The 42,329-nt window shown below is 63.0% G+C and carries 29 protein-coding genes and 1 other RNA gene (2 of these 30 cut by a window edge); 14 read left to right on the top strand and 16 right to left on the bottom strand.

All coding sequences use genetic code 11. The features are described from left to right. Positions 1-231, top strand: a transfer-messenger RNA (tmRNA) gene (ssrA, locus tag GE027_RS05445); it begins 147 nt to the left of the window's first position. 165 nt (positions 232-396) lie between these two features. Here the strand turns inward: ssrA and GE027_RS05440 are convergent. The 3 genes from GE027_RS05440 to GE027_RS05430 all read right to left on the bottom strand — a co-directional run bounded on the left by GE027_RS05440 (position 397) and on the right by GE027_RS05430 (position 4,061). After that, entirely contained in the window at positions 397-1,659 is a 1,263-nt protein-coding gene (locus GE027_RS05440) for a M14-type cytosolic carboxypeptidase (protein WP_162006588.1), read from the bottom strand. Between the two features lie 320 nt (positions 1,660-1,979). Continuing rightward, positions 1,980-2,666, bottom strand: a complete 687-nt coding sequence (locus tag GE027_RS05435; protein WP_153556168.1) for a lysophospholipid acyltransferase family protein — start codon at positions 2,664-2,666, stop codon at positions 1,980-1,982. A 126-nt stretch (positions 2,667-2,792) separates the two neighbouring features. Then, positions 2,793-4,061 carry a DEAD/DEAH box helicase gene (locus GE027_RS05430; RefSeq protein WP_237607301.1) on the bottom strand — a complete coding sequence of 423 codons (1,269 nt, stop codon included), beginning with the start codon at positions 4,059-4,061 and terminating at the stop codon, positions 2,793-2,795. Between the two features lie 625 nt (positions 4,062-4,686). On the opposite strand from GE027_RS05430, the gene GE027_RS23705 reads away from it, so the two are divergent. Then, a complete protein-coding gene (locus GE027_RS23705) occupies positions 4,687-4,896 on the top strand; it encodes a PhzF family phenazine biosynthesis protein (protein ID WP_390621572.1) in 210 nt (69 codons plus the stop codon). Here GE027_RS23705 and GE027_RS05420 read toward each other — a convergent pair. Further along, complete coding sequence (locus tag GE027_RS05420; protein WP_153556166.1) at positions 4,816-5,325, bottom strand: DUF2750 domain-containing protein; 510 nt, start codon at positions 5,323-5,325, stop codon at positions 4,816-4,818. The two genes, GE027_RS23705 and GE027_RS05420, sit on opposite strands and share 81 nt — an antisense overlap. 140 nt (positions 5,326-5,465) lie before the next feature. Further along, positions 5,466-5,948: a DinB family protein gene (locus GE027_RS05415; RefSeq protein WP_153556165.1), complete on the bottom strand. Its 483-nt coding sequence runs from the start codon at positions 5,946-5,948 to the stop codon at positions 5,466-5,468. Positions 5,949-6,039: 91 nt separating this feature from the next. Between GE027_RS05415 and GE027_RS05410 the strand changes: the two genes are divergently transcribed. Next, positions 6,040-7,242: a right-handed parallel beta-helix repeat-containing protein gene (locus GE027_RS05410; protein ID WP_153556164.1), complete on the top strand. Its 1,203-nt coding sequence runs from the start codon at positions 6,040-6,042 to the stop codon at positions 7,240-7,242. Positions 7,243-7,415: 173 nt separating this feature from the next. Here the strand turns inward: GE027_RS05410 and GE027_RS05405 are convergent, their stop codons facing one another. Further along, positions 7,416-7,877, bottom strand: coding sequence for a hypothetical protein (locus GE027_RS05405; protein ID WP_153556163.1), 462 nt, complete (start codon positions 7,875-7,877; stop codon positions 7,416-7,418). Between the two features lie 57 nt (positions 7,878-7,934). On the opposite strand from GE027_RS05405, the gene GE027_RS05400 reads away from it, so the two are divergent. From GE027_RS05400 to GE027_RS05375, 6 genes are all read left to right on the top strand, one after another. Next, complete coding sequence (locus GE027_RS05400; protein ID WP_153556162.1) at positions 7,935-8,165, top strand: hypothetical protein; 231 nt, start codon at positions 7,935-7,937, stop codon at positions 8,163-8,165. Positions 8,166-8,234: 69 nt separating this feature from the next. Then, positions 8,235-9,581, top strand: a complete 1,347-nt coding sequence (locus GE027_RS05395) for a Gfo/Idh/MocA family protein (protein WP_153556161.1) — start codon at positions 8,235-8,237, stop codon at positions 9,579-9,581. A gap of 472 nt (positions 9,582-10,053) precedes the next feature. Continuing rightward, positions 10,054-11,343, top strand: a complete 1,290-nt coding sequence (locus GE027_RS05390; RefSeq protein ID WP_153556160.1) for a glycosyl hydrolase family 28 protein — start codon at positions 10,054-10,056, stop codon at positions 11,341-11,343. Between the two features lie 130 nt (positions 11,344-11,473). After that, positions 11,474-13,087, top strand: coding sequence for a DUF1549 domain-containing protein (locus GE027_RS05385; protein ID WP_153556159.1), 1,614 nt, complete (start codon positions 11,474-11,476; stop codon positions 13,085-13,087). Positions 13,088-13,150: 63 nt separating this feature from the next. Continuing rightward, positions 13,151-14,425 carry a DUF1501 domain-containing protein gene (locus tag GE027_RS05380; RefSeq protein ID WP_153556158.1) on the top strand — a complete coding sequence of 425 codons (1,275 nt, stop codon included), beginning with the start codon at positions 13,151-13,153 and terminating at the stop codon, positions 14,423-14,425. Next, positions 14,422-15,489 carry a WD40 repeat domain-containing protein gene (locus tag GE027_RS05375; protein ID WP_153556157.1) on the top strand — a complete coding sequence of 356 codons (1,068 nt, stop codon included), beginning with the start codon at positions 14,422-14,424 and terminating at the stop codon, positions 15,487-15,489. Before GE027_RS05380 ends, GE027_RS05375 begins: the two co-directional genes overlap by 4 nt. Here GE027_RS05375 and GE027_RS05370 read toward each other — a convergent pair. The 4 genes from GE027_RS05370 to GE027_RS05355 form a co-directional block, all read right to left on the bottom strand. Next, the gene (locus tag GE027_RS05370; protein ID WP_153556156.1) at positions 15,486-15,833 is read right to left on the bottom strand and encodes a zinc-binding dehydrogenase; all 348 of its coding nucleotides are present in this window, start codon (positions 15,831-15,833) and stop codon (positions 15,486-15,488) included. The two genes, GE027_RS05375 and GE027_RS05370, sit on opposite strands and share 4 nt — an antisense overlap. Continuing rightward, entirely contained in the window at positions 15,830-17,548 is a 1,719-nt protein-coding gene (locus tag GE027_RS05365) for an alpha/beta hydrolase (protein ID WP_153556155.1), read from the bottom strand. The genes GE027_RS05370 and GE027_RS05365 overlap by 4 nt, the downstream gene beginning before the upstream one ends. Positions 17,549-17,607: 59 nt before the next feature. Beyond that, on the bottom strand, positions 17,608-22,860 hold the full coding sequence (locus tag GE027_RS05360; RefSeq protein WP_153556154.1) for a neutral/alkaline non-lysosomal ceramidase N-terminal domain-containing protein: 5,253 nt from the start codon (positions 22,858-22,860) through the stop codon (positions 17,608-17,610). Between the two features lie 181 nt (positions 22,861-23,041). Continuing rightward, positions 23,042-23,740: an MOSC domain-containing protein gene (locus tag GE027_RS05355; protein WP_153556153.1), complete on the bottom strand. Its 699-nt coding sequence runs from the start codon at positions 23,738-23,740 to the stop codon at positions 23,042-23,044. A 515-nt stretch (positions 23,741-24,255) separates the two neighbouring features. Between GE027_RS05355 and GE027_RS05350 the strand changes: the two genes are divergently transcribed. The 3 genes from GE027_RS05350 (at position 24,256) to GE027_RS05340 (ending at position 28,518) form a co-directional block, all read left to right on the top strand. Further along, positions 24,256-24,759 (top strand): calcium-binding protein, encoded by a 504-nt coding sequence (locus GE027_RS05350; protein ID WP_202617334.1) that lies wholly within the window; start codon positions 24,256-24,258, stop codon positions 24,757-24,759. A 272-nt stretch (positions 24,760-25,031) separates the two neighbouring features. Then, the gene (locus GE027_RS05345; RefSeq protein ID WP_237607300.1) at positions 25,032-27,056 is read left to right on the top strand and encodes a PSD1 and planctomycete cytochrome C domain-containing protein; all 2,025 of its coding nucleotides are present in this window, start codon (positions 25,032-25,034) and stop codon (positions 27,054-27,056) included. Beyond that, the gene (locus GE027_RS05340; RefSeq protein ID WP_237607299.1) at positions 27,049-28,518 is read left to right on the top strand and encodes a DUF1501 domain-containing protein; all 1,470 of its coding nucleotides are present in this window, start codon (positions 27,049-27,051) and stop codon (positions 28,516-28,518) included. Before GE027_RS05345 ends, GE027_RS05340 begins: the two co-directional genes overlap by 8 nt. A 17-nt stretch (positions 28,519-28,535) precedes the next feature. On the opposite strand, the gene GE027_RS05335 is transcribed toward GE027_RS05340, so the two are convergent. The 4 genes from GE027_RS05335 to GE027_RS05320 are packed head-to-tail and all read right to left on the bottom strand — an operon-like array spanning position 28,536 to position 36,416. Then, on the bottom strand, positions 28,536-29,933 hold the full coding sequence (locus GE027_RS05335; RefSeq protein ID WP_153556152.1) for a DUF1501 domain-containing protein: 1,398 nt from the start codon (positions 29,931-29,933) through the stop codon (positions 28,536-28,538). Between the two features lie 18 nt (positions 29,934-29,951). Next, the gene (locus GE027_RS05330; protein ID WP_162006587.1) at positions 29,952-32,306 is read right to left on the bottom strand and encodes a DUF1549 domain-containing protein; all 2,355 of its coding nucleotides are present in this window, start codon (positions 32,304-32,306) and stop codon (positions 29,952-29,954) included. Positions 32,307-32,350: 44 nt separating this feature from the next. Then, positions 32,351-33,808, bottom strand: coding sequence for a DUF1501 domain-containing protein (locus GE027_RS05325; RefSeq protein ID WP_153556150.1), 1,458 nt, complete (start codon positions 33,806-33,808; stop codon positions 32,351-32,353). A gap of 13 nt (positions 33,809-33,821) precedes the next feature. Further along, positions 33,822-36,416, bottom strand: a complete 2,595-nt coding sequence (locus tag GE027_RS05320) for a PSD1 and planctomycete cytochrome C domain-containing protein (RefSeq protein ID WP_153556149.1) — start codon at positions 36,414-36,416, stop codon at positions 33,822-33,824. 241 nt (positions 36,417-36,657) lie between these two features. Here GE027_RS05320 and GE027_RS23555 point away from each other — a divergent pair, with 241 nt between their 5' ends. Both GE027_RS23555 and GE027_RS05310 read left to right on the top strand, forming a co-directional pair. Next, on the top strand, positions 36,658-39,606 hold the full coding sequence (locus GE027_RS23555) for a response regulator (RefSeq protein WP_261344030.1): 2,949 nt from the start codon (positions 36,658-36,660) through the stop codon (positions 39,604-39,606). A gap of 155 nt (positions 39,607-39,761) precedes the next feature. Continuing rightward, positions 39,762-40,673, top strand: coding sequence for an ATP-binding response regulator (locus tag GE027_RS05310; RefSeq protein ID WP_153556147.1), 912 nt, complete (start codon positions 39,762-39,764; stop codon positions 40,671-40,673). 178 nt (positions 40,674-40,851) lie between these two features. Here the strand turns inward: GE027_RS05310 and GE027_RS05305 are convergent, their stop codons facing one another. Both GE027_RS05305 and GE027_RS05300 read right to left on the bottom strand, forming a co-directional pair. Then, positions 40,852-41,826 (bottom strand): DNA cytosine methyltransferase, encoded by a 975-nt coding sequence (locus GE027_RS05305; RefSeq protein WP_153556146.1) that lies wholly within the window; start codon positions 41,824-41,826, stop codon positions 40,852-40,854. After that, positions 41,827-42,329 carry the 3' portion of an LpxI family protein gene (locus GE027_RS05300; protein WP_153556145.1) on the bottom strand. 394 nt of this gene lie beyond the right edge of the window, so only the last 503 of its 897 coding nucleotides appear in the window; the start codon falls outside the window, past its right edge; the stop codon is at positions 41,827-41,829.

Raw genomic sequence — 42,329 nt, 5'->3', positions numbered from 1 at the left:
GAGGGTTGTCGGAGTCGTCCGAAAGCCAGTCACAATTCCGAATCGTCCGCTGTCATGCCTGACACGCAGTGGATTAAACAAAGTTTCGGGCTAGCCGCTTGCGTAGCCTGTTCTGCAGCGCCGCAAAACGCGAAAAGCTTCCCTCGAGGAGGCACAAACGCAGGACTAAGCATGTAGACGCGTGCGTGGACGTATCGCGGGACGCGGGTTCAATTCCCGCCGCCTCCACTCCCTGATCAAAAAGCCTGGCTTTCCCAACGAAAGCCAGGCTTTTTTCGTGCGCAGTGGCAAACAAACCCCGACACGGGGACAGGGCACACCTGTTTTCCGTAGCTAGCTGCTAGCGTAAATGTGTCGACAGGCACTGTCCCCGTTCATTCGTAGGCGCGAGCCTGGTTATTTCCCGGAACCTGCCTCTTCGGACGTCTCCTCGACGGTGGCCAGATAGCGAGCGACGGTTTGTGCGAGGCCTCGGCCGACGTGCATGTAACCTTGCGTCGTACTGTGGGGCGTGTTCCAAGCCGTTTCCAATGTCAGCGCAACGACGTCGTCGTCGCTATGGTCTGCCACCCAGTTGCGACTCATCCGTCCTCGTTCCTCGGCGGTCTTGATGTAGGAGGCGTACTGATAGGCGCGTTCCATGGCCAGCGGCTCGGTCATCGTCGCGACCGACAGGGTCAGAAACCGCTGATAGTTGCGTCGGCCCTGGGCGCTCATCGGCTCGTCTTTGTAAGGCCCGAAATAGAACGGCTGTTTTGAATTGGCACCTGGGTTGTGCAGATCGAGGAAAACGCGCAGCCGACCTGCCTCGGCCAGTTCGCCGATACGACGCTGCGCTGCGGCAACTTCGGGATAATGGGGCTGCTCCGCCCAGTCCCGGTTGTGATCGCGTGGAACCGCTTCCTTGCCGCCGGCGCCGAGTGCGACATTGTCGACGTCCATGATCGGGATGAAAACAATTTCGCTGTGCGCTCGCAGCCGCACGGCTTCGGGCGCGTCGCTGGCGACCCACTCTAAAAAGCCGCGACCGACCCAGGAACTTCCCGCTTCCCAAGCATGCTGACGCGCCTGCACCCACACGACATGCGGCGCTCCCGGCGTGCCGCAGCGGATGGCGGTCACCGCGCGGCCCTGCCGCGTCGTCGCCAACTCGAACCGCTCCGCTGCCGGCAGGTCCGCGGCCACCGCTTCCAGCAGGTCATCCGCATGCGATGGCAGGAAGGGCGGCCCCCAAGCCATCCAGAAGCGACTCGCGGGAGCCGTGATCGTGTAGGTGCCGCCGCGGCGGTCGATTTCCCCCGGCTCGGTCTGCTGCCAATGAACATCATCGGTGCTGATCGCAGCGCGTTGAGGCAGTGACCAGGCCGCCCCCAACCGTCGTCCTTCCCGGAATGACTGCGTGCTGGGGGTGATTCGCACCGTCAATTGTTGGCCGCGTTGTGCTCCATCGACACGAAAGTACCACCAACAGGGCCAGCCGCGTTGGTCATGATAGGCGGGGGCGATCTCCAGATAGCCCTCTGCGGCATTCAGTTCTCGAAGTTCGGCGGACCCGCCCGGGAAATCGCTACTGACCGTAAAGGCAACCGCCGTCTCCGCAAAGAGCCAGGTGATTACCAGCCCGACAAGAATCAGACGAAAAATGTTTTGTATGAACATTGTTGCTGTACCATTCAAGTGATTGTTTTGAACACAACTCGACTGCAGCACCGCCAACCCGAAGGCTCGGAGCCGAACACTAGCATTGGTGCCAGCATACACTTCCAACGAGGCGGGATGGTTGGAAGAAGAGGATCTGCCGGACGGCCCGGGAAGCTCGCTCGCAGCAGCCACGTACATGGCGAAATGTGGTAGGCCTCGAGGTGCCGTCAGCAGCCACGCACATGGCGAAACGAACGAGCGGGGACAGTGAACGACGCCCACTGTCAGCTAGCATGAGCCAATTGCATGCACTGTCCCCGTTCGAAGCTTTGCTGGGTTCAGCCCCTGTCCGGACGACGCTTGGGGCGGTCGCGGGCGATTTGGGCTTCCCCAGCGTCGTGCGTTTGCTCCAGTTCGTTCAGCGAGGATTCGATCCGCTTGCGGTACTGTTCGACGGTCTCCTCCTCCGTGGGCCAGAGCGGCTCGGCGAAGTAGGCGTCGATCCGGCAGAATGGCTGGGGGATCTGCAAGCGATCCCAAGCGCCGCGCAGGATCCACCTTCTTGACGGCACGGCGACCACATTAAGCACCGCCGCACCGGACTCTCGAGACAGCGCCGCAATCCCTTTGCGGACGCGATTGCGCGGTCCGCGCGGGCCATCCACCGCCAACAGCGCCGGGGCCCCGCTCTGGACATGCATGGTCAGCTCCGTGAGTGCCTTGCGCCCATTTTTACTCTGCTGCATGATTTGGCTGGAGCCGCGAATCGGCTTGATCCCGAGCAGCCAGAATCCAGGGATCAGCAATTGACCGTCGCCGGACTGGGAAACCATCGCCGCGGTGTTCTTTTCCCGATGGATCGCTGCACAGATTTGATGGGCATGCAAGATCGAGTAGACGTAGGGGGTGGCGGAGGCCCGCAAACGAGCTCGCGGATCCCCGTGCAGGGTAACGCGGCACGATGCCCGAAGGGCCAGCATGATCAGGCCCAAAGCCCAAGACTGTGCGGTGCGAATGAGTTGCAATAGATCTCCCCTTCCGTAGGAATCGATGACGCGTATTCCGTGGTATGCCCATCCTGGTACCGCTGCCCGCCGCGTCTTGAGTTGGCGCCCGTCGCACGGGCGCGGTAATTCGATGCTAACTGAGCATCACACGGTGACTCTGGCTCCGGACGCCCGGCGAGCTTTGTGGTTTCGTCCCGATTGCCGACGAGCTTGCGGTCCGCGTTTCGAGCTGCGGGATCGGGATGGACCGCCGCGGGAGGGCTTGCCAGCTCCTCGCTTTGCCGCCGTAGACGCATCGGACAACAAGGCCTTGCTCTCGGGGTTCTCGAGCGTCAACCGCTGGTCGATGAGTTTCTCGATGGCTCGTAACTCATCACGCTCTTCCGCCGTGCAGAAGGACACCGCAATTCCTTTTTCGCCAGCACGTCCGGTCCGTCCGATCCGATGAACGTAACTCTCGGGTTCGACCGGCATGTCATAGTTGACCACATGGGTGACGCCATCGATATCGATTCCGCGAGCGGCGACGTCGGTGGCCACGAGGACGGTGACCCGCTGCTGACGAAACGCCTCGAGTGCTTTCTGCCGAGCGTTCTGCGTCTTGTTTCCGTGGATGGCGGCGGCGGCGATGCCCAAACGGTCAAGCTTTTTCGTCAACGCGTTGGCGCCGTGCTTGGTGCGAGTGAACACAATGGTTCGCTCGACGCCGTCCCGGCCGAGCACGTCTTGGAGCGTTTTGAGTTTGTCGGCTCGCTGGACAACTCGCACCGTCTGCTCGATCCCTTCGACGCTGCTCGACTCGGGAGTCACGTCGATCGAAACGGCGTTGAACAAGAGCTTTGCGGCCAGCTTCCGAATCTTCGGCGCCAGGGTGGCGGAGAAGAACAGGGATTGGCGGTCACGAGGCAGGGCAGCGATAATTTTTTCCAGGGCGGGCCAGAAGCCCATGTCGAGCATCCGGTCCGCTTCGTCCAGCACGAAGATCTCCACGCCCCCGAGGTCGACATGCCCCTGATTCATCAGGTCCAGCAGGCGACCAGGCGTCGCGATCAGCACGTCGACGCCTTGACGCAATGCTTCAACCTGCCCCTGTTGGCCGACGCCTCCGTACACCAACGCTTGGCGAACTCGCATGTGGCGCCCGTAGCTACGAAAGCTCTCACCGATCTGGATTGCCAGTTCGCGGGTGGGAGCCAGGATGAGTGTGGTGGGCTGCTTGGAGATCCGCGATGGCTTGTCGTGGCCGAGGTAATCGAGAATGGGAATCGCAAACGCGGCGGTCTTGCCTGTGCCGGTCTGAGCGCAACCCAGGATGTCCTGGCCGGCGATGGCCGGCGGGATGGTCTGCGCCTGGATCGGCGTGGGACGCTGGTAGTCTTGATCCGCGAGGGCGTTGCGGACGAGGGGGAACAAATCTAAGGAGTCGAAGGTGTCCAAGTACTTTACTTTCTATGTTGTATGGTTCAGATCCGAACCCGATGTCCGGTGCGGCACGCGAGGCGACCGCTCGTGAACATCATTGCCAGGTTCGGCGATGGAGCGCACAAAAGGCGCATGCCGTCGTTGCCGGCAACCGATGCCGACCGAGGCGTTCTGGACCAATAAGAAAGTCTCAGAAAAGATGCGTTGTCCCACAACGCGAGCCGCATTTCAGAACGGTCAAAGGGACCGATAAGTCAGCAGCAGACGGTGAAAAGGATTCACCAGGGCGAGAAACTGAGAACCTCACTCAGGGATTATTCTCGGCGATTGGACCACGCGAGATTCGCATCAGCGTCTTATTCAATCCAATCGTTGTCGCATGCAGTGGCACAAAGCCACTTGCTTACGCTTAAACAGCCTACAACCCCCACGCCGAAAAGCCAATGCCAAACCAACGGAATCTGCATATCGAAGAGCGAAGGGGATGGCTGAGCGGCCTGTTAGGCCCTGTCTGCGTTCCTTTCGTCTCCGTCCATTTCTGTAGAATCACCGGAGAGCGCGAACCGCCCAGGTGGAGTCAGGGGCACTATCAGAAAATCACCGGGGATGGGTTGCTATGCAGGGAAGAGTTGCGATGCCGGGAGTTCGTTGCTTCCAGATCGACGCCTTTACGGACCGCCCGTTTGCTGGCAATCCCGCCGCCGTTTGCTTGCTCGAAGAGGAGTCGGACGGTGTACGGCAATGCTTATTCGTATCCTTCAAGCGCTTCGATCAGGTCATCGCTGAACCTCAACGGGTCCACAATCATGCCCGCGTCGGAGGGTAGCGGAAAAACGGCGATCTTTCGCTGGTCGGCAGCTAGGCCGGGCAACCATCTCTCGCGCCACTCGCTCAACCCAATGGGTTTGGGCACACGATCAGCCCAGTCGTCGACGCAGCAAGCTTCCGCAAACGCCTTGGCCGGCCAAATGGGACACGCTTCGCCTCCGCGATCATCCCCCAGCAATGCCCAACCTGAATCCTCACTAGCAACGCTCCACACTTCCTCCCAGTCAGCCACCTTGTTGACCAGGTACTCATAGCGTTCGGGAGCAGACAGCGCCCAGACCGAGGCTACCTCGTTTGGGTTAGCGTCATAACTCATTAAAGGTTTCTCCGTCGGCACTGCCATGCTTTCTGAGGCAAACCGTTCGGCAGGCCGTGGATCAAGCCGAGGCAAAGAAAAACCATAAAGCAGGTTGTTCGCCACATTCACTTTCCCTTTTCCGCTGCGTGCAAAAACAATACGAATCGATACAGGGGTCGCCGCGCCCCTGCTCAAAGACCATCCACCTACTCCCTTTCCTTTACAAACTGCTTCAGGAACTGCTTCAGGAACTGCTTCATGTATCGCGGCTATTCATCGGACCAAGCTCCGAGCGCTCGCCGCAGGACAATCATCTGACCGATGTGGTAGGCGTTGTGATCGGCGACGAGCAAGGCCTCTCGCAGGATGGTGTGCCCCTCCTGGCCGTGCGGGATCGGGGCGAACAGGTCGGTGGCAGGGTCGCGAACGAGATCTTGCATCGCTTGCAGGTCATTCCGGAACGCCGCGACGCTCGCGTCCCACGCTGCTTCCGAAGGCGGAGCGTCGGTTTCTGGCCATAGGCCGTCCGGGAAATCCGGCGACACATGCGCGGCGTTGCGACTGTATTCGAGAATATCCCACTGGCAAATCCGCAAATGTTCCAGCAACCGCCACGGCGTATGCGGAATTCCGGCAGGCTTGGCACCGCGGAGGTCCTTTGGCAATCCTTCGATCGCTTGGTCGAAATCGGCATGGGCGCCACGCCCTCGCAGGAGAAACAGCACGTGTTCTCGAAGTTGTTCGGTGTTCATCGCGTCTTCCGTTCCTGAGTTCGTCTGCTAGGCGGCAGAGCACCCACTATACTGTGCCCACGGCATTATCCCTCTTCCATTCGACGCTGCCATGTCCCTGTTTCGCCTGATGCCCCGGTTGTCTTTGCTGCCCACCCTTGCTGCAACGTTCGTCGTCGCTGTCGCGGCGGCGGCTTCGGCGGCGACGGTGGACGTTTCGGATCGCGCGGAACTGGTGGCCGCCGTCGCAGCGGTTCGGCCGGGGACGACGATCCGCATCGCTCCGGGTGAGTACCGCGGCGGGCTGGCCTTCGGCAACTTGCAGGGCACCGCGGCTGAAAAAATCGTGCTGACTGCGGCCGACCCCGAGCGTCCGCCCGAGTTCGTCGGCGGCACCTCCGGCATGCAGCTGAGTGCCCCGGCGCACCTCGAACTTCGCAATCTGGTATTCCGGGCAGCCAGCGGCAACGGATTGAATATCGACGACGGCGGCCAGCGACGCCAGACGGCGCATCACCTTACGCTGCGAAACCTGCGGATCGAGGACGTCGGCCCGCAAGGCAATCGCGACGGAATCAAGCTGTCCGGCGTGGCCGATTTCAAGGTCATCGACTGTACGATCCGGCGCTGGGGCGACGCGGGTTCGGCGATCGATATGGTAGGTTGTCATCGCGGTCTAATCGCCGGATGCGTGTTTCGCTTTCGCAGCGACGTTCCTGCCAACGGCGTGCAGACCAAGGGCGGCAGTGCGAACATCGCGGTCCGCCGCTGTCGTTTCGAACATGCTGGCAATCGAGCACTGAACATTGGTGGCAGCACCGGGCGAGCTTACTTTCGGCCGCGAGACGCAAACTACGAAGCTCGAGAGATTTTGGTCGAGGACTGCACGATCATCGGAGCCCAAGCGGCCATCGCCTTCGTGGGAGTCGATGGAGCGGTGGTTCGACACAATACGATCTATCGCCCGCAGCGATGGGTTTTTCGGATCCTGCAAGAATCGCGAGGCGAACCGTTTGTCGCTTGTCGCGAGGGCGTGTTTGCTGACAACCTGATCGTCAATCGCCAAGACGAGCTCCGCTCGATCGCCAACATCGGTCCCGGCACCGCGCCGGAAACATTTCGGTTCGCGCGGAACCATTGGTACTGCATCGACGACCCCACGAGCAGCGCCCCGCAAGGCTTGCCGGTCGCCGAACAGGACGGTCGCTACGGCGTGCGTCCCCGGTTTGTCGATGCCGCCAGAGGTGACTTGCGGACCACCGCTTCGGCCGAGCGCCAAGCAGGGGTTCGTCCCGAAACAACCGCGAAGCCTTGAGCGTTCCTTCGTGGCGACACGTGAAGCCACAGCCTGTTTAGCCCTACGGGGTTAGCGCCCTGTCGATTTATTCGAAAACGCCTTGTCTATGTGAGCCGTTTGGACGAACGCTCCGGTTTTGCGATGACGAAACCGAAGCTATCGCCTAAACGGCTCACTAGATCGACAGGCCGCTAGGGTCGAAGCGCGTGGGAATGCGGCGGAGCGATGCGTAGCGGTTCGGGTTCCCGATAAAACAGCCGACCGACCCGCTGTTTGGCGCGAAAGCTGGGGTCGTCCATCAGATCAGGTGCTCGGAAACTGCCCGTGGCGTAGGGATCGTAAACCAAACCGAATTGATATCCGGTCGTACCCCGAGGATATCCCGCCGGTACAGGTTGCGACAGGCCGCCAGACGATCGGTAGCCACCGGCAAACGGTTGTCCATGGCGGTAGGGATGAACGTGGTGGTGCCGGTAGGCAGAATGATGGGGATACGCAGCGTGGTGCCGGTAGGCCGAGTGATGCCGATAGGCCGAATGGTGCGGATGGACGGCATGCGGCCGGTACTCTCCGGGCGTGTGATAGCCTTGAGCTTGAAGACGCGGGCCGGCGACGACGACCAGTAGAGATAGGGCAAGCAACAAACGAGACACGGCAACCTCTCCCCAAGTAGCAACAGAGAACCTCTGCACTAATCTAGCTTGGAAAACATGGACGAAGCCACGGAACAAGAAATTGCGGCCCTGCTGCAATCCGGCAAGAAACTGGCGGCCGTCAAACGCTACCGCGAGGCGACCGGTGCCAGTTTGTCAGCATCCAAGGAAGCCGTCGAACGCATGGCCCAGCGTCAGGGCCAGCCGGTCGCCTCACGAATCGGCTGTCTGGGAGTGGTTGTGGCGGTCGTCGTCGCCCTGCAAGCCATCGCCGTCTCGCTGGTCTAATTCGCCCTATAATGGCGGCCCTGCCTGGTCCTTCCTCCCACCTCCCCCTCGTTGATAGGCACCCTGACGATGAGCTTTACTCCCAATCGCCGCAACTTCCTGCAAGCTGCCGGTGCGGCGACGTCGACGTTTATGATTCTGAAATCCGGCTCCGCGCGCACCTATGCGGCCAACGAGAAATTGAACATCGCGTCGATCGGGGCGGGCGGCCGAGCGGCCGGAGACATTCAAGCGGTGGCTTCGGAAAACATCGTGGCCCTGTGTGACGTGGATCAAAACCGTGCGGCCGCGATGTTCAACAAGTTTCCGCAGGCCAAGCGATTCAAAGACTATCGAGTGATGCTCGAGGAACTGGAACCGCAGATCGATGCGGTCATCGTCGGCACCCCGGACCACCATCACTTCCCGGCCTCGATGGCAGCCATCCGGCGGGGCAAACACGTGTACTGCGAAAAACCTCTGACCCATTCGGTCTGGGAAGCTCGCCAGTTGACCGAGGCGGCGCGCGCTGCCGGCGTGGCCACGCAGATGGGCAACCAAGCCCAAGCGGCTGAGGAAACGCGTGTGGTCCAGGAGTTCGTCATGGACAACGCGGTCGGACAAATTCGCGAAGCCCATGTTTGGACGGACCGGCCGCTGCGAGGGTTGTCCGATGTGTATTGGCCGCAAGGGGTGAAACGCCCCACGGAGCGGCCACCGGTACCGGATTCCCTGGCGTGGGACCTGTGGCTGGGGCCGGCACCGGAGCGACCCTATCACCCGGATTACGTCCCGTTTCGCTGGCGAGGCTGGTGGGACTTCGGCACCGGAGCGCTCGGCGATATCGCTTGCCATTACTTCGACCCGGTGTTCCGAGCCCTTCAGTTGGGCGCGCCGGACAGCGTGGAAGCGGTGTCGACGCAGGTCAATGACGAGACCTACCCGCTGGGATCGATGATCACGTTTCATTTCCCAGCTCGTGGCGACAAAGCGGCTTTGAAACTGGTGTGGTACGACGGGGGTCTGCGTCCGCAGCGTCCACGCTCCCTGCCCGATGGCGAGGTCCTGGGCCCCAACGGGATCATGCTGGTGGGCGAAGACGATGCCGTGCTGATGTCCGACTGGAATCATTGGCGAATGTATCCCGAACAACGAGCCAAGGACTACGGCACACCGCCCCAGAAACTGACTCGTTCGCCAGGCCATCACGCCGAATGGATCCAAGCGTGCAAAGGCGGACCGGCCGGGGGTTCCAACTTCGACATCGCCGGCCCGATGACCGAAGCGATTCTGTTGGGCAACGTCGCTCTGCGATCGCAGCTTCGCGAGCCGTTGACGCGGGCACCGCTGTACTGGGATGCCGAGAAGTTTGCCTTCACCAACCACGCTGCAGCCAATCAATTCCTCCGCCGGGAATACCGCGACGGCTGGGTCTAGTCGCGGTCACGGTTCGCGCAAGCGGTCAAGTCTATTGCGGCAACCGCGGATCGTACTCCAGCAGTTCGGTCCGCGAACAAAACGGTGCCGCCGGCAGTTCCTTGGCCACGGCTGCGACGGTCATGGCCATATTGGTCGGCAAAGATACCGGCCAGCCGCACCGCTGCGCTCGCCTGGAGAAGGAAAAGGCTTGGCAATTGCGCGCAGGCGGGGGGAGGTGGTGCGGGGCGAGGTTTTGACTAAGCACGTCGCAACATTTCATTCGGCTTTACTCTCCCTCTGGGAGAGTCGGGCTCTTAGGCCCGGAGAGGGTTTCTGTAAGGCCCTCCCCGGGCCTAAGAGCCCGACCCTCCCGCTGCGCGGGAGGGTGTTGTCGCGGGGTTTCACCGAAAGATTTATGCTGACGTGCTTAGCATGCTCAGGTTGTGATTACCGCGTCGTCTGCATCCCTTTCTTTTTGATGGTTTGATTCGTGCCCGCTATCGATGGTTCTCGCGTTTGGTTTCTCGTCCGCACCGGCTTCCTCGTCCTGTGCTGCGGTGGGTTGTTACTCGGTGGGTTTGCTCAGGCCCAGATCACCCCCAATCAGTTCGAAGGCAGCGATGTGGAGCGCATCAATCAGGCGATCGCCACCGCCGCAAAGACGGGTCAGCCGGTCGTGGTGCCGCGGATCAATCGGACGGCCGATGGGGAACGCGAGATCTGGATGCTCGATTCGGCCATCCTGGTCCGCAGCAACACGTATCTGGAACTGCAAAACTGCCATTTAAAACTGTCCGACACCGCTCGCGACAACCTGATCCGCAGCGCAAACTGTGGGATGGGCATCACCGATATTCAACCGCTGAACAATATCACGATCATCGGAACCGGTCGAGTCACGCTCGAAGGCGCCGACAATCCGCGCAGCACCGGCGACAGTGCCAAAGTCTTGGGGCAGCGGACCTACGGCACCGACGCCGGCGTCGCCGGAACCAGCCAGACCGGCGACTGGCGAAACATCGGGATCTTGATGGCCTACGTCGACCACTTCCGACTGGAAAATCTGTTCCTCAAGGACGCGCACTCCTGGGCGATCTCGCTGGAACGTTGTGCCCACGGGGTCATTCGCGACATCGAATTCGCCGCCGAAGAAGGCAAGCTGGTGAACGGCAAACGGGAAGTCTTCCTGAACCAGGATGGTCTGGACCTCCGCCAGGGCTGCCACGACATCGAGATCACGAACATCTCCGGACACACCGGCGACGACCTGATCGCCTTGACCAACATCGTCAACGACACCAAGACCGCCGGCAGTCCGGATTACATCATGGTCAGCCGGCCGAACAATCGCGGCGATGGTCTGGACGACATCCGCGCGATCACGATCCGAAACGTTCGCGGCTATACCGCCGGTGGCCATCACATCGTGCGGCTGTTGAATGCCAGCGGCCTGAAGATTCACGACGTCATCCTCGACGGGCTGATCGATACATCGAGCGGTCGGCCGGCCAAAGCGGCGGTCCGCATCGGCGACGCCAATCCCGCGTGGGGCGGGGTGACGCCGCTGGGCGATACCCGGCGGATCCTCATCAACAACGTCATCAGCCGCGCTCGCCACAGCATCCTGATCGCCGGCTCGCTGGTCGATTCGTCGATCACCAACGTGATCCATTACGGCGCGGCAGCCGACCCGGTAGGCAATCCCTCGGGCCCCGAACACCTCCGCAACGTCACGTTTGAAAACGTCCGCAACGTGAAGGTTCCATCGCCGGCGGAGTGAGCGCGAACCAAGGCACCGCCCCAAAGTTCCCACGGCGGCCGCTGGATGGGGTATAGTGGACCCCTGCGCCGCCTTTCCGCCGCCGCGTGCCTTCCTGCCACTCCCGCCCCATCCACCCCCAACCGTTGTGATGCGAGTCGATCACACGCTCTGGACGCTGCTGGCCGTCAGCCTGATGACGGCCCTGTGCGGCTCGCTGGCCGCGGCCCCACCGCTGCATCAACAGATCGATGCCTTGATCGAAGCTCAGGAGGGTTACGTTCCGGACGCGGCAGCGCAGACCGACGACGCCGCGTTTCTGCGCCGCGTCTATCTCGACCTCGGCGGCTGCCTTCCCAGTGGCGAAGCGTTACACGAATTCCTCGGCGACACAACGGAGAACAAACGCGCCCAGGTGATCGACCGGCTGCTGGCCTCCGAACAACACGCCACGCGGATGCAGTACGTGCTGGATGAATTGCTGATGGAACGCCGCGCGGACAAGCACGTTCCCGCCGTGGATTGGCAAACGTATCTGCGGCAGTCGGTCCTGGACAACAAGCCGTGGAACGTGCTGGTTCGCGAGATCCTCTCGGCCGACGGCAGCGAACCGAAGACACGGCCGGCCGCCAAGTTCCTGCTCGATCGCGACCTGCGACGCGAGGATGTCACCCGTGACCTGGGTCGCATCTTTCTCGGCCGGGACCTGCAGTGTGCACAGTGCCACGACCACCCAACCGTCGACGACTACCTCCAGCGACATTATTTTGGTCTGACCGCTTTTCTCTCACGAAGCTATCTGTTCAAAGATCCGAAAAGCGGCAAAACGTCGATCGGCGAGAAGGCCGAAGGGGACGTGGAGTTCACGTCGGTCTTCACCAGCGAAACGGACGCCACGCCGCCGCGGATGTTGGACCTGCCGCCGCTGGACGATCCGTCGCCGGCCGAGGAGCTTTACAAGACCAAACCGGCCAAGGACGCCCGTGCGATTCCCACCTACAGCCGACGCCTGCGGCTGGCCGAGGCGATGATCGATGACGCCAACGGCGCGTTTCGCCGCAACATCGCCAACCGCCTGTGGGCCTTGATGATGGGCCGCGGCCTGGTCGAACCGCTGGACATGATGCATCCACAAAATCCCCCGACGCACCCGGAGGTATTGGATCTGTTGGCCGAGGCGTTACTGGACAACGACTACGATCTGCGGTACCTGCTGCGGGAATTGGCGTTGACGCGCACCTATCAGCGGAGCAGCCAAGCCAGTGAGGGATCGCCTGCGGACACAGCCAGCTATTCGGTAGCGCGATTAAAACCGCTGTCGGCCGAACAGTTGGCGATCGCGATGATGCAGGCGACCGGCGTCGTCGACCCGACCGCCCCGCTGGACGAAGCGGCCCAAAAATCCGTCGCCACGTTTGCCAAGATGTTCGGTTCCGCCGGCCAGAGCACACGATTCGATGCCGCGGCCGAGCAGGTGCTGTTCTTGCGCAATAGTCCGCTGATCCAATCCTGGTTGAAAACCGAAGACGGCTTGGTCGCAGACCTAAATGCCCTAAAAGACCTAAAAGACCTAAAAGACCTAAAAGACCTGGAGACGCCCGAGCTGGCCGAGACGTTTTATCTGCGTGTGTACTCTCGACTGCCACTTCCCGAAGAATCTCGCCGCATCGCCGAGTACTTGAACGCCGCCTCCGACCGCCGGCTTGCCATCGAACAATTGACCTGGGCCAGTCTGGTGTCCAGCGAGTTTCGCTTTAACCACTGAACCGCGCGTGTTGGTCATTCAACCGCGCCGGTGATTCATTCATCCGCACGAGGGAGCAATCCGGTGAGACGCAACCGAGGCTGCAGTCCAGTGGAACACGTCCTGGCGCGACGACGGTTTCTGGCCGGCGCCGCCACTGCCGCATTGGCCACAGGTCACACTCCGAGGGCGGAGGCCGCGCCGTTGATGCAGGCCGATCGGCTGCGGCAATCCGGCAAGCGGATCCTGCAGATTTTTCTGCAAGGCGGCGTCAGTCAATTGGAATCGTGGGACCCCAAGCCGGGCACGCGATATGGTGGACCGTTTCGGGCGATTCCGACCTCGGTGCCGGGCATGCATATCTCGGAGCTGCTGCCGCACACGGCCCGCCGGATGCATCATCTGTCGATCGTGCGCAGCATCAACAGCAAGATCAACGATCACCGGCAGGGCATGTTGTATATGGAACGGGGGCGTCCGGCCGGCGACTTTCCCTATCTGGGATCGGTGGCATCGAAGTACCTGGCCGGTCCCGAGGCGACGCTGCCTGGATACATCCACATCACCACTCGCGGCTTGAACGATCAAACGGCCGCGTTTCTGGGTGCCCAGCATGCCGAATTGACCCTCCGCGGCGTCCAACCCCCGGACAATCTGCAGCTGCCCGGCCAGCTGGATCCGGAACTGGACGCCCAGCGGGAGAGTCTGCGGCGGCAGTTTGACGAGCCGTTCGCGCGGCGCCGCAGCAACGCCGAACTGGCCAACTACGACGCAGCTTTCAAGCAGGCCGAATTGCTGATGGCTCGCAAGAAGATCTTCGCCGGTGAAGCTTCCCCGCGAGACCTGGAGCGTTACGGCACGCACGACTTTGCCAAGTACTGTCTGTTGGCTCGCACGTTGCTGGAAAACGGTGCCACGTGCGTCAAGGTCACGCATCACGGTTACGACTCCCACGCCGAGAATTTCAACTTTCATCTTGAACAGTTGGAAGAGTTCGACAAACCGTTTTCGATGCTGTTGGATGACCTGCACGACCGCGGGATGCTGGACAGTACGCTGGTATTGATCTGTTCGGAGTTCGGCCGCACCCCCAAGATCAACACCAAGTACGGCCGCGATCACTGGGGAACCGCCTGGTCCACGGTGCTGGGCGGCTGCGGGGTGCAGCCCGGTGCGATCATCGGTGCCACCAACGCCGAGGGCACCGAGGTGGCGGATCGTGAAGTCGATTCGGGGCATCTGTTTCACACTTACCTGCGGGCCGTGGGTTTGGATACCTATGCCGAACACGACTTGCCCGGCCGCTCCATCCCGATCGGCGATCCGGCGGCGGAAGAAATCGGAGAGCTGCTATCATGAATCCTGCCGAAACGAAAACGGAACCGGTCGCCGCGAGCGTCGATCCTGTGCACACGCACGTCGTCGCGGAATACAAACACCAGCGGCCCTTGACCACGTTGGCCTGCGATCCGGCAGGCCGCTTGCTCGCCGCCGGTGCCGAGGATTTGAACGTCCAGCTGTGGGACCTGCAGTCCGACCGCCAGCGGACGCTCGAGGGGCACGACAGCTGGGTGCGCTCGGTGCGGTTTTCCGCGGATGGTTCGCGGCTGTACACAGCGTGCTGGGGCGGCGTTCTGAAAGCGTGGGACTTGACCGCCGACCAGCCGCAGGTGTTGTACAGCGTCCAAGCCCATCAGGGCTCCGCTCGTTGGGTCGGCGTCAGTCCCGACGGACGCTGGTTGGTGACCTGCGGCAACGACCTACTGGTCAAGATCTGGGACGCCGGTGACGGTTCGTTGCGTCAGGTCTTTGCGGGACACGCACGCCACGTCTACGGGGCACAGTTTCATCCCACCGCACCGCTGCTGGTGTCGCAGGACCTGGTCGGCGGCGTGAAGCTGTGGAACTACCTGACCGGCCAGCCCGAGCACACATTCGTCGCGGACATGATGACCGGTTATGACAAAAAGTTTGCGGCCGACATGGGCGGCAGCCGCGACCTGCAGTTCGATCCCGACGGCACGGCTTGGGCCAGTGCGGGGATCACCAAATTGACCAACGGATTCGCCGGCGACCAGGATCCGCTGATCGTGTTGTTCGATTGGCAAACCTGCAAACCGCTGCGCCGGTTCCATGCCGCCAAGAATTTCAAAGGCATCGCTTGGGGCGTGCGGTTCCATCGGAGCGGATTTGTGATCGGCGCCGGCGCCCACAAAAACGGCAAGGGTGCGTTGTGGTTTTACAACCGCCAGCAAGACGAGCCGTTCCACACTGTCGCGACGCCGCGTGCCGCTCGCGGGCTGGACCTGATCGGCGAGGATCGTTTCGCCGTGGCCCACGCCGACGGCACCGCCAGCGTTTATCAGATGACCGAGCCCGAAGCCGAGCCCCAGACCGAGCCCCAGACCGAGACTGAGGGCTAGAGGCTGATGACCACCTTTCCACGGGCGTGGCGGGTTTCGGTTTTCTCCAAGGCCTCCACGGCGCGTTCGAACGGATAGACCTGTTCCAGTTCCACGCGAATCGCGCCCGCGGCCACTTTCTTCGCCACCCCTGCCAGCGCCGCATCCACCTCGGGCCCTACGAAGACCTGTTGGACCTTGATTTGTCGCTGCGGGGTGACTTGGTCGCCCGAGACGGTCACTAGGCAACCGCCGTCGCGAACCACGCGCTGGCAATCGTCGCCGGTTTGCGGTTGGATCGCCAACGTGCCGATCGCACCGCAAGCACCTGCCATAAAGACGGTGCCGCCAGCAGAAACACTCACAGGGCCAGCGCAACGTTCGGCGACCGTTCCTCGCGCAGCGAGTTGTCAGATTGAACCAGCGAGGGTCCCGCGGACCCTTGTTGGCGAAGGAACAGAGCTTTCAAGCGAGCCGTCTTGGTTTCGTCCCAATCCGGCGGCTGGGTAACCGCAAGCCAGGCGTCGATATAGGCGTTGGCCGCATAGTTGTGCCCATAGCCCGCCGGGACGGAAGTGGCCATCGGCAGATCGAAAGCGATCTGCAGGAACGTGATGATCGGGTACCAACGGAGCAGTGGCGAGACGTCGGGGCCGCGCTGCCCGGACAACCACTCGGGCTGCTGCCAGGCCAAACTGGGCGAGAACCAAACCATCGGGTCGCTGGCGTGCTGGATATAAACGACGCGGATGGAACCCCACGGCGCTCCGTCGCCCAGCGCGTTGGTCTGGGTGGTGAACCGGACGTTGCGACCGTCTCCGATGCCGGGCTGCCAGGGCGTGGTGCCGGGGTTGCGGTTGGCGACCAACTGCTGCCACTGTTGGCTGGGAAACGGAGTGCCGCTGTAGACGGCGCCGTGGATCGGATCCTCCAGGATCGTATACCACGGCGCGGAGGCTTCGCCGCCGAAGGCCCCGAGGCTTAACCCCTGCAGGTACAGCCGAGGGCGGCGATCGCGAGCCAGCGTTTTCCAGTGCTCATAGACCGCCTGAAACAGCGCTTCGGCCGACTGCCGGGAACGCTGCGGATCGACCAGAATCGTGAGCCAACTGGGCAGGTAGGAATACTGCATCGACACGATCGCGGTGTCTCCGCCGTGCAAATATTCCAGCGTGTCGACGGCCGAAGGGTCCAGCCAGCCGGTTCCGGTGGGCGTCGCCACCACCAACACGGATCGCTCGAATCCACCGACGCGGATCAGTTCTTCCAGCGCCGCGGCGGCGCGTTGGTCGTAGCTGTCGGCCGAATTCAGTCCGGCGTAGACGCGGACCGGGGACATCGCCGGACGTTTCCAAAACCGTGCGATCTCCGTTTGCGTGGGACCGGCCACGAGAAAACTCTTGCCTTGCTTGCCCACCTCGTCCCAGGCGATGACCGAAGCCGGGTCGCCGATTCCAGCCGGCAGTTTCGCGATGTCGAAGTCTTCGTCAAACGTCTGGTCGATCCGAGCAAACACCTGGTCTGTGGTCGCCAGCAGACGACTCATCAACACATCGTTGGTCAATGTCATCACCGCAAAACAGACCACGACAAAGCCCAGGGTGCGGGCCACGCGGCGAGGCAGCCAGCGCGACAGTTTGTCACCGACGAACAGATTCAGCCAAATAAAGGCGCGCGTCAACAGGACCAGAACGCCGCCCACCACCAGGGCCACCAAGACCATGCGAAACGGGTACGCCGTCTCCAGTTCCGGCATCTCCATACGGCTCCGGATCGAGTTCTGCCAGACGGTGATCCGCCATAGGAAGCCGACAAAGACGAAGACCAGTACCACACCGATCGCGAACTTGGCGCGCAGCTGGGCGCCGCCGGGGACCTCGGGCAACTGGTAGAACCGGTAGATCCAATACAGCAACACGCCGATTCCATAACCGACCGCCAGGGCGAACCCCGACAAGGCCCCCTGCGTCCACGGCGTCCGCGGCAACAACGAGGGCGTCACAGAGACGGCGAAGAACAGAATCGCGATGACCAAGCCGACGAAGGAGAAGGAATTCCATACGTTTCTCAACCGTTCCATCTTGGTCTCGTCAAATGCGAAAAGGACTAGCTGCGGTGCGTTTCGCCGCAGTAAACCACTCACCGCAGCACTTGGGCCGCCAACCGCCGGACGTCGTCGCTCGGGTGCGTCTTCAGAGCGCGACGGTCCTCCGGACGGAACCACGCGGCCAGCGCGTCGCCCGCTTCGACCGCCCGCAACAGCCGCAGCGCCCGCAGTTCGGTGCGTCGCAATCCGGCGATGGCCAGCTGGCGGTTGCGCTGGGTCAATTTCGCAAGGCTAGCCAGCAGAGCGTCACCGGCTTCGGCGGCCGGCATATCGGCCAGGCCGCTGACCGCGCCCATCTGCAGGTCGGCATCGTCTGAATCGAGGTAAGCAACCAGCTTTGTGCCATAGGATGACCACGGCGCCAAGGCGATCATTCGCAGCGCGTCGTAGCGGGTGCCCGAAGCCACGCGGACATCGTCCGCCATCGCGGCGGCCTCGGTCACGGCATGGTTCCAGCGGGCCGGCAGATCCCCGCTGCCCGCGACCAGTCGCTGGATCCGGTCCAGCGGCCAATCGCCGGCTTGGCTGATCCCGTTGATCAGCCCGCCACCGATGACGACGCTCTGCCAATCGGCCAGGGGCTGGCCGGTGGCCGGAAGCGACGCATCGAGCAAACTTAATATCTCCTCGGATTGATTCCGTTTACCGGCGGCGATGGCCACCCGCCAGATCCAGGGGATGCGGCGGTACTCTTCTTCGGAATCGCCCGCGGGCAGGTCCACCGTCAGGGCTTCGATCAGGTCGGCGGCGGGCAGCCGAGTCGTCTGAATCATTTCCACCCGCGTTTCGGTCGAAGCTTCGGGGTCCAGGAGCTGGCGCGCCCACTGACGCGCCGGCGAACCGGCACCCTGCAGGTAGGCAATGATGTTGGCCAGTTGCTGTTTATCGATCTGTTTCTCCAGTCCTTCCGGCATCGCGGACTGGCCGCTGGGCGTCAGTTCTTCCAGCTGGTTTCGCAGCAGCACGTGCTGCTTTCCGCCTTGTTCCAACAGCGTGATGCTGGTGGCGGTTTCGGTGGCCAGTTGGCCGGACACCAAGCGGCCGTCATCGGTCAGGGCGGTGTAGCGTTGGTAGCGGGCGTCGACGTCGCGATTGGGATTCAGAATCGCGGTCAAGAGAAACGGGGTCGCGCGCGAAGTCAAACCGCCCAGGTCGGGTCCCACCTCGTGGCCGACACCGTCGTACTTATGGCACACGCTGCAGTGCTTGATGAACGCCTGTTGGCCGGCCTGCGGGTCGGTGGGCAGATGGGCAACGTCCTGCCACTGCCGGACCAACGCGGCCCGGTCCTGTTGTTGGGGGTCGACCAACAGACCTGCCACCTCCTCACGCCGAGCCGGGCTTTGCCGTTCGATGAATGCTTGTCGATGGTCGCTGGCGATATCCACCGGGCGAATCACGCCTTCGGTCAAGGCTTCCAAGACCACGGCGTTCCAGGCCGGCGCGGTGACCAGCGATTCGATGATCGCGGTGCGAACCTGCGGGGTGGCAAAATCCAAGCGGTCCAGCAGGGCCGCCGCGTCGGCCGGTCCGCCCCGCCGCTTGAGCGCCGCGATCGCCCACAGCTGACGCTCTTTGGCGATCGGCAGATCGATCCACCGGGCCAGCGCGCGGCTGGTCGCGGCCGGGGAAAGCGTATCGCCGGAGGCAGCCGTGTGGGGTGTCTCCGCAGGGTCGCTCGAGTCTGCGGGACCGCTCGGGTCCGCGGTGTCGCTCGAATCCGTGGGGTCGCTCGAGTCCGCGGTGTCGTTCAGGAGGGCCTGCGTGGCCGGACCGCGCCCGCGGCCGAGCAGGGCGAACGCCGCCTGCAACGATCGATCGTCGGACGATGTGTCGGTGACGATGCGGTAGGCGTGTCGTCGAAGCGAGGCGATTCGCAGATGGTCGTCGGGGGTCAACCTTACCGCTGCGGCCGCGGAGGAGCTGCGGTCGCCGGAGGCGGGGACCAAACGGAGCTGTCCCTCGCGAACTCGCCGGTCCAGCCCATCGAGCCACTCGGCCACATACCGCAATCGCCACGGCTGGGCCGCCGAGTGCTGGCCAGCCAACAGCCCATCCAGGACTTGCCGCACCGTGGCGGCCGTTCCTGTTCCGGCGGCCGTAGCCAGCACTTCGTTGCCGATCTGATCACGCAGCGAAGCGTCGTCGAGCACGATCTGGGCAACCGCTCCGACGTTCTCGGGCGTCAGCGAACTGAGGGCCGCCGCCCGCAGGTAGGCATCGGTATCTTTGGTGGCCAGCCGCGCCAGCACCGGCGCGGCTGGCTCCGGCGGAAGGTGGGCCAGCGCGTAGGCGGCTTGCCGGCGCACCGGATAGGCCGGGTCGGCGGCGAGCTTCAGGATCGCTCGCTGCAGGGCCGGCTGATCCAGCAGTGGTTCGGACCAGCGGACCGCATGCTGGCGAACGTGGGCAGAGGGGTCTTCCAAAGCGATACCCAACCGTTCCGCGGTCAACAGATCCAGTCCCGCCAGTACGCTCAGCGCGTGAATGCGGGCTGCCGGATGCGTGCCGGTTTGAACCAGTTCGTGCAACGTCTCCTTCGCTTCCACCGCACTCTGCCAGAGCAACATCTGGTGGGCGAGATCGCGAACGATGCCGTTGGGCGAATCGAGTTGTTGGGCTAACTGCGCCGGTTCCAGCGAATCCAAATCCAGCGGCGATCGGCGTGGCTCCGCGGTCTTGTCGGCCGGCACGACCCGGTAGATACGGCCTCGATCCTGACCGGCAAACACGTCCAACTGGGCCAACGTCTCGTCGGGGATCCACTTGGGATGCTCGATCACATAACGGTACATGTCGACAACCCACAGGCCGCCGTCCGGCCCGGTGCGGACCTGCACGGGACGAAACCACTGGTCGCTGGAACGAAGGAACTCGCTTTCCTGTTGCTCCTCGGCACGATGGCCGACGATGTGAGCCCCCTGGCGGGAGAGCACTTGGCGGTAGACCAATTGGTTGACCGGTTCGCAGGTAAAGGCATTGCCCGAATACCCTTCGCCCAGCAGCCGGTCACGATAGACGCCGACCCCGCAGGCCGCGGTGGCTTTGCCCGGAGCCCCGGACAACCGAAACAGCACCAGATTGTCCAGCGGATACAGCTTGCCCGCTTCGGGGCCTCGCGGGACCGAGACCAGCGACGGCGGAGGCGCGACGAACGGGTTTCGTCCGGCATAGGTGTCGTCGACCGGAAAGTGCGTCAGCAGCTGGCTGTTGGAACACCCGAACCAGTTTCCCCAGTCGTCGCGGCAACGTCCCTGTTGGCTTCGGCCCGTGACCGGTTCGATGATGCCTTGATCGGGCCGGATGCGAAAGTCACGTCCGGAAACATCCACGGTTTGGCCTTTTGCGTTGGTGATCTCGCCACCGAACAGGCCGCCCGAACCGTACAACCAATTGTCCAGCCCCCAGCGCAAACTGTTAACGCGGGCTTGGCCGTTGTGCGTGGCGAAGCCGGTGAACAGGATCTCGCGGCTGTCCTCGACCCCGTCGCCGTCGGTGTCTCGAGAGAAATAAATGTGCGGGGCATCACAGATCAACGCTCCGTCGCGCCACACTTTGACGCCGGTCGGATAACGCAGCCCCGCAGCGAAGACGCGGGCGGTTTCGAAGTGTCCGTCGCCGTCTCGATCGTCCAGCACCCGCACTTCGCCGCGGGGAACGAACTCCTCTTCGATGCCGTGGCCGTAGTCGCTCATCTGCACCACCCACAGGTCACCCTTGGGGCCGAAGTCGATGGCCACCGGATCGGAGATCTGCGGTTCCGAAGCGACCAGCCGTACCTCCAGTCCCGGCGCGGCTTGCATTTTCTGGAGCGAATCCTCCGGGGCCAAGGGCACCGTGCCGCCGGTCTTTGAAGCATCGTGGGACTTCGAGCCATCGCTTTTGTCTTGATGAAACGCCTCCGGCACCAAACGGTGAACCGCCGAGACGATCTTGTCTTCCAGCCCGCCGGCCAGACGCGTGGGCAAGGCAAAATAAGGGATCTCCGCTCCGCCTCCGTAGCCGCCTTCGCGAAGCAGACGCTCCGAAGGAATATAGGCGCCGAAGTCCTGGCTGTAGCCGTGCATCCAGATCCGCGATCCATCCAGTTCGCCGCGCAGCCGGATCGCATAATCCACACACACCTCGCCGGCCAGAAAAACCATGCACAGCTGGTCGCCGAACGAGCAGACGTGAATCGGATAGTCGAGGGCGGTGGGCAGCGAGTGGCCGGCATCCAGCCGCGCCAGTTGGGTTTGGGCATTGTAGCCGGCCGCTCCGCCAGCCTCGGCCATCGCTTGGTACTCGGCCCGGCTGGGCAGCGTCTCAAACGGCAACTGCAACTGGGTGTGGGCGGCCCGCACGGGGCCGGACAGCGGCTGGAGATCCGTGGTGCGAATCAATCGTGCGACCTCGTCGGCGATCTGCATGCCCTGTCGTCTGGCGACTTGAACCTTGTCTCCGGTCACGCCGCTGTCGGGGTTTTGGTCCGAACCACAACCGATCGAAACCATGGCCACGGCATCGGGAAAGTAACGCTCGATCCCATTGGCCGCGTACCCCGCCCAGTCGCCATCGATCTGATTGTGCGAGAGCGTTACACAGTGACAGGCGTAGGTCGTGTAGAGCGCCAGGATGTCGTCGGGTGATTCCGCGCTCCGCACGATCAAGCAGGGCAGGGAATGGTCGACCGGCCCGCCTGCGGTGCGGCGATTCTTGGCAAAGCCCACCTCGCCCACACCCCAGTGCAGCGTTGCCGGACGCAGGTTCCCGAGGGCCTGCTGCACGACGGCGACCAGGTGCTCGGTCAACTCCGCGGTATAGCGGTCGATGGCCTGTTGGTCGGCCTCGGGAATCGGTTCGGCAAAGATATTGTCCGAGGCGCCGTTGACCTTCGGGGCGCTATGGGTGTGCGTGAAGGTGACGATCAGATTGTCGGGCAACAGGTCGGTGGTCGCCGCCACCCGCCGGGCGACCTGCTGGACCATCGGGTACCGAATCCCCAGGTTGTCCAGCGTCACGATGACGACCGGCGACTCCGCCTCGTCGGCCTCGATCGCCAGAGCTCGCGTCCAGATCGGTTGCGAAACGCCTTCGGAGGGCGTTTCCCGCATCCCGAATCCATTCAGGCGGACCGGGTACTCGGGCGTGATGTCTCGCTTAGCCACGCCCACGCGATAGGTTTGCCCTTCGCTCTGCTCGGCGGCGAAAGACCGAGGGGGAATGAGACAGGCCAACGCCAGGACCAGTGCGGCGTTTAGAAAAAGTTGGTACCGGCGAAACAACTGTGGTGCGAAAAAGGACATATCCAGCGACCGTAGGCGAGATGAAGAGGGAGGGGCAGAGGAGGGCCGTCGGCAGTCGCGAGTTTGCCGATTCCCGTAACAGATTAACAGCTGAGCCCAACCAAGTGCAGCGTCGCGGGACGTTCGTCCGAAAACCGATTCCACGCGGGCGGGAACAGCCAAGCGATGATCGACAAGCGAGCTACCGGTGGCCGCCGTCCAGGCGAGCCGAGGCGTCGGCTTCGACGCCGGTTGTAGCCCGCTTCGAAAGTGTTGCTTGCCAAGAAGCCGACAGGGCAGGGCAGGCGGCCAGTTGCAGGTCGTCGCTTTTCGACCGCGGTTTCGCATACATGACTTTGTTGGCCCAGGCCACGGTCAATTCGGGGTAGGGGCGATCGATCAATTGCACAGCTTGCCCCGCTTCGATCGGCCCCTCTTCGAGAACGCGGTAATACCAGCCGGTCCGGCCGTATTTCTGAACCAATACGGCCAGTTTCGGCAGTTTCCAGTGCCGGGCGAGTTTCCAGCACGGTCGTCGCGGCTGGGACAACTGCAGCCGACAGCCACCGATCCCGACGACGTCTCCGACGCAACACCCCGTCTCGTCAAAGCCGGAGATCGTCAGGTTCTCGCCAAAACCGCCCTGGCCAAAAACCACGTCCGGAAAGTCCTCGCGCCACGCCTCGTAGTGCGCGGCCGCATAGGCCAGCACCGCCTTGTCGGGGCCGCCGTGGTGCTTGAGGTCCGCTTGACGGTCACCATCCAGATTGGTCTGCCGGACCTGCACCGGGCCGGTGACCGACCGTTTGGCGATCGCCGACGTCCACGCCTTCTCCGCGTCGCCGTCCCCAACGTAACGGCGCGGAAGTCCAACCTGGATGGAATCGAGTTTTCCGAGCATCACCGGTCGCTCAAGGTCATGCCGAGGTCCCCGGTGTCGTCGGAGAACAAAGCCGGAAAAAAAACTAGTCGACCACCGCGTTCGATGGCCCCATCGATCTTCATGGCCCATCGATCTTATCGGGCCGAGAGCTTCCTCGCGACGCCGTTCCGGTGGCGAGGCGGCGATTTCCAGCCGGCGGCACGTCCCATCCCGCGATCTGCGCCGAGCACACCCGGTCGATTATCGACCACCGACTCAGCTGCCTGCGCGATAAACGACCATTCGCCTCAACCGGAAAAATCCAGAGGACCGCAAAGAACCCCCTAACACTGGGGATTTATCGATAGCGGCCCTTCTGGTGGACGGGTTGGTATTGCGTTTGCGAAAGGGCCTTGCGAATCGGCCGGTAAAGCTTCGCTGCGACGCCCGCGTTCGATGTGGAAAGCGGGCGGGATGTGGAAAGCGTGGGTGATGCCGGCTCGCTTCTTGGACGTATGGTTTTCTCACCGCGCAGGAATAAAAGGATGATTCAAATGACAACCAAGACCCTGTTGAGCAAGATCCTGCTGAGCCTGGGCGCTGCCCTGTTGTTCACGTCAAGTGCCGCGGCAGACACGTTCCTCCCGAGTGCGAACGGTTATGGGCAAGTGATTTACGTCGGCTACGACGGACGCGTTGTCGGCGGTCCGCTGCACGGCCTGCCTTACTTTGGCGTGTTGGTCGGCACCGAAGGCAGCGATCTGATCTTCGGAACCGATGGGCGCGACGTGATTGTGGGTTTGGGCGGCAATGATGCGATCTACGGGTTCGGCGGCAATGACCAGCTCGAGGGCTTAACCGGCGACGACTACCTCAACGGTGGCTCCGGGTTTGACATCGGCATTGGGGGTCCGGGCTGGGACGTTTGCACCTACAACACGGAGCTTCGCATTCTGTGCGAATCCCACGGCTCAATACCTCAGGGGCCGGCATCCGCCGGAGGTCAGAGCGATCCCCCAGTGCCCGCGCTGCCCGACTTATCTTTGCTGCCGCTGTAAGGTGAAAGTGCGGGGATCGAAATCGCTGCAGGCAGCCGCGTCTGCCTGCAGCGGTGGCGCAACGGGGTTAAGATGAAAGGCAGCCAGGCTGACTTTCTTCCCCCCGCCGATTGCCACTCCTTCGGAGTGATTCCCCGCACGAGTAACCTATGCGCAGCGTCCGCATTCGATGGTCCCTTGCCGTTTCATTGATGGTGATCGGCTGCTGCGCAGGCAGCCACGGCATGGTGTTGCAAGCCGCATCGGGAGAGGCCGGGGATTTCAGAGAGGCCGTGGATTTTAACCGGGACGTGCGACCGATCCTGGCGGAGAACTGTTACGCCTGCCACGGCTTTGACGAAGCGGCTCGCGAAGCCGACCTGCGGCTGGACACCTTTGCCGGAGCCATCGGCAGGGACGGCGGCAACGCGGCGATCGTACCCGGCAAGCCGGACGAAAGCGAATTGGTCGCCCGCATTCTGACGGACGACGCCGACCTACGGATGCCCCCGGTCGATTCCGGCAAACGGCTGACCGACGCCCAGCAGCAAACCCTGCGGCGATGGGTCGAGCAGGGCGCGGCCTACGAAACGCACTGGGCCTTTGTCCCGCCGCAAGCCCACGAACCGCCGCCGGTCGAGGGCATCTCGCACCCCATCGATCGATTTATTCAAGCTCGCCTGGCCGGCGAAGGCATCACGCCCTCACAACGAGCGAACAGTGAGACGCTGATTCGCCGCGTCAGCTTGGACCTGACCGGTCTGCCACCCACCCCCGCCCAAATCGATGCCTTTGTCACCGCCGCGGCGGCGGATCCCGAGGCGGCCTACCGCGAACTGGTCGAACGATTGCTGGCCAGCCCTCACTACGGCGAACGCTGGGCACTGTGGTGGCTGGACCAGGCACGCTATGCCGACAGCAACGGTTACTCCATCGATGCCCCGCGGCAGATCTGGGCCTATCGCGACTGGGTCGTCGATGCCTTCAATCAAGATATGCCGTTCGACACCTTTACGATCGAACAACTCGCCGGCGACCTGCTTCCCAGCGCCACAGAGCGTCAAAGAATCGCCACCGGCTTTCACCGCAACACCCAGATCAACCAGGAAGGCGGCATCGACCGCGAGCAGTTTCGCGTCGACAGCGTCTTCGACCGAGTGGCTACGACCGGCACCGTTTGGCTGGGTTTGACGATCGGCTGTGCCCAGTGCCACGACCACAAATTCGATCCCATCTCGCAGGTCGAATACTACCAGATGTTCGCTTTCCTGAATAATCAGGACGAACCGTCGATGAAGGTCTATGGGCGGGACGGGGACGCCGGCGAGGCCGAAGGCGATGCCGAACCGCTGACCACGACGTTGGTTTTGAAAGAACGCGCCCAGCCGCGTAAGACGCACGTGTTGATCAAGGGCGATTTCACCCGGCCGGGCGCCGAAGTGACGCCCGGTACGCCTGCGGTGCTGCATCCGCTGGAAAGGCCTGCGGAGCGCACCGACGAGCCGCTCGATCGGCTGGATCTGGCCCGCTGGATCGTCAGCCCCCGAAACCCACTGACCGCCCGTGTGATCGTCAACCGCCTTTGGCAACAACACTTCGGTCGCGGCTTGGTGGAAATCGAAAACGACTTTGGCCTGCAAGGCTCCTCGCCGTCCCATCCCGAATTGCTGGATTGGTTGGCACTGGAATTTGTTCGGCAGGGCTGGAGCATCAAAGCGATGCAGCGATTAATCGTCAGCTCGCACACCTACCAGCAAACGTCGCGACTGCGGCCGGAACTGGACGAGCAAGACCCCGAAAACTATCTGCTGGCCCGCCAGCGTCGGCTGCGGCTGGACGCGGAAATCATCCGGGACGCGTCGCTGGTCGCCAGCGGCTTGTTGTCGCCCAAACTGGGCGGCCCGCCGGTGTATCCGCCGATCCCCGAGGGCGTGATGGGGCAGGGACAGGTCAAACGAGCGTGGAAGGCCAGTGTCGGCGAAGATCGTTACCGACGCGGCCTGTACACGTTTAAGTTCCGCGCTACGCCCCCGCCCGCGTTGAGTGTCTTTGACGCCCCCGATGGCTTCAGCACTTGCACCCGGCGGCTCCGCAGCAACACGCCCCTGCAAGCCCTGACACTGATGAATGATCCGGCGCATGTGCAGTTCGCCACCGCGCTGGAAAAGATCATTGTTCGCGACGGCCTGGAGACCGCGTTTCGGCGCTGCACTTCGCGAACGCCCACCGAAGACGAGTTGGCTGTGTTGACCCAGCTCGATCCGCTCAGCGCCGCCCGGACGCTGCTGAACCTGGACGAAACAATCACTCGTGAGTGACCCCGTAACGATGTCAGACAAGATGCAAAACCGCGACCGGCTGCGCGAGGAAACCCGCCGCCATTTCTTCTCCCGCTGCTCGATGGGCGTGGGCTCGATGGCGCTGGCGTCGCTGATGGCCGATTCGGCCGGGGCCGCCTCGGCGGCTGAGCCGATGCAACCCAAAACGCCGCATTTTCCGCCCAAAGCCAAGAACGTCATCTTCCTGTTCATGGCCGGCGGCCCGTCCCAACTGGAGACGTTCGAGTACAAACCGGAGTTGACCAAACGCAACGGCGAACCGATCCCCAGCAGCTTTGTCGAAGGCAAACGCTTTGCGTTTATGGACAGCAGCCACCGCAGCGACCTGTTGGGCACGACGCGTTCCTTCCGCCGCTACGGCAAAAACGGTACGTGGGTCAGCGATCTGTTGCCGCACACGGCGAACATCGTGGATGAATTGACGATCGTCAAAACCTGCAAGACGGATCTGTTCAATCACGCTCCGGCAAAATTCTTTATGAATACCGGCAGCGGTTTATTCGGGCGGCCCAGCATGGGCGCCTGGGTGACCTACGGGCTGGGCAGTGAGTGTGATGATTTGCCCGGATTCCTGGTGCTGCAAAGCGGACCGCGCGGACCGCGTGGTGGGGCCGTACTGTGGGGCAGCGGCGTCCTGCCGACGACCTATCAAGGCGTACCGCTGCGCAACCAGGGCGATCCGATCCTGAACCTCTCCACCCCGGAGTCGATCGAACCTGCGCAGCAACGAGCCGTCGTGGATGCGGTCCGCGAATTGAATCTCAAACGCTTGGTCGAAACCGGCGACGAAGAAATCTCCACGCGGATCAACGCCTACGAACTGGCCTACCGCATGCAAAGCTCCGCGCCGGAATTGATGGACACGGCCGGTGAGAGCGCCGAGACGCTGGCCCTGTACGGCATCAAGGATCCCAACGAATCGAGCTATGCCAGAAACTGCCTGCTGGCCCGCCGGCTGGTCGAACGGGGCGTGCGATTTATCCAGCTGTATCACACCAATTGGGATCACCACGGCGGCCCCACCGAAAACCTGCAGAAACACTTGCCGGAGATCTGTAAAGAGATCGATCAAGCCACCGCGGCGCTGGTGATGGACCTGAAACGCCGGGGTTTACTGGACGATACGATTGTCATCTGGGGCGGCGAATTCGGGCGCACGCCGATGGGCGAAGTGCGCGAGAACACGGGCCGCAACCATCACATCGATGCGTTCACGATGTGGTTTGCCGGCGGCGGATTCAAGGCCGGGCATGTGTACGGCGAAACCGACGAGTTTGGCTTTGGCGCGATCGAAAACCCGGTCCATGTCCACGACCTGCACGCCACGATCCTGCATCAGTTGGGGCTCGATCACAACCGCTTGTCGGTCCGCTTCCAAGGCTTGGATTTTCGCCTGACGGGCGTCGATCCGGCGCACGTGGTGAAAGACCTGTTGGCGTAAGCGGCCGCCGCCCACCGCTACGCCAAGATCTCGTCGACGACGCGACCAAACACGTCGGTCAGCCGAAAATCGCGACCGGCGTGACGGTAGGTCAACCGTTGGTGATCGAGTCCCAGCAGATGCAGGACGGTCGCGTGCAGATCGTGCACGTGCATCTTGTCGGCCACCGCTTTGAAACCGAATTCGTCGGTCTCGCCGTAGGTCATCCCGCCCCGGACACCACCGCCGGCCATCCACATCGTGAATCCGTGGTGATTGTGATCGCGGCCGTTGCCGTTTTCCGACGTCGGCGTGCGGCCGAACTCGCCGCCCCAAATGACCAGCGTCTCGTCCAGCAGCCCACGTTGCTTGAGGTCCGCCAACAGCGCGGCGATCGGCTGGTCGATGTCCTGACACAGCTTGCGGGTCGTCTTGTCGTGGTTGCTGTGCGTGTCCCAGGGTTGGCCATTGCCGTAGTAGACCTGCACGAAGCGCACGCCCCGCTCGACCATTCGCCGTGCGAGCAAACAACCGTTGGCGAAGTGCCCCTCGCCATAGGCCTGCCGCGTGGCCTTGGTTTCTCGCTGCAGGTCAAAGGCTTCGTGCGCTTCGGACTGCATCCGAAAGGCCGTTTCCATGGCTTCGACGCGCGCTGCCAGCGTGGAGTCGTTGCCGCGCTGGGACAGGTGCGTCGCGTTCAACTGCTGCAACAAGTCCAGCTGGTCTCGCTGCGTTTGCGAATCCCAACGTCCGTTGCGCAGGTGCGGCAACATCTTTTCAGGATCGATGGTCGAGTGGTTGATGTAGGTGCCCTGATATTTCGACGGCAGGAAGGCACTATTCCAGAGGATCGAAAACCGTACCGGCCGGCCGGGACACAGCACCAGGTACCCGGGCAGGTTCTGATTCTCGCTGCCCAAGCCGTACAGGAACCAGGCGCCCATGCTGGGCCGGGTCGGGATGATCGTGCCGTTGTTCATCTGCAACAGAGCCGGACCATGATTGGGATTATCGGCGTGCAGCGCATTGAGCACGCACAGATCGTCGGCATGCTGGGCCAACCGCGGCAACAACTCGCTGACCTCTAGTCCGCTGTCGCCGTGGCGGCGGAAACGAAACGGCGAGGGCAGCAGGCCGGCGGTGGGTCGCTCGGTCAACAGGTCGGCCCCCGGTGGCCGTGTCCCGGCATACTTTTCAAGTGCCGGCTTGGGATCGAACAGGTCGCCCTGATACGGCCCGCCGTTCATGAACAGATGGATCACCCGTTTGGCCTTGGGCGGAAAATGCGGACCGGCCGATGTTCCGGCCTGACCGGCCTCGAGCCGCTCCGCCGAGCTCATCGCTGCCGCGGCACCCAGCATTCCCAAGCCACCGCCCAATTGTTGCAGCAGAGCACGACGGTTCACGCTGGCGGTACTGTTCGTAGGCGTACGCATCGTTTCCTTTTTGTTTCTCTAATCCACGAACATAAATTCATTGGCCGCCAACAGGACGTGCAGGTAGGACTGCCATCGCTCCGCAGCCTCCTCCCCATCGCCGGCGGACACGTACGCGACGCCCAGTTCCCGCTCGCCCATCGTGGGGCCGCGTCCATACAGCAACCGGTAGACGCGTTCGATCCGCTGGGCGGCGGAGGCATCACCTGCCTCTCGCTCTAGTCGCTCCAGCAGCCGGTCCGCGTGGCCAAGCAGCAGCGGTCCATTGAGTGCATACAATCCTTGCAGGGCGGTGGTCGTGACCGAGCGTGCGGGGCTGTGCTGGGTCGGATCGGGAAAGTCGTGCACCATCAGTGTGGCCGCCATGTCGCGGCGGTGCACGGTGGCATACAACGTTCGCCGGCGATTGTTTGCGTCATCCACCGGCTGCGAGGGTCCACCGACTCGATGATCCAAGGCGCCGCTGACCGACAGCACCGCATCGCGCCACGGTTCCACATCCAAGCGCCGAGTCTCCATGCGTGACAGCCAGCGATTCGGGGGATCGGCCGCAAGTTTCTTCGGCGAAGTCGATGCGGCCTGTCGCCAGGCGGCCGAGAGCACCAGCTCGCGATGCAACCACTTGAGCGACCAACCCTCGGCGATCAAACGCGCGGCCAGATCGTCCAGCAACCGGGGATGCGACGGCGTGTCGCCCTGCCGTCCGAAATTGCTGGGCGTGGCCACGATGCCGCGACCGAAGTGAGCAAGAAAGATGCGATTGACGATCACGCGGGCCGTCACACTGCGGGCCTCGCCGGTCATTGCTCGCGCCAACTCCAGACGCCCGCTTCCCTCGGTGAAAGGTTGTGGCTGGTCCGTCAATACGGTCAGAAAGCGGCGCGGCACGATGGGGCCCGGCCGGTTCGGATTGCCGCGAATGAAAGCCGGCAGGTCGCGCGGCTCGGGCCGGTGTTCGAACGCCGTACCTTCTTCGGGCGTTTTGCCCGCGCGGACCACATACGTCGACTCCTCCACCAGGGCGTTGACCAGCGGCACATCGTAGTTTGGTGTCGTTTGCCGGATGCGTTCGATTTCCGCTTGGCGGCTTTTAATCTCCGCTTGCCGTTTTTCCGCGTCCTCGGACTCCGCCGATGGCTTTTGTTTGCGCAAGGCCTGGATCTCTTTTTCGAGCGCCGCCACACGCTGCTTGGCCTTGCGCACCGGTTCGTAAGCGGCCTCGTCGATCAGCGGTCGTTCGGCATGCCGAACACTGGCGAACACGCCGGCCAGGGCGTAGTAGTCTTCGCTGCTGATCGGATCGAACTTGTGGTCGTGACATCGCGCACAGGCCACCGTCAGCCCCAGAAACGTCCGCGAAACCGCGTCGACGCGTTCTTCCCATTCATCGGCGACGATCGTTTTGATGATCTCACACGGCAGTTTGGGTTCTTTCCAGTAGGCCGGGCTGAGGCTCAAAAACCCCAGTGCGGCCAAGTCCTCGGGCCCGGTTTCGGGCATCAGGTCGGTGGCCAATTGACGATGCACAAAACGGTCGTAGGGCACGTCGTCGTTGAGAGCGGCAACAACCCAGTCGCGGTACAGGTAGGCGTGACTGGTTTGCGGCAGCCAGCTGGCCGTGCGGTCGGTATAGCGAGCCATGTCCAGCCACCACCGCCCCCACTTCTCGCCGTACCGGGGTGAAGCCAACAAGCGATCGACCAACCGCTGGTAGGCGTCCACGCGGCGGTCCTGGACAAACGCGTCGATCTGCTCGGGCGTCGGCGGCAGGCCCAGCAGGTCGAAGTACAACCGTCGAATCAGGGTCACACGGTCGGCCGGCGGCGCCGGCTCGAGGCCCTGGCGTTCCATCGCGGCCAACAGAAAGTGGTCCGTCCGGGTGCGCGGCCAATCGGAGCGAGTTACCGTGGGCAGATCCTGGACGTGTGCCGGCTGGAACGCCCAGTGCTGGCGTCCCTGTTGCCAATCGATGCCGGCGGCCGCGGGCCGTGCCGTGGCCGGCGTCGAGGGCATCGCCGCACCGTCGCGAACCCAACGGACAAGGTGTTCGATTTCCCGTTCGGACAACTTGCCTTCGGGGGGCATCTGGATGTCGCCGTCATAGCGAACGGTCTGGATCAACAGGCTGTCGGCGGGGTGTCCCGGCACGACGGCAGGTCCACTATCGCCACCGGCGGCCAGCCCATCGGCAGCGTCCAGACGCAAACCCGCGTGCATGGTGTCGGATTGTTCGCTGTGACATTCGTAGCAGTGCTGGACCAGCAACGGGCGAATCTTGCGTTCGAAAAAATCCAGCTGGTCGGCCGAAACCGTCGCCGCGGCCGTCTCGGCTGCCGTGACCACCGCGGTGGGAGTCATAACCGTCGGGCTCATCACGACGGCCACACAGAGCGCCAGCCTAAGGACGCCGCGAGGAATCATGCAAAGATCTCCCGCACGACGTGACCGGCCACGTCGGTCAAACGGAAGTCGCGGCCGGCGTGTCGATAGGTCAGCCGCGTATGATCCACGCCCATCAGATGCAGGACGGTCGCGTGCAGGTCGTGGATGTGAACTTTGTTTTCGGTGGCGTAATAACCGTATTCGTCGGTGGCTCCGTACTGGATCCCACCGCGGACGCCGCCGCCCGCCATCCACATCGTAAAGCCTTCGGGGTTGTGGTCGCGGCCATCGCGTCCGCTGCCCTGACAGGTGGGCGTTCGACCGAACTCGCCGCCCCACAGGACCAAGGTATCTTCCAGCAAACCGCGGGCTTTCAGATCGCGCAGCAGGCCCGCGATGGGCCGATCCACTTCCGCCGCGTTCTGCTCGTGGCCTTTGCGAAGGTTGCCGTGTTGGTCCCACTGGACTTCGGTATTGCTGTGCGTGATCTGGACAAAGCGGACGCCGCGTTCGACGAAGCGCCGCGCCATCAGACACTGTCGTCCGAAATCGGCCGTCGTCTCTTGGTCGATTCCGTACAGCCGATGCGTGTGGGCGGTTTCGGCCGCCAGATCGAGCGCCTCGGGCATTTCGGTTTGCATCCGAAAGGCCAGCTCGAACGACTGAATGCGAGCTTCCAGTTCCGTATCCGGACCGGTGGACTGTAGGAATTGTTGGTTCAGCGACTGTGCCAGATCCAGCTGCATCCGCTGCAGCTGGCCCGGGTAGAAGTCGTTCTCGGCGTATTTGATCCGAGCATTGGTCGCCGGCTGGCTGGCGTTGCCCAGCGGCGTTCCCGCACAGCTGGCTGGCAGAAACGCCGACCCCCAGTTCTTGGTTCCGCCATGGGCAAGCGTGGGACAGATCGTGATAAAGCCGGGCAGGTTTTCGTTCTCCGTTCCCAGCCCGTACTGAATCCAGGCGCCCATACTGGGCCGCACGAAGACGTCGCTGCCGGTGTGCAGTTTCAGGGCCGCACCGCCATGGGCCGGATTGGTGCCGTGCAAGGAATTGATGATGCACAGGTCGTCCACACACCGAGCGACCTCCGGAAACAGCTCGCTGACGGCGATCCCACTTTCGCCGTACCGCTGGAACTTCCACGGCGAGGCCAACAGATCGCTGGTCGGTGCGAACTGGACGCGTGGCTTTTCGAAGGGCAGTGGTTTGCCGTCGTCCTTCTGCAGCTGCGGCTTGTGATCGAAGGTGTCCATGTGCGAGGGGCCACCCTTCATGAACAGAAAGATCACTCGCTTGGCCCGGGCCGGATGATGCAGCCCACCGTTCTCGAACTCACCGCTGCCCGAACCAGCTCCGGCGGGGGCCGTGTGGCCGGTTCGAGCCAACAGCGACGCGAGCGCCAGCGAGCCGAACCCCGCGGCGGAATTCTGCAGCAACCGACGCCGCGAAAGTCCCAGCGGCGATAACCCCAGCGCATTCGATCCGTTTGTCATGGTGCTCCCGTTTTTATCGCAGGTAAACAAATTCGTGGGACGCGACCACGGCGTGGCAGAGGGCTTGCCACGCGGCCGCTTCGGGTGACGCCGGCGAATCATCTGACTCGGGCGGGGCGGATGCTTTCGCCGCGTACGCCGAGGCAAACGTTTTCAGAAAACGCTCGGCCCCCTGACGTTCGGCCTCCGCCGGCCGCCGCCCGTAGGCCAACAGGTACAAGTTTTCGATGCGCTGCTCCGGCGTGGGCAACGCCTCCAGCCGGGCGGCCAGCGACGTGCTGACCCGCCGGATCCAGGGCGAATTCATCAGGAACAGGGCCTGGGGTGCGACGGTACTGCTTTCGCGATCCCCATCCAGTACGCTGGCGTCGTTGTAGTCGAACAATTGGAACAAGTCGTACAGGTGATTGCGAATGACCGGCACGTAAATCGAACGCCGCTTGGTGTCGTAGGTCGAACGATCCTCGGAGGTGTGATTGAAGACGTATTCGCGGGGCTTGAGCGTCAGCAGGCTGCCACCGATCCCGCGGTCCAGCGTCCCGCTGACGGCCAGATGGGCATCGCGAATCGCTTCGGCCTCCAGCCGTTGCGGCGGGAAACGCCACAGCAGACGATTGTCGGGATCACGGCTGGCGGCGACGGGATCAAAACGGCTGGACGCACGATACGTCTCCGACAACATGATCATCCGGTGCATCGATTTGATCGACCATCCGCTACGCACGAATTGAATCGCCAACCAGTCCAACAACTGCGGATGGCTGGGCGGTTCGCCCTGCAGCCCAAAGTTATCGACCGTGGCGACCAGGCCGCGGCCGAAGTGCCAGCGCCAAAGGCGATTCACCATCACGCGGGCGGTCAGCGGATGGTCGCCGGTGGTCAGCCACTGGGCCAGTTGCAGGCGGCCGCTCTGGTCGTCCGGCAGTTCTGGTGTTTCCGGATCGGTCAGGACGGCCGGGAAGCCACGGGGCACGACGTCGCCCAGGGTCAGATGGCTGCCGCGCAGGTGAATCGCCAGATCCTCCACGGTCCCTTCGTCCAGGCCCATGGCCATCGGGCGTTCGGGGACCGTGTCTTGCAGCTGTTTCAATTGCTCACGCAGCGATTTTAATTCTTCCCGAGCCTCGGGCGAAAATCGTTTTTCCAGTTCTTCGGCCTTGCCCTCGCGCTGCTCTTCGGGCAGGGCTTCGGTGGCCGCTGCGATCCGCTGGTCGAGCTGTTTTTGGACGTCGGCAATCCGCTGCTGATGGGCTTCGTAGCGCTGCGTCTGCTGGGGTGATTCGACCACGTTCTCGTGCCACTCGGCGACGGTCTTGTAGCTGTCCATCGAGCGGGTGCTTTTGAAGATGCCCGCGAGAGCGTGGTAGTCGCGATGCGTGATCGGATCGAATTTATGCGTGTGACAACGGGCGCAGCCCAGGGTCAAACCCAAGACACTGCGGCCGAGCGTATCGACTTGTTCGTCGATGATGTCCATCTCCATCTTGGTCTCGTCCTGTTCGGCCAGCACCTTGGGCCCCAAAACGAGAAAGCCGGTCGCGATCAAACGCTCGTTGCGGCGTTGGTATGCGGGACGGTCATCCGGCGGACGGTTCGCCGCGGGCGAGTCTGTCTGCGATGATTCGGCCGCGCCGATCAAATCTCCGGCGATCTGTTCGACCAGGAATTGGTCGTAGGGTTTGTCGCGGTTCAAAGCGTCGACGACGTAATCGCGATACCGCCAGGCATGCGCATGCACGACGTTTTCGTCCAAACCGTTGGAATCGGCGTAACGAGCCAGATCCAGCCAGTGCCTTCCCCAGCGCTCGCCGTACGCCGGCGAAGCCAGCAAGCGCTCCACGACGCGTTGCCAAGCCTGTGGACTGTCGTCGGCCAAAAACGCGGTGACCTCCGCGGGCGTGGGAGGCAAGCCGGTCAGGTCGAAGGTCGCACGGCGTAGCAGCGTGGCCCGGTCGGCCGGGCCGGGACGCGGGATCTCGGCATCGTCCAGACGCGAGAACACGAACGCGTCGATTGGCTTTAGGCCCGGCGAGACCAACGCGGGGATGCGTGGCAGAACCGGTCGCTGGAACGCCCAGTGCTGGCGAGCTTGCTCCAGATCGATCTCGCCCAGTGGCCGAGGCGCCGGCGTGTCGCCACTGTCCGGATGCGGAGCCCCCATCTCGATCCAACGCCGCAGGTCCGCCACCTGTTGGGCATCGAGTTTCTCATCGGGCGGCATCCGCAGGTCGCTGTCCTGATAGGTGACCGCCGTCAACAACAGGCTGCCCGTGGGCTTGCCGGGCATCACGGCCGGTCCGGCGTAGCCGCCGCGGAGCATGCCGTCGAGCGTATCGACGCGAAGCTCCGATTCCTGGTCCTCCGCGCCGTGGCACCCGTAACAATGTTCCGCCAACACGGGCCGGATCTTCGTTTCAAAGAAACGCACCCCTTCGGCATCGTCGGCCACCGTCACCGCTTCGGCACCGACGAGGAGGGCCGCGCAAAGCGTCCACTGCACGGCGACGCGCCATCGCCGGCCACCGAAGCGGTCGCGTTTCGCGCGTCCGGTGGCGGCGGAATCGTTCCGGGCCAGCTGGGCGAGAGACCGGGGCGCAAGACGCAGCATGACGATGCTCCTGTCGTTTCGTCGTATCAGGTGGGAGGACCGCCAAAGGGATACGAAGGCGGCACGGATGCGATGGCGGGATCGGCGCAGCGGATGTCACCGACTCGGTTGCATGATAACATGATTACAGACGCTTATCTGCAAAAAGGTCAATGCGGTAGTGGAATTTCACGACCCCCAAATGCTTGCCCGGTTCCGCAGAACGGCCGACCTAGCCGCCCTGTCCGTTGGAATCATCAGCGTGACGGTTCTGTTGGGCTGGCTGTTCGATGTGGAACTGCTCAAAGCTTTGCTGCCCGGCAAGGTGGCGATGAATCCAGGCGGAACCGCCGTGGGATTTTTGTTGTGCGCAGCCGCGCTGTGGCTTTCGCGGTCTCCCACCGACCACCGAACGGCACCGCGGCGAGCGCGGCGGACGGCGGTCGTGCTGGGCTGGTTGGTGGTGTGGATGGCCATCGTTCGCATCGTGGGTTACGGCACGGGCTTTGACGCCGGGCCCGACACCTGGTTGTTCCCGGCCAAACTGGAGGCCTACGACGACCATAATCGCATGGCGCCCAACACGGCTCTGAATTTCCTGCTTTGCGGGTTGGCGATCGTGCTGCGGGATGTCCGCTGGCGATTGCGCGGCCAACCGGCGGAACTGCTGACCTTCTCCGCCGCCTTGGTTGCTTTGCTGGCGATCGTGGGATACGCCTACAGCTCGGTCAAACTGATTGGCATGGACAGCTATATCCCGATGGCCCTCAATACGGCCGTCAGTTTCGCAGTCCTTTCTATCGGCATCTTGTGTGTTCGTCCGGCGGATGGCTTGATGGCCATCGCCAGTGATCGCGGGGCGGGCGGCGTCATGCTGCGGCGGCTGCTGCCGGGTGCCCTGCTGGTGCCAGCGGTGGTCGGCTGGCTGGGTATCTGGGGCCAACATCAGGGCTGGTATCAACAGGTGATGGGGCTGTCGATCTTTGCGCTTGCCAACATCGTCGTGTTCAGCGGCTTGTTTTGGATCAGTGCCGCGTCGCTGAATCGCACCGATGCGGCGATGCGAAAAGCACAACTGGAGGCGGAGGCGGCGAACCGTGCCAAGAGCGAATTCCTGGCCAATATGAGCCACGAAATTCGCACGCCGATGAACGGCGTGATCGGCATGGCCAAACTGCTCGCCGACACGCCCCTAGAGAAACAACAACGCGAATTCCTCAACCTCGTTCAACAATCCGCCGATTCGCTGCTGCGACTGTTGAACGACATCCTGGACTTCTCGAAGATCGAAGCCGACCGTCTGGAACTGGAAGAAGTCGAATTCGACCTCCGCGATTGTGTGGGCAAGGCGATGAAATTGTTCGCCCTGAAAGCCGACGAGAAGGGGTTGGAACTGGCCGTGCGGATCGCTCCTGAAACTCCCCACCGCGTGATCGGCGACTGCGGCCGGCTGCGTCAAGTCATCGTCAATTTTGTCGGCAACGCGATCAAGTTTACCGAAGCCGGCGAGATCGTGGTGGACGTCAATCCCGGCCAGCTCTCGGACGACTCGCTCGTCCTGCATTTCAGCATTCGCGACACCGGGATCGGCATCCCCAAAGACAAACAGGCCCACGTCTTTAACGCCTTCTCCCAAGTCGATTCCTCGACCACGCGTCGGTTCGGCGGGACCGGACTGGGCCTGACGATCTCTGCAAGATTGATCGAGATGATGGGCGGACAGGTCAGCCTGAACAGCACTCCCGGCGTCGGGACCACGTTCCACTTTCAGATCCACCTGGGCATCGCGGCCGACCAAACCCTGCGGCAACCCGCCGAACTGTCCCGCCTGGAAAACACCCACGCTCTGATCGTCGACGACAACGCCACCAACCGCCGGATCCTGCAAGAGATCCTGACGCAGTGGAAAGTGTCGGCCGAGGCGGTCAGCAGTGGCGACCAGGCGCTGCAAGCGGTTGGCGAAGCCGAGGCTGCGAACCGGCCGTACGAATTAATCTTGCTGGACTATCACATGCCCCAGATGGACGGCCTGCAGTTCGCCGCCCAGCTCCGCCGCAGCGAACCTTCGGGGGCGTACGAAATCGTTATGCTCTCCTCCACAGCCAGCGGCCTGGAACCAGCGAAACTGCGGCGACTGGGCATCGCACGGTTCATGACCAAACCGGTCATCGCCAGTGAATTGCTGGACGTGATCTTGGACCTGATGGGGATCGCCGTCCCCGCGCCGCGCGAAGTCGAATCCGAGACGCCGCGCAAACAAACGCCCCGCTGCATCCTGTTGGCCGAAGACGGTCTGGTGAACCAGCAGGTGGCGATCGGCTTTTTGCAAAAGTGGGGCCATCATGTGGTGGTCGCCAACAACGGCCGGGAAGCGGTCGAAGCGGCCCGCCAAACACGATTCGACTTGATCCTGATGGATATCCAAATGCCGGAGATGAACGGGATGGAAGCGACCGCCGCGATTCGCCGGGACGAGTCTGGCAACGGACGCCGGCAACACATCGTGGCCATGACCGCCAACGCGATGAAAGGCGACCGCGAACGATTCCTGGCCGCCGGGATGGACGATTACATCGCCAAGCCCTTTGATCCGGCCGGCTTGCAAGCCGTGCTGGCCCGTGCCCCCGAACCTCGCCAATGCGAACCTCGACAACGCGAACCTCGACAACGCGAACCTCGCCAACACGAGCCCACTCCGGCAAACGTCCCGGCGTCGGCAAATGTCCCGGCCTCGGAAAACGTCCCGGCCTCGGCAAACGGCCCGGCCTCGGAAAACGTCCCGGCCGCATCGGATGTCCCGGCCGCATCAGATGTCCCGGCCGCGGAAGTCGCGACCGGTGACAGCCCGGCCGGCGGCCCGGCTGGGCCCGCGGAACCGTCGGGTTTGGACTGGTCGCTGACGCTGCGTCAAACCGCCGGGGACGAAGCTTTGGCCAAAGCGTTGGCCGAGGCCTACGTGGTCGAAGCGGAGGATTTGATCGCCAGGATGCAGACCGCCCTCGCCGACGGCGATCCTCAGTCGTTGTCGCGAGCCGCCCACACCCTGAAAAGCGCCTCCGCCTACTTTGGTGGGCAGGACGTTGTCGAGGGTGCTCGCAAACTGGAGCATCGCGAACCTCAGGACGACATGGACGTGGCCAGACCGCTGCTGGAAGAACTCGCCCGCGCTACCGCTGACTTGGTCAAAGCCATCGGCCAGCGCATCAGCTAGGCGGACTGTCGGGCACACTGACCCTGGGTACGACGGGGCTATCCACACGGCACCGATGGGGGAGGCTAGAATGAAACAGCATCCAGGCGATCAAGCGTAGCGCGTGCTCGACCGCTTGAGGCTTTTCCCGATGGCGTTCTGGCGAGGAAGGTACGATGACATCCGTCACGCGAGTCTTGGTGGCCGAGGACAGTCCAACGCAGGCTTTTCAGATCCGGGCGCGACTGGAGGAGGAAGGGTATGAGGTCAACGTCGCCAAGAACGGCCAAGACGCTCTGGACCTGGTCGCGGTGTTCGGGCCGCAACTGATTTTGACCGACATGGAGATGCCGGTCCTGAACGGGCTGGAACTGGTCACCGCCTCTCGCACCCAACATCCGACCATCCCGATCATTCTGATCACCGCGCAAGGCAACGATGAATCAGCGATCGAAGCGTTGCAGCGAGGCGCCGCGGCCTACCTGCCCAAGTCGCAACTGGGCGATCGCCTGTTGTCGACCATCGACCAGGTCCTGGAACTAAAAAAAGCGGACCGCTCCTACACCGAGCTGATCCAGTCGATGCGCTATAACGAACTGCAGTTCGAACTGCACAACAAAGCCGAATTGATCAGCCCGTTGGTGGAGCTGATCCAACAGATGACCGCGGGCGTTTCGCTGTGCGACGAGACCGGCCGCGTCCGGGTGGGCATGGCGGTCGACTGCGCACTGCGAAACGCGATCTTTCACGGGAACCTGGAATTATCACGCGAGGCGCTCGAGGCGGACAGAGACCGGGCGATCGAGGGCCAGCCGACGCAGGTCGAGCAACGCTTGAAGGAAGCGCCCTACCGTGACCGGCGAACCCACGTGACGATGAAGCTGACCCCCGAACAAGCCCGCATCGTGATCCGCGACGAGGGACCGGGATTCGACACGTCGACGGTTCCGGGAATCGAAGAAACCAAAGTGTTGAACGAACAGTGGGGCCGCGGCCTGGTCCTGATCCGCACGTTCATGGACGAGGTTTCCTTCAACGACCAAGGCAACGAAATCACGATGATCAAACGTTCAAGCGAAACCGGCTAAGCACGTCGCAACATTTGATTCGGCTTTACTCTCCCGCTGCGCGGGAGGGTGTTGTCGCGGGGTTTCACCGAAAGATTCATGCCGACGTGCTTAGGGGTGCGTCAAAGCCCAATCCTAGGGCAGCTGATCTCGCCAGAGATTGGATTGAAGCGGCGAAAAGGTCCAAAGTCTGGCGACTTCAGCTACGGCCAGACCCAAAATCTAACGCTGACGCAGCACTAGGGCGGGGCGTCAGCGAACGCAGCAGGTCGACGATGACGGGAATCGCCAGGCTGTTGCCCAACATCTTCCACTGTCGTCGCAGCGGCACATCATCCGGCCAGGAAAACCGCTCGCGAAAGCCCAGCAGACGCTGGATCTCGGTCGGCGAAAACCGCCGCAGACGCCGGCCGTCCCGCAGGTACGATCCGGCTTGCTTGATCGATTTGCCATAGCCGCCGGTAAAGCAGGCGGTGACCGCGGCCGGGTCGTCGGCCCGCACGATGTCCAGCGCACCGGCGTCCAGGGCCGTCTTCAGCGCACCGGACGGCTCCGGGGGCAACCACAGGGCGTCGGCGACCGCCGCGTCCAGAAAGTCGGCCAGCGGACGCACACCGCTGGCGGGCGTGGGCGGTGGAACCAGCGACCGCGGCGGTTCGGCCGAGACGTCGCGCTGCCACGCGGTCAAATAGTAACGCCGCCGACGATTGGGATGGTGCCAATCCGAAAGACACCACTGCTGCTCGCGCACGCGGTACCCCAGGCGGTCCAGCAGGTCCAGCAAACGTCCGTGATCGGCGCTGCCGGCGAATTCGGGCACGTTCTCCATCGCCAGGGCGAAAGGCCGATCGCGGCCCGCCCGGTCCAGCGCTGCCATCACTTGCAACAGCCCGCCGCGGCGCGGGTCGGCGTCGTCCTGACGACCGCGCCGGCAGTAGGGCTGGCAGGGCGGCGAGAGCCACCAACAATCCGCTCCGCGCCAGTCGATCCGGTGTTGCCAACTGTGCGGCGAATCGATCGTCGCGATCCGCGGCGCCGCACCGTGGTTCCGCTGGTACACCTGTGCGCACTGCTGGTCGATGTCGACCGCTTGCTGGATCGTTCCCAGTCCCGGCCAGCGGGCGAGCGCTTCGGCCACGCCGCCGATCCCGGAGAACAGTTCGAGGATACGCACCTAGGCGGCGACGGTCTGCGAGGCACCGCGGCGCATCGCGACCACGGCGATGCCCGCCGCATCGGCCGCCCGCACCATCTGGTCCTGATCCACCACGATCGTCATTCCCGCTTCGATGGCGATCGCCGTACCGCCGGCAAGACGCACCGTTTCGATGGTCTGGGGACCGATCGTCGGCACGTCGAACCGCATATCCTGATTCGGCTTGGCAACCTTGACCAGCGTCCAGCCGCCTTTGCGACACAGTTGCCCGGTGCGCTCGATGCAGGCGTCCGTTCCTTCGACCGCCTCGACGGCCAGAACCGTTCCGTCCTTGACCGTGATGCTTTGTCCGATGTCCATCCCGCCCATCTGCTTGGCGATCTCCCAACCGAACTCGATGTCGCGCTGCTGGGCGGGTTTGACGTGCCGGCGGGTCAGCATTCCTTCTTTCACGAGCAACTCCGGAGCGATGTCGGTGGCCGGGCAGACGTGCATGCCGCGGTCTAGGTAGGTATTGGTGA

Origin of the sequence: Roseimaritima sediminicola, from assembly GCF_009618275.1 — a bacterium.
Lineage (GTDB): Bacteria > Planctomycetota > Planctomycetia > Pirellulales > Pirellulaceae > Roseimaritima > Roseimaritima sediminicola.
Note: the sequence above shows the minus strand (reverse complement) of the source record. Positions and strands in the feature narration are given on the sequence as shown.

Excerpts from the sequence above, each read along its gene's own strand:
- GE027_RS05320 (WP_153556149.1), bottom strand. The coding sequence starts at position 36,416 with ATGCTGCGTCTTGCGCCCCGGTCTCTCGCCCAGCTGGCCCGGAACGAT.
- GE027_RS05330 (WP_162006587.1), bottom strand. The coding sequence starts at position 32,306 with ATGAGCCCGACGGTTATGACTCCCACCGCGGTGGTCACGGCAGCCGAG.
- GE027_RS05400 (WP_153556162.1), top strand. The coding sequence starts at position 7,935 with ATGGACGAAGCCACGGAACAAGAAATTGCGGCCCTGCTGCAATCCGGC.
- GE027_RS05360 (WP_153556154.1), bottom strand. The coding sequence starts at position 22,860 with ATGTCCTTTTTCGCACCACAGTTGTTTCGCCGGTACCAACTTTTTCTA.
- GE027_RS05375 (WP_153556157.1), top strand. The coding sequence starts at position 14,422 with ATGAATCCTGCCGAAACGAAAACGGAACCGGTCGCCGCGAGCGTCGAT.
- GE027_RS05355 (WP_153556153.1), bottom strand. The coding sequence starts at position 23,740 with ATGCTCGGAAAACTCGATTCCATCCAGGTTGGACTTCCGCGCCGTTAC.
- GE027_RS05385 (WP_153556159.1), top strand. The coding sequence starts at position 11,474 with ATGCGAGTCGATCACACGCTCTGGACGCTGCTGGCCGTCAGCCTGATG.
- GE027_RS05350 (WP_202617334.1), top strand. The coding sequence starts at position 24,256 with ATGACAACCAAGACCCTGTTGAGCAAGATCCTGCTGAGCCTGGGCGCT.
- GE027_RS05335 (WP_153556152.1), bottom strand. The coding sequence starts at position 29,933 with ATGCGTACGCCTACGAACAGTACCGCCAGCGTGAACCGTCGTGCTCTG.
- GE027_RS05395 (WP_153556161.1), top strand. The coding sequence starts at position 8,235 with ATGAGCTTTACTCCCAATCGCCGCAACTTCCTGCAAGCTGCCGGTGCG.
- GE027_RS05365 (WP_153556155.1), bottom strand. The coding sequence starts at position 17,548 with ATGGAACGGTTGAGAAACGTATGGAATTCCTTCTCCTTCGTCGGCTTG.
- GE027_RS05415 (WP_153556165.1), bottom strand. The coding sequence starts at position 5,948 with ATGAACACCGAACAACTTCGAGAACACGTGCTGTTTCTCCTGCGAGGG.
- GE027_RS05410 (WP_153556164.1), top strand. The coding sequence starts at position 6,040 with ATGTCCCTGTTTCGCCTGATGCCCCGGTTGTCTTTGCTGCCCACCCTT.
- GE027_RS05325 (WP_153556150.1), bottom strand. The coding sequence starts at position 33,808 with ATGACAAACGGATCGAATGCGCTGGGGTTATCGCCGCTGGGACTTTCG.
- GE027_RS05440 (WP_162006588.1), bottom strand. The coding sequence starts at position 1,659 with ATGTTCATACAAAACATTTTTCGTCTGATTCTTGTCGGGCTGGTAATC.
- GE027_RS05310 (WP_153556147.1), top strand. The coding sequence starts at position 39,762 with ATGACATCCGTCACGCGAGTCTTGGTGGCCGAGGACAGTCCAACGCAG.
- GE027_RS23705 (WP_390621572.1), top strand. The coding sequence starts at position 4,687 with ATGCAGGGAAGAGTTGCGATGCCGGGAGTTCGTTGCTTCCAGATCGAC.